Here is a 56,533-nt window from a genome sequence, read left to right on the forward strand (position 1 = left end):
CATTGAGCGAGACCCGGTCCGCTCCCCCGCCGTTGTAGAACATCGCAAGGTTGCGGCGCAGCGCCTTCTCGACAGAATATTCCATCGGATCAAGCATCTGGCTGAGAATGGAGGCATTGCCGGGGATCATCGTGCCCCCCGCCGAGGTTGCCGCAAGCACCAGCTTGCCGGTGCGCGCGCGGTGCTGGAAAGCGAACTGCTGCACCACCGCGCCGCCCCAGCTGATGCCGACCAGATCGACCGAATCGATCCGCAGCCGGTCGAGCAGTGCGGCGAGCGTCAGCGCCATGTGCGGGATCGTGTAGGGGAAAATCGGATCGGGCGACTGGCCGATGCCCGGCATGTCGAAGCTGATGATGCGGCGGTCGGGCAGGCGGCACGCGATCGGCTCAAGCATCTCCATGTTCATGCCGATGCCGGGCAGGATCACGAGCGGGCGAGGCGCGGGGCGCGCGGTCTTGCTCTGGGCCGTGGGCTGGACATGCCATTGCCCCACCCGCAGGCGCCGTCCGGCAACGCCGATCATCGTAAAGCTGGCAGTCGTGGCCACGCGAATTCCTTGGCAATCAGGTAAATCAAAGTGTTGCCAGTGCCCTAGCACCGCACCGTGACGAGCAAAAGCAAACCTAAGGAATTCTGCGGAAAAAAGGTCCGAACTGGGTCGGGGCTTAACGGTTTCTCAAAGCAGTTAAGCGCAATTGACGCATGATGAGCCAATCGCCCGAGGACCACGCCGCATCGCAGGCCGAACCGACGCGCGCCTCGCGCGACTTCGCGCGTACGCAGCGTCGCCGCGAGCGCGTGCCGACCGCGCCCGTCAGCCGGGCTGATGTGGCCGGGGCGGCATTCCTGTTCGGCACCGGGCCCGGCCGCGGCCTTATCGCGCGCGAATGGCCGCACATGGCGCTGCCGATGGTGCTCGGCGTACTGGGCCTTGCCCTCGCCAACTTCTCGATCCGCCCGATCATCGCGCCGCTTCTCGCGCTGCTGGCCTCCGCGCTGCTGTTCGTCGCGCGCTTCACCTCGACCTACGAGGAAAGCCGCGATCACTCGACCGCCGTGCGCATGGCGCTGATGGGGGCCTCGATCGGCATTCCGCTGTTCATTTATGGTTATGCCATCGGCATTTGGGCAAGCAGCGGCGTGGTTCCCTGGGTTCAGGCGCTGGCGCTGCTGGTCACCATCTCGCTCCTCGCTACCGTGACCGAATCGGGCCGCCTCGCCGGCATGCTCACCGCCCAGGTCGCGATGTGGTCCGGCGTTACCTGGGTTTCCCATTTCGGGGCCGGTATGCTGTCGCTGCTCATTGGCGGCGTGATCGCGGTGGCCGCCTACCTGCGCCAGCGCGAGATCGATCTCAAGGTGCGCCTCGCAGTGGAAGAAGGCGTCCGCATCCAGACCCGCGCCGAGGAGATCCTCGCCGATTATGAGGAGACCGGGCAGGGCTGGTTCTGGGAAACCGACCGCCGCGGCCTCATCACCTACATTTCGCGCCCGGTTGCGGAAGTGCTGGGCCGCAAGGTCGATAATTTCATCGGCCGCCCCTTTGCGGAGCTGTTCAACCTCTCCGAAAAATCGGGCGAGGGTGAACGCACGCTGGCCTTCCACCTTTCCGCGCGCTCCAGCTTCTCCGAACTGGCGGTGCGCGCTGCGGTCTACGACGAGGAACGCTGGTGGTCGGTCACCGGACGTCCGACGTACGACGCCTTCAACAACTTCCAGGGCTTCCGCGGCTCGGGCACCGATCTCACCGAAAAGCGCCGCTCGCAGGAACACGCCTCGCGCCTTGCGCATTTCGATTCGCTCACGGGCCTGTCGAACCGCTTCCAGATGTCGCAGACGCTGGAGAAGATCCTCACCGCGCCCAACGAGCAGAACCGCGCCTGCGCGGTGTTCCTTCTCGATCTCGACCGGTTCAAGCAGGTCAACGATACGCTCGGCCACCCCGCCGGCGATGCACTGCTCAAGCAGGTCGCGCAGCGGCTTGAGCGCGTCATTGGCACCGTTGGCCGCGTCGGGCGTCTGGGCGGCGACGAGTTTCAGGTCATCCTTGCCGGCAAGATCGCGCGCGAACAGCTCGCCCATCTGGCCGAACGCATCATCGAACAGATCAGCCAGGCCTATTCGATCGACGGCAGCCGCGTGATGATCGGCGGTTCCGTCGGCATCGCGCTCGCGCCCGATGATGGCGTCACCAGCGAGGCGCTGATCCGCAACGCCGACCTGGCGCTCTATGCCGCCAAGGACGGCGGGCGCGGCCGTTTCCACTTCTACGCCGCCGATCTCCACAGCGATGCGGAAGAACGCCGCCAGCTGGAAGAAGACCTGCGCGATGCGATCACGCAAGGCGATCTCGAGCTTTACTACCAGCCGGTCGTGCAAACCGCGACCGAGCGGATCACCGGCTTCGAAGCGCTGCTGCGCTGGAACCACCCGCAGCACGGCTTCATTTCGCCCGCCAAGTTCGTGCCGATTGCGGAAGATGCCGGCCTCATCGTCTCGATCGGCGAATGGGCGCTGCGCACTGCCTGCCAGGATCTCGCCAAGTGGCCTTCGGACGTGCGCGTCGCGGTCAACGTATCGCCGCTGCAGTTTGCCAATCCGGCGCTGCCCTCGATGGTCACGAGCGCGCTGGCTTCGGCCGGGGTCGAGCCAGACCGGCTCGAACTTGAGATCACCGAAAGCGTCTTCCTCGGCGATGATACCGGGACCGAGGCCATGTTCCGCTCGCTCAAGGGGATCGGCGTCCGCCTCGCGCTCGATGATTTCGGCACCGGCTATTCCTCGCTCGGCTATCTCAAGCGCGCGCCGTTCGACAAGATCAAGATCGACCAGTCCTTCGTGCGCGGCGCGACGCAGGCCGGCAGCCGCAATGGCGCGATCATCGCCTCGATCGTCAGCCTTGCCGAAGCGCTCGGCATGGAAACGACCGCCGAGGGCGTCGAGACCCTCGACGAGCTCGATCTCGTGCGCATGCTCGGTTGCAGCCATGTGCAGGGCTATATCTACGAACGCCCTCTCTCCGCGCCCGCCACGCTGACCCGCCTTGCCACTGGCCTCATGGCCATCGCGCGCGGCCCCCGCTCGGCCCGCGCTGCGCGCCAGGCCATGCTCCGCCGCGTGGTGCTCGACCATGCCGGGCACCGCTACAACGGCACCGTGCGCAACATGTCGCTCACCGGCGCGCTGATCGAAGGACTGTGGAACGTACCGGCCGGCACGATCTTCCGCATCCAGCTTTCGGATGGCCACATTGTCACCGCCACCTGCCGCTGGGCCAGCGACGACCGCATGGGTGTCGAATTCTCGCAGCCGCTGCGGCTTGACGAGGACGGCCGCATCGCTGCCGTGGCGATCAAGTCCACCTTGGCACCGCTGCCCGACCCCCTCGCGAACCAGCGCAAGGTGGGGTGAAGCCGGACTTCAACCGCGCCCGAATATCTTCGCGATCAGCTTGCTGCCGGTCCCCAGCGGATTGCGCCGGATCTCCCGCTCCTGCTCGCCAAGGTAGAGGAACACTCCGTCGCTCGCCTTCTGGGTGACATAGCCGGTCAGGTCCCGCGCGCCGAACTGGCCCGCGATCAGGCTGTTCTTCGCACTGAACCGGTCGAGCGCCTGAAACGCCTTCACGCCCGACAGGGACTTTGCGACCACCGGCGTCATCGTCTGCTGCAGGTCCGGCCCCATCGTGCGGCGGAAGTAATCGGTGGCAGAGGTATCGCCGCCGGTCACGATCCCCAGCGCGTCGGTCACCGTCATCCGCGTGATCGCACTCTTCAGCAGCGGCAGCGCCTTGCCCACCGCGCCTTCCGCTGCGGCGTTGAGCTTGCCCGAAAGTCCATCGGTCACGCCCGCACGGTCGAGCGCCCCGAGCAGCCCGTTGAGCCGGCCCAGCGGACCCGGCAGGCCGATGCGCACGCGCGGATCATCGGCAAACCCGCCCGGCCGGCCCAACTGCGCAACCACCCGCTCCGCCGCCTTGCCCAGCGCCAGCTTGAGCCCGCCCGAAGCCTCGCTGCTGGTCACCCCCGGCGGCGGCGCGGTGGTGACAACATTGCTTGCCGGCGCGCCGGGGCCAAGAATGCGCCCCAGCAAGGCCCCCGCATCCTGCGCCGATTGTGCCGCTGCGGTTCCTGCCACCAGCGCCGCGATGGCCGCCCCCAGCCAAACTGTCCTCTTGCGCATGATCATGGTTTCCTCTTTCAGCCGCGCCCCCTGTCTGCGCCGCCGGGGCAAGCTAGTCAAAATGGCAATGGCGATGCCAGCGCCCGCCACCTAGCCAGATGCTTCGTCCACCCGCCACGGAGTTTCCCATGCCGCACACCAACCGCCGCGTCTTCATTCGGCAGTACCGCGAGGGGATGCCGCTGCTTGAAGATTTCGGCATCGAGAATGTCGAGATCACCGATGTGCCCGCAGGCCACGCGGTGGTGAAGGTCGATACGCTTTCGATGGACGCATGGATCCGCACCACGCTCACTCCGGGCAGCTTCCATGAGACCGCACCGCTCGGCTCGACTGTCCGGGCGCTCGGCGTCGGGCAGGTCGTGGAAAGCGCCGATCCATCGCTCGCTGCGGGGGACTGGGTTTATGGCATGCTCGCCGCGCAGACCCGTGCGCTGGTGCCCGCTGCCGCGCTCACCAAGCTCGATCTTTCAAACAGCCTCGAGCCTGCGGACTATGTTGGCCCGCTCGGCCTCACCACCGGCCTCACCGCATGGGCCGGCCTCATTGCGGTGGCGGAGGTCAAGGCGGGCGACACGGTGCTTGTCTCCGGCGCTGCGGGCGCGGTCGGCTCGATGGTGGTGATGCTCGCCAAGGCGCGCGGGTGCCGGGTGATCGGCATTGCCGGCGGGCCCGACAAGTGCCGCGTCCTCACCGAAAGGCTCGGCGCCGATGTCGCCATCGACTACAAGAATGCCGACCTCGCCGCCGAAGTGGCAGCGGCAGCCCCCGGCGGGATCGACGTGTTCTTCGACAATGTCGGCGGCGAAATCCTCGATGTCGCGCTGGCAAACCTTGCGCCCGCCGATGCGCGCATCGCGATCTGCGGGGCGATCTCGCAGTATTCGGACCTTGGCAATGTGCGCGGCCCGAAGAACTACCTCAAGCTCGCCGAACGCAATGCCACGATGCGGGGCTTCGTCGTCACCCACCACGCCGCCCGCTTCCCCGAGGCAAAGGCCGAGATCGCCGCGCTGTTGCAGGAGGGCAAGCTCGATCTGCCCGAGCACGTCGTGGAAGGCATCGATCACTTCGCCGAGGCGCTGCTGCTGCTCTTCGCTGGCGGCCACACCGGCAATCTGCTGGTGCGGCCGTAAAGCTCATTCCTGCGCGGCGTAGACCTTGACGAGATCGTGCAGGAAATCGCGCGCGATATAGGCTGATGCCACCGAGTGCCGCTCGTTGAGGCCGTGGAGGCCGTTGCCATCGGGATCGCCGAGCGGTCCGGGCACACCATAAGTCGGAATGCCGAGCGGCCCGAGGTAGGTCGCATCCGTCGCGCCGGTCATCATCGCGGGCACCAGCGGCACGCCGGGATAGTAGCGCGCGACCAGCTTTTCGGCAGGCCCGACGATCTTCGCATCCAGCGCTGGCGGCACCGCCACGGGCCGGATGCGGCCGGACGCGTTGATCAGGATATTCGGGTTGCCGATGGCCTTGCTCAGCGCCTCGCGGGTCGTTTCCGCGTCCTCTCCGGGCACGATGCGGCAATTGATCGTGGCCCTGGCGCGCTGCGGCAGCGCGTTGGAGGCGTGGCCGCCTTCAATCAGGGTGGCCACGCAGGTCGTGCGCAGCATCGAATTGAGCGTGCGGTCGGTCGAAACCGCCGCTTCGGCCACATGGTCGGTCGGATCAGCGGCGAGGCGGGCCATCGCGGCCCCCAGCGCATCGCCGCGTGCAGCGCCGACTTTGGCGAAGTAAGTTCGCGTCGTATCGTTGAAATGCACCGGAAACTTGAGCGCGCGCACGCGCTGGAGCGCATCGGCCAGATCATAGATGGCGTTGTCATCCACCGGGGTCGAGCTGTGGCCGCCGGGATTGAGCGCTTCGAGATCGAAGTTGCGATAGGCCTTCTCGCCGATCTGCATCGCCTGATTGAGCACCTTGCCGTGCCCGTCCGTCGTGCCGCCCCCGCCTTCGTTGAGCGCAAACGCGGCGGAAAGCAGTTCGGGTCGGTACGTGGCCAGCCACTGCACACCGTTCACCCGCGCACCCGATTCCTCGCCGCAGGTGAGCGCCAGCTTGATCGTGCGCTTCGGCTTGAAGCCTTCGGCGCGAAAGCGCAGCAGCGTGTCGATCCAGATCGCATCAAGCACTTTCATGTCGGATGTACCGCGGCCGTAGAAGTAGCCGTCCTCCTCGATGAATTTGAACGGATCGCGCTGCCAGTCGATGCGCCGCGCGTTGACCACATCGATATGGCCGAGCAGCAGCATCGGCTTCGCCCTGGCAGACGTACCCGGCACGGTGACAACCAGCCCGCCATCGAGCGGAAAGTCCCCGTCGCGGAACAGCGTGATCTGATCCTCGGCAAAGCCGGCACCCTGAAACCGCACCGCGATCTTCTGCGCCAGCAGCGTGCAACTCCCCGTCGCGACCGATGTGTCGGTTTCCACCAATTCGCGGAAGAGTTCGCGGAAGGCCAGCTGTCCTGCGCTTGGTGACGGGGTTGCTGCTGCTGCGGCCGAAGGCGCGCCAGTGGGGGCCAAAGTGAACGCCAGCGCAGCGCTCAGGACGGTCATTGTCTTCACGACTGCAAACTCCGGCAGAATATAGTTGTTTATGCTTAATTTCACCATAGCGGGATCAAGTCCACGCACATTGACCTATGACAATCGGCAGGTGCCTGCGCGGCGCCCCACGCTCCCCCGCCACGCAAAAGCCCTGTAATCGCGCCGTCATCACAGCTAACTAATCCCTCAGGGACCCGGCAAGGGGATATGCGGCGATGATGGGCAAGTGGATCTGGGCTGGCGGCGCATCGCTGCTGGCCTTTGCTTCGGTGGGAACGGCGCACGCGCAGGTGGTGGGCGGACCGCCGCCCAAGGATGCGTCTGCGGCAGACGCGGCGGGCGAGATCGTCGTCACCGCGCAGAAGCGAAGCGAAAAACTGCAGGATGTACCGCTATCGATCGTCGCGCTCACCACCGAAGCGCTGGCCGAACGAAACGTGCGCAATTTCAACGATTACGCCAAGTTCCTGCCCAGCCTCTCCTATTCGAGCTACGGCCCCGGCCAGGCGGAAGTCTATTTTCGCGGGCTTTCCAACGGCAACCGGCTTTCCACCGGCTCGCTCCCCACCGTCGGCGTCTATCTTGATGAGCAGCCCGTCACCACGATCGGCTCGACCATCGACGTCCATATCTACGACATCGCGCGGGTCGAGGCGCTGTCCGGTCCGCAAGGCACGCTGTTCGGCGCGAGCAGCGAGGCGGGTACGCTGCGCATCATCACCAACAAGCCCGATACCAAGGCCTTCTCGGGCTCGGTCGATCTTACCGCCAACACCGTTGCGCATGGCAAGGCGGGCGGAATCGCCGAAAGCTATCTCAACATACCGCTCTCCAGCCGCGCCGCGCTGCGTGTCGTCGGCTTCTACCAATACGATGGCGGCTACATCGACAACGTCCGCGCCCCCGGCGGCGTCACTTATCCCACCTCGGGCGTGGTGCGCGACAACAAGGCGCTCGTCGGCCGTGACCAGAACTCGATCGAGGCCTATGGCGGCCGCGCCGCGCTCAAGGTCGATCTCGACGACAACTGGACTGCGACGGCAGGTGTGATGGGCCAGCACCAGACCTCGAACGGTACGTTCGCCTACAAGCCCTCGGTCGGCGATCTCAAGACCACCCGGTTTTTCCCGGAAGCACAGAAAGACGAATGGTATCAGGCCAGCCTCGCCATCGAAGGCAAGCTTGGCTCCTTCGACCTCACGTATGCGGGCGCATATTTCGAACGGAAGGCGGCCTATACCTCCGACTATTCGGATTACGCCTATCTCTACGATAGCTACTATGCCAGCACGCCCGATTATTTCGGCAACAATTTCAAGGACAACGCCGGGAACCTGATCAATCCGGCGCAGATCGTCAGCCAGGACGAGCGCTTCACCAAGCAGAGCCATGAACTGCGCATCGCCTCTCCGGCGACCGACCGGCTGCGGATCGTGGCGGGCCTGTTCTACCAGCGCCAGACCAACAACTGGCGCAACCTCTATACCGTGCCGAACCTCGCGGACGCGCAGTCCGTTACCGGCCTGCCGGGGGTCAACTACGCCAACATCCAGTTCCGCACCGACCGCGATTACGCTGCCTTCGCCGAAGCCGCGTTCGATATCGTGCCAACCCTGACGCTGACAGGCGGCCTGCGCGGCTACAAGTACGACAACAACGTGATCGGCTTCTTCGGCTTCAACGGCACCCGCAGTGCGGTAGGCGAAGCGCTCTGCCTCCCCGGCACGGTAGGCGCCTACGGCGTGCCCAATGGCTCTGGGCGCCCCTGCGACAACATCGACGCCAAGGCCACCGGCTCGGGCGTGCGCCACAAGCTCAACCTCAGCTGGAAGGCCGCGCCCGGCAAGCTGCTCTACGCCACCTGGTCCACCGGCTTCCGCCCCGGCGGCATCAATCGCCGCCCCATTGCACCGGCCTATGCGGTGGAAAAGCTCACCAACTACGAGATCGGCTGGAAGACCAGCTGGCTCGGCGGCAAGGTGCTGTTCAACGGCGCATTGTTTCTCGAAAAGCTCTCGCAGGCGCAGTTCGCCGTCACCAGCGATCAGAACGGCATCACCGATATCGTCAATGCAGGCCGCGCGCGGTCAAAAGGTATCGAGGCCGATCTGACCGTCCGCCCCGCACAAGGGCTCTCGTTCCAGGTCTCGGGCACGTATGCCGATGCGGTGATCACCACGGACCTCTGCAAGTACACCAATGCCGCGTTCGATTGCACGATCCCCAGCGACTCGGGCAATCCCAATGCCTTGCGCGCTCCTGCCGGCACACGCTTTGCCGGCAGCCCGCGCTTCAAGCTTTCCGGCCTGATGCGCTACGAGTTTACCCTCGGCAAAATCGACTATTTCCTGCAGGCCGCCGCGTTCCACCAGTCCAGCGTCTCCTCCTCGCTCGACGTCGAAGAGGCGCGCCTGATCGGCCTCCAGCCCGGCTACAGCACGGTCGACCTCTCGGCCGGCATCAGCCGCGACACCTGGTCCGCCTCGCTCACCGTGGAGAACCTGGGTGACAAGCGCGCGCAACAGAGCCGCACGGCCACTTGCGCGATTTCGATTTGCGGGCGGGGCTCGGTGGTAATCTACCCGCTGCGCCCCCGCTTCGTGAGCCTGCGGGTGGGCAGGCGGTTCTGATGGGAGAGAAGCTGATGATCCGTTCGCTGATGGTACTCGCGCTGCTGCTAACTCCCGCACTGGCGCGCGCCGAAGCCCCTGCATCCGGCCAGCGCCTCATCCTCGTCACCATGGACGGCACGCGCTGGCAGGACGTCTTTCGCGGGCCTGACAAGGCGCTTGTGGCAGAGCCGAAGTTCACCCATCCCGACTGGAAGGAAACGGTCGAAAAGGCGTGGGGGACCGGGCCTGCGGTCATGCCCTTCGTCCACAGCCTGCCCGCGCAGGGCGGCGTGCTCCATGGCGACCGCGACGCGGGCCAGTGCATGCGCGTCACCAATCCGATGTGGTTCTCCTACCCCGGCTACAACGAACTGCTCACCGGCCGCCCCGATCCCGCGATCACCACCAACGACAAGAACTGGAACCGCAACGTCACCTTCCTCGAATGGCTGAACCACCGCGATGGCTTTGCCGGCAAGGTGCGCATGTACGGCACGTGGGACGTGTTCCCCTACATCATCAACGATAAGCGCAGCGGTGTCCCGGTAAACGGGGAAAACCCCGGCGCGCATCCCACCGAAACCCGCACGATGCGCGATGCGCAGGCGGCGCTGCGCTCCGCGGCCGATATGCGCGTGCTCTATGTCGCGCTCGGGGATACCGACGAGTTCGCGCACGAGGGCGACTATGCGCAGTACCTCGCCTCGATGAACCGCGACGATGATTTCATCGCCGAGCTGTGGCGCATGGCGCAGGCCGATCCGGCGTGGCGCGGGCGCACGACGCTGATCGTCACCACCGACCACGGGCGCGGCGCCAAGCCCGGCGCGGCCTGGACCGAACACGGCAGCGCCGCCGCGTGGAAGCTTGCTCCGGCTGACTACACGATTGCCGATCCGGAAGGCTTCCCCGGCTCGGACGCGATCTGGCTCGCCGCCATCGGTCCTGGCGTCCACCCCGCCGCGCCCGGCAGCGCCTGCCTCACCCAAAGCCAGATCGCCGCCAGCGCGCTCACCGCGCTGGGCGAAGACTGGAAGGCCTTCGACGCCGGGGCAGGGGCGCCGTTGCCATTCTTCGCGGGGCGCTGAAGCCGGTTACTTCCGCCGCACCCACTTGAGGTCATAATCCGTCGTCCACGTCGCCCCGCCATCCTCGGTGCCGATGGCGAGTTCGCGGATCGTGCCATCGGGCATCGCATAAAGCGTCCAGTGCCGCAGCCGCACCTTTCCCCCCGGCAGGGGCTTCTCGGTCACGTAGCGCATCTCGCACGGCTTCACGAGATTGCCGCGAAACACCGTGGCCGCGCCGTCATCGGTCGCCCAGGTATAGCCCCACGAACCCAGCAGCCGCGAATAGTTGAACAGGCCGATGCCGTTGCCGGTGGGGTGGCCGTCGGTCTTCTTCCAGTGCTCCTCGATCGCGCAATCGTTCAGGATCAGCGTCATGGTCACTTCGTCGGTCTTCTTCTCGCCGGTATAAACGTCCCAGCTGCCCAGCGTGAAATCCTGCTCGCGGAACCTGGGGTCGCTGCGGCAGGTCTCGGCAGGCGATGCCGGCGCTTGCGCCGCAGCGGGCGCGGCGATCATCATGGCAAGGGCGGCGGCGATAAGCGGGCGGTGCATGGACGGTCCTCCTGAACGGCTCGGCACGATCAGGCCGCAATTTGTCCGATTGCGCAAGAGCGCATGATGATTACAAATCGTGGCATGAGAGGCCCGCGCACCGGGCTGTATGCATTTGGGGGACAGCGGATGGCGGAATGGACTGACAAGGAACTGGGGCTCCATCTGCCAATCGCGCGGCGGGATTTCATCGGCGGGGTTGCGGCCGGCGCCGCACTCGCCGCAGCACCCGGCGCGCTCGCGCAGGCGGCCACTGCGGCACCCATCGCCGCCAGCACAGACTATCCCCCCGCGCTCACCGGCCTGCGCGGCCAGTATCCCGGCTCGTTCGAAGCCGCCCACATGGCGCGCGACGGCGATTTCACCGGCAACCTCGCGGCGGACGATAGCGGCGAGCATTATGATCTCGTCATCGTCGGCGGCGGTATCTCGGGCCTCTCTGCCGCCTGGTTCTACCGGCAGGCGCTGGGCGAGACCCGCAAGATCCTCATCCTCGACAACCACGACGATTTCGGCGGCCACGCCAAGCGCAACGAGTTCACTTACGAAGGCCGCAAGATCCTTGCCTATGGCGGCACGATGAGCATTGAATCGCCGTTCCCCTACAGCTTCACCTCGAAGAAGCTCATGGCGGACCTCGGCGTCGATCTGACCAGCTACCACCGCTATGAAACCAAGGCCTACGAAGGCCTCGGCTCGGCCACCTTCTTCGACAAGGAGCACTTCCTTGCCGACAAGCTCGTCACCGGTACGGGCCGAAAGCCCTGGCCGCAGTTCTTTGCCGAAGCCCCGCTGACGGGCGCGGTGCGCGCAGACCTCAGCCGGATCTACACCGAAAAGGTCAACTACCTGCCGAACCTGACGCCCGATGCGCGCGCCGAATACCTGCGCCACATCAGCTATCAGGACTATCTCCTCAAGCACGCGAAGATGCTGCCCGAAAGCCTGCCGTTCTTCCTCGGCCACTACTTCCGCAACAACAAGCGCGTCGATACGCTCCCGGCGTGGGAAGCAGCCCTTGGCGGGCGCATGCCGGGCTTTGCGGGCATGGACCTGCCCGAGCAGATCACCGCCGAAGCGCAGCATTTCCACTGGCCGGACGGCAACGCCACCGTCGCGCGCCTGCTTGTCAGTCGGCTTATTCCCGGCGCATTCCCGTCAGACAAGCTCGATCAGGAAAGCGTCGTCCTCGCCCCTGCGCGCTATGCTGCGCTCGACAATCCGGCGAACCCCACGCGCATCCGCCTCTCCAGCATGGTCATCCGCGCCGAACATATCGGCAAGCCCGCGCGCCAGACCGAAAAGGCCGTGCGCGTCATCTATGTGAAGGATGGCAAGCGCGTCTCCGTCACCGGCGCGAACGTCATCATGGCCTGCTTCAACATGGTGATCCCGTTCATCGTGCCCGACCTGCCGGCGGCGCAGAAGGAAGCGCTGCACTATGCTTCCAAGGTGCCGATGCAGTACACCAACGTGCTGGTGAAGAACTGGCGCCCCTGGGCCAAGCTCGGCGTCAAGTCGATCGGCGCGCCCAACGGCTACCATATCGGCGCTTCGCTTGATTACCCGATGGATATCGGCGGCTACAAGAGCGCGCTCACGCCCGATGAGCCGGTGGTGATCCACATGGTCCGCAACCCCAACCAGCCGGGCCTGCCGCGCAAGGAGCAGAACCGCTTGGGCCGCGCCGCAATGCTGGCGGAGGAATACCCCACCATCGAGCGCGAGATCCGCGGCCAGCTCCAGCGCATGCTCGGCGGCGCGGGCTTCAACGCCGCGCGCGATATCGCCGCGATCACGGTCAACCGCTGGCCCCACGGCTATGCCTATACCTATGATACGCTGGGCGATCCCGATGTGCCCGATGAACTGCGCCCCCACGTGATCGGCCGCCAGACTTTCGGCCGCATCGCCATCGCCAATGCGGACGCCGCCGGCAGCGCCTTCACCAACACCGCGATCGACATGGGCGAACGCGCCGTGCAGGAATGCCTCATCAGCCGCGGCCTGATCTAGGGCCATGATCGAACTTTACCACTGCAAGGACGCGCGCTCCTTCCGCGCGCTCTGGGCGCTCGAAGAGCTGGGTCTGCCCTACAAGCTCCACACCATGCCGTTCCCGCCGCGCTTACGCGTGCCCGAATATATGGAGCAGAACCCGCTCGGCACGATCCCGCTCATGGTCGACGGCGGAACGCGGATGACCGAATCCAGTGCGATCCCGCAGTATCTCGCCACGCGCTACGGACCGACGCCGCTGGCAGTATCGCCCGAGGAAGCGGACTATGGCCTCTGGCTCGACTGGATGCACCGCAGCGAGGCGACGCTCACGTTCCCGCAGACCATCGTCCTGCGCTACACGCGCTTCGAGCCCGACGAGCGCAAGCTGCAGCAAGCCGCAGACGACTACACCCAGTGGTTCTTCTCGCGCCTCAAACACCTCACCCGCGCGCTGGAGGACGGCCGGGAGTGGCTCTGCGCCGGGCGCTTCACCATGGCTGACGTCTGCACGGCCTACGCCCTCCTCCTCGCGATCGACCTCGGGCTCGACTACAAGTTCAGCCCGCAAATCGCGGCCTACTGGCAGCGCGCCAGCACCCGGCCCGCCTTCCTAGCGGCCAAGGCAGCGCAGGCAGCCAGCTGACACGAAAACGGGGCAGCGGCCTTGCAGCCACGGCCCCGCCGGTACCTCATGCCTGAAGGCCCTCTCCCCTTCAGGGGAGAGGGTTGGGAGAGGGGAGTAGGCGCAGCGCCCTTGCCCCTGACAGCCTCAGGATCAGAACTTCACGCTGCCACGCACACCAAACGTGCGCGGGGCCTGGAACTGATAGGTATTGGCGCCCGCGTTGAAGTTCTGCGTCGCATAGGCCAGCACCTGCTTGTCAAACACGTTGCGCACGTAGGCCTGGACTTCCCAGAAGCTGTTTTCCGGCGCGAACTTGAGGCTGGCATTGGCCAGCACGTATTCCGGGCTTTGCGTGTCGGCAGTGTTGAACACCGAGTAGTAGAACGCCGAGGAATACTTGGCATCCACCCGGGCTGTGAACGTGCCGAACGAGACCGGGAGCTCCTGCTCGATCCCGCCCGATGCCGTGAAGCCGGGCGCGTTGGGCAGGCGGTTGCCGCTGATGTTGATCGCCGCAGGCGGGGTCGCGCCGTTGTTGATCGTGATGCCATCGCCGAACTTGGTGTGCAGGTACGTTGCGTTGAAGTTGATCCGCGTGGCCTTGCCGACCAGCGCGACCGCACTGCCTTCGATGCCGAAGATCGAGGCATTGCCGACATTGAACACGCCGGAACCGCTGCTCGTTGCCGCAGTGAACTGGCTGCCCTGATAGCCCTTGTACTTGAAGTAGAACGCCGAGGCGTTGAGCTGCAGGGTGTTGCCCATCAACGAGTTCTTGGTGCCGATCTCGAACGAATCCAGCCGCTCTGGGCCATAGTCGACCGAAGGCGCGCTGCCGTTCGAGTTGAACCCGCCCGATTTGTAGCCGCGATCATACTTGGCATAGATCAGCGAGCCTGCAGCAGGGCGGTAGTTGAACCCCACATGCCAGGTCGGCTCGCCCTTGCTGAGGTTGCCGTTGCCGGGCGTGGTGAGCGGGAAGGGCGGGCACGTGCCCGGTGCGGGGAAGTCGTTGCCACACAGCGGGAAGGCGAGCGCGGGCAGGGTCAGCACGGCATTGCCGGTGCGCACCTTCTTGTCCCAGGTATAGCGGCCACCCAGGCTGAGCTGCAGCTTGTCGGTCAGGTCGTACTCGACCTGCCCGAACAGCGCCTGCGAACGGGTGAGGATGTTGTAATCGAACTTGATGCCGTAGCGGTTCGACTGGTCGGCATTGGGCACGCCAGTCAGGAAGCCGCCGGGGCCGAACAGCGGTCCGGTCATGTCGAGGTTGAAGATCCCCGAATTGACGACGTTCTTTTCCTGGAAATAGAAATAGCCCGCCTGGAAAAACAGCTTTCCGCCCTTGTCGTTGCTCACGCGGAATTCGTGGTTCCAGGTCTTGGGCGTTTCCTGCTGGCGGAACTGGCGGTTCGCCGGATAGCCGCCAGTGGCATCGAGCTGGTTGCGCCAGTTGGCGCTGTCATAGCCGCCCGAGTAGATGAAGTTGAGGCCCATGTCGGCGCTGTAAGCCAGCTCCCAGCGCGCACGGTCGCTTGTCAGCTTGGTCATGGTCGGCGCGTCGCTGGTGAAGACCTTGGCCTTGCCGAAGTCCGGCGTCGGCCCGCCCAGCGGCCCGCGGAACTGCGCATCGCCGTTCACGTCACGGCTGTCGTGCTGGTACGAAACCCACGCTGAAAGACCATTGTCGCCCTTGTAGAGCGCCTGAATGCGGCCCGACTTGAAGTTCTCGTCGTCGCCGTCGAAGGCGGGGCCGGTCGAGGTGCGGTAGCCCTTGTGGCTCAGCACGGTGCCCGAGGCGCGGACCGCGAAGCCCGGCGCGAGCAGCACGTTGACGCCCGCTTCTCCGTTGAAGGTCTTGTAGTTGCCGGCCTCGGCGCTTGCATAGCCGCCTGTGCGCAGCTCTGGGCGGACGGTGACGATGCTGACAAGACCGCCGGTCGAGTTGCGGCCCTGCAGCGTGCCTTGCGGCCCCTTGAGCACTTCGATGCGCGCCACGTCATAGAACGACGAGCTGATGGCGAACGAGCGGTTGGTGAAGAACCCGTCGCGCGTGATTGGCACCGAAGGATCGCCGATTTCGGTCACGTCGGTCGAGGCGATGCCGCGCACCGCGACATAGGCCGACCCGGTTGAGTTGGTGACGTTGACGCTCGGATCGATCTGCGAAAGGTCGCGGACCGTGTTGACGCCTTGATCCGCGAGCGCAGTGCCCGTGTAGACGTTGAGCGCGATCGGCGTGTCCTGCGCGCTCGAGGCGACGCGGTTGGCGGTGACGACGATTTCGCCAAGGCCTTCAGCGGGCTTGCTCGCATCGGTGGCGGTGGCACCGGTGTCCTGCGCCAGGGCAGGCGCGGCGAGCGCGAACAGGCTCGCGCCCAGCAGGAATGCAGCAGCAGTGGTAGACTTCATGGCTCTCCCCTTGAATTGGAATCTTTTGACGGAATTAGATTAGTAATGATCATTCTAATATTAGGAACCAAAGCCGACGTCAATATCGCCCCGAAATGGTGGGTTATCGGGCGGCCAGCGGGCGCCGTCCTGCATCAACCTGTCCTACACGCAGCGAATCTGTCAGGGTTCGCGCATGGTCCCAAAGCTGCCCTGTCTCGAAGCAACGCGTCGGCGGCGGCTGATCGCCGCGATCGATCAAAGGCGCTCTATTGATCGATTGCAATCATTGCTCAGGACAGTGTCAACTGTGTCAACTTGCCGCCCGGCCCCCCGTCCGATTGGCCCTGATGACACCGCGCGCCTGCGCTGCTAACGGCGGGCGCATGACCGAACTCTCGTTGATCCGCAATTTCAGCATTATTGCTCACATCGACCATGGCAAGTCCACGCTGGCCGACCGCCTGATCCAGTTCACCGGCGGCCTCTCGGCGCGCGAGATGAGCGAGCAAGTCCTGGATAACATGGACATCGAGCGCGAGCGCGGGATCACGATCAAGGCGCAGACCGTCCGGCTCGACTACACCGGCAAGGACGGCAAGACCTATCAGCTCAACCTGATGGACACGCCGGGGCACGTCGATTTCGCCTATGAAGTCAGCCGCAGCCTCGCCGCCTGCGAGGGCGCGCTGCTGGTGGTCGACGCGGCGCAGGGCGTTGAGGCGCAGACGCTTGCCAACGTCTACCAGTCGATCGAGCATGATCACGAGATCGTGCCCGTCATCAACAAGATCGACCTGCCCGCCGCCGAGCCCGAAAAAGTGCGGCACGAGATCGAGGAAGTGATCGGCATCGACGCCAGCCAGGCGGTGCTCACCAGCGCCAAGTCCGGCATCGGCATCGAGGAAGTGCTCGATGCCATCGTCGCACGCATCCCCCCGCCGGGCGGCGACCGCAACAAGCCGCTCAAAGCCATGCTCGTGGATAGCTGGTACGATCCCTACCTCGGCGTCGTCATTCTGGTCCGTGTGATCGACGGGGTCATCAAGAAGGGCCTCTCGGTCAAGTTCATGGCCGGCGGCACCGAACACCTGATCGACCGTGTCGGCTGCATGCGCCCCAAGCTGCAAGTGCTCGACGAACTGGGTCCGGGCGAAATCGGCATCATCACCGCGCAGATCAAGGAAGTCGCGCAGGCCCGCGTGGGTGACACGATCACGACGGTGAAGCAGGGCGCGACCGAGGCCTTGGCGGGCTTCAAGGAAGTCCAGCCGGTGGTCTTCTGCGGCCTGTTCCCGGTCGATGCGGCAGACTTTGAAAAGCTGCGCGAAAGCATCGGCAAGCTGCGCCTCAACGACGCCAGCTTCTCGTTCGAGATGGAAAGCTCGGCCGCGCTCGGCTTCGGCTTCCGCTGCGGCTTCCTCGGCCTGCTTCATCTGGAAATCATCCAGGAACGCCTCAGCCGCGAATACGATCTCGATCTCATCACCACCGCGCCTTCGGTGGTCTATCGCCTGTCGATGACCGACGGCACGGTGAAGGAACTCCACAACCCCTCCGACATGCCCGATCCGGTCAAGATCGCGGAAATGGAGGAGCCGTGGATCAAGGCGACGATCTACACGCCCGACGAATACTTGGGCTCGATCCTCAAGCTCTGCCAGGACCGCCGCGGCATCCAGACCGGCCTGACCTACGTCGGCGGCCGCGCGCAGGTGACCTATGAACTGCCGCTCAACGAAGTGGTGTTCGATTTCTACGATCGCCTCAAATCGATCAGCCGCGGCTACGCCAGCTTCGATTACGAGCAGATCGGCCTGCGCGAAGGCGATCTCGTGATGATGAACATCCTCGTCAACAACGAGCCGGTCGACGCGCTATCCATGGTCGTCCACCGCAGCCAGGCTGATCCGCGCGGCCGCCATCTGGTCGAGCGCCTCAAGGACCTGATCCCGCGCCACATGTTCAAGATCCCGATCCAGGCCGCCATCGGCGCCAAGGTGATCGCGCGCGAGACGATTAGCGCCATGCGCAAGGACGTCACCGCCAAGTGCTACGGCGGTGACATCAGCCGCAAGAAGAAGCTGCTCGACAAGCAGAAAGAAGGCAAGAAGCGCATGCGGGAATACGGCAACGTGACCATCCCGCAGGAGGCGTTCATCGCCGCGCTGCGGATGGGCGAGGAATGACGAGCGCCCGTATCAACTTGCCGTAAAGCCGCCGTCCACCACCAGTTCCGAGCCGGTCATGAAGGCGGCGCGGTCGGAGGCGAGGAAAGTGACGGCGTCGGCGATGTTTTGCGGCACGCCGAAGTGGCCCAGCGGGTGGCGGTCGGAAAAGGCTGCGCGGGTGTCGTTTTCGCCGGTGCCGGTGGCGGCGGCGAACTGGGAGACGAGATCGCGGCCCATGTCGGTCTCGATGATGCCGGGGTGGATCGAATTGCAGCGGATGCGCGCGGCCGCGAGTTCGACCGCGACGCCTTTGGTGAAGAGGCGGACCGCGCCCTTGCTGGCGTTGTAGCAGCTGACCAGCGGGCTGCCGACGAGACCGGCGACCGACGACAGGTTGATGATCGAGGTCCCGCCGGTCCACAGGTTGGCACGTTCGGCGAGGAGCGGGACGGCGTGTTTGCAGCCAAGGAACACGCCTTCGACATTGACGGTGTGGAGGCGGCGCCAGTCCTCCAGCGTGGTTTCGGTGAGGGGCTTGGCGAGGAACAGCCCGGCGTTGTTGACCAGAATGTCGAGCCCGCCGGCCGTATCGCGGGCGTAGGCCATCGTGTCGATCCAGCTTTGCTCGTCTGTCACGTCGTGCGCGCGGGCGAGGCCGCCGATCTCATCCGCAAGGGTTTCGGGCGCGGCAAGGTCGGTGACGATGACACGGGCACCCAGCGCGGCGAGGGCGCGGGCCGAAGCCTCGCCAATGCCGCGCGAGGCGCCGGTGACGAGGGCAATGCGGCCGGCTAGTTCAGTCATGAGCGTCTCTCTCCATCGGTTCTGTTTGCGCAGCATCCTAGCGCCGATTTTGCCGATGGCTACTGGTTCGGGGAGGACTGGTCAGGCGCTCTTTCGTGGCCGCACTGCCAGGACTGCGATGCCGATGGCCAGGCAGGACAGGCCGAGCACCGCGAAGAATGGCACGATTCCGGCCGCCACGATCACCGCGCCCATGCCGGAACCGGCGACCGCGCCGATGCGGCCGAGCGATAGCGTGATGCCCACGCCCTGCGCGCGGATGGGGGCGGGAAAGGCGTTGACGGCAAGAGAGAACAGCATGATCTGGAGCCCTGACATGAAGACACCGGCAGCGGCGAAACCCAGCACGACCAGCGAGGCCGCGTGCAGGCCGCCGGACAGCATCGGGCCGATCGCGAAAGTGCAGGCGGTGCCGAGGATCGCCATCACCACCATGGGCATGCGCGGGCCGAAACGGTCCATCATCCGGGAGCCTACCAGCGCACCGACGATCCCGCCCAGATTGAATGCGCCGGCGCCAAGCGAGGCAACCGCCAGATCATAGCCAAGCGCCGCGAGCATGGACGGGCCCCAGTTGAACACGAGGTAATTGCCGAGCAGGCCGAACAGGAACGCCGCCGAGAGCGCGAGCGTATCGCCAAGCAGCGGGGGGCGGAACAGCGCCTTGATGCCGATGGCAGGTTCGGAAGCGGCAGATGTTTCGGGCGCAAAGCGGGCCGGAACATCGAAGCCCGAAGCGCGCAGCACGCGCCCTAGCTCTGCGCGGCGGCGCGGGCGGTGCATGAGGAACCGCGGCGATTCCGGCAGAAGTGCGAGGAGGGCGCAGGTCACCGCGATGGTCAGCCCACCAGCGGTGAGGAACAGCGCGCGCCAGCCATAAACGGGCAGCAGCCATGCGGACAGTGCTCCGCCGACGAGGCCGCCGAGCACGACCGCGAGCATGCTGATCGAGACCGAAAGGCTGCGGCGATGCGCCGGGGAGAATTCGGAGACCAGCGCGGTCGCGTTCGGCAGCGCGGCGCCCAGCGCAAGGGTGGAGATGAAGCGGCAGGTGGCCAGCATGGGCAGGCTATCGGCAAAAGCAGAGGCGGCTGTGGCCAGACCGAACAGGCCCACCGCGCTGACCAGTGTGGGGCGCCGCCCGGCGCGATCACCCAGCCAGCCGCCAAGACCACTGCCGATCGACATGATGAGCAGGCCCGCGACCACCACCGGCACGAAGCTTTCACGCGGGAGGTGCCACGCCTTCATCAGCGCGGGCATGGCAAAGCCGAGGATCTGGTTGTCCAGCCCATCGAGCAGGATCGCGGCGGTGCACAGCGCGAGCACGCGCTTCTGGTAACCGCTCCAGCGGCCCGCATCGATCAGGTGCTCGATGTCGATGCGCGGAAGATCGGCCTCCATGTCGTCTGGCATGGGTTCAACGTCCAATTCCAATCTCCTCCTCGCCTTCAGGGCCCGTTTGCATCGATCACGCCATCGACGAGATTGTTCGACCACAAGCGCTCGTCCAGCCGCCCGGGCGCGGTGAGACTGCGTAGCCAGGCTGCGTTGGCCGCTGCGGCGGTGCGGGTGCGGCGCAGGGCTTCGTGGCGATCGATGAGGTCGAAGCGGAACGTGTGGCCGGCCGGCATTTGTGCCAGCCGATCGACATCGGGTCCGATCAGGGTGGCGATCTTCGGGTAGCCGCTGGTGGTCTGATGATCGGCGAGAAGGACGGTGAGCCCGCCATCGCCATCGGCCTGCAAGCAGCCGCGCAGCGCCGGTTCGCTGGGCATCGAGATCGAGGTGGGCACGAGTGGCGGGCCGCCGAGTACGCGGCCCATCCGGTCGAAGCGGGACGTGACGGTGAAGCGCGCCTGCTCCAACTGGCGGACAGCGTCTGCCAGGAAGTGGCGATCCTGCGGCCCGAGCACCACGGCAAGGCTGTCCGGCGGTCCGGATGGGGGAGGTGGTGCCAGCGTGCTGGGATCAAGCGTGCGCGGGGAATCGAACGTGAAGGCCGATCCCGCCTCGATCAGGCCGCCGCCGAGCCCGGACGAGGCATGGGTCGCGCTGCTGCCGAGCCAACGCGGCGCGGCATGCTGGCCGGCGAAGGCGAGGTAGGCCCAGTTGCCCGATCCAGCGCGGATACGCAGGCGCTGGCCGGCGTGGAGCGTGCCCACGCGCCAGGCCCTTGGTTCGTCGCCGTCGATATCGGCGAGGAACCCGCCGCCGCATAGCGCGAAGCCGATTGCGCCGTCGTGGCAGGTGATGAGACAGCCGCCGTGCGAGAGTTCGAAGCCCCAGCCGTCGGTAGCCCCGGTCGCGGCGAGCGCGGCGGCGAAGGCGAGGCGGTCGACCGGGCCGGACGGCGGCACGCCGAAGCGCATCGAGCCGGTGCGGCCGCGATCCTGGATCGTGGTCAACGGCCCGGCGGCTTCGAAGAGGATGCGCGCCTGAATCAACTAGCGTTCCCGCTCGAAGCGGATCACGTCACCGGGATCGAACAGGAACGGCTGCGCGCGGGCGGGATCGAGGATTACTTGCGCGGTGTGGCCGATCACCCACCAGCCAGTCGGCATCGGCAGGGTTGTGATCAGGCACTGCGCGCCCGCGATGATCACGCTGCCGGCGGGGTGGCCGCGTTCGGCGCGGGGCTTGCGCGGCAGGTGCAGCGCGGGCGGCACGCCGCCGAGATAAGCGTAGCCGGGCGCGAAGCCGTACATGAAGACGCGGTATTCCCCGGCGAGGTGCTGGGCGACGACCTCGTCCGGCGTGAGGCCGGTTGCCTTGGCCACGGCTTCCAGATCGGGGGCCGAGGCGGCGTCATAGCGGACCGGGATCACGTGTTCGCGCGCTGGCCGCGTCTCGATCGCGGCGCTTTCTAGCAGCGCGAGGGCGTGGGCCGCGATCCGGTCTCCGCCGGTTAGCAGCGGATCGAACACGATCATAAGCGAGACATAGGCCGGCACGGTTTCGATCATGCCCTGCGGGGGCTGGCCGGCCAGCGCACGATCGAGCGCCACGACGCGCTCATTGGTTGCGGTGCTGATTTCTCCGCCGAAATCGATGAGGACGGCGCTCTCGCCGATCGGCCGGACGGATACCGCGCTCATGTTCACCGCAGGAAGGGCGCGACCGTGACTCCGCGTCCGCCGAGCGCGACGCGGATCGCGCGGGCCATGACCACGGCATGGGGATCATCGCCGTGTACGCAGATCGAATGGCCGGCCAGCCTGACCGGTTCGCCGCCCACGGTTGGCATCATGCCGGTTTCGAGCCAGCTGAGCAGGCGTGCGGCAGCGGCGCCATAGTCTTCGATCATCGCGCCGGGCTGGCCGCGCGGGACGAGATTTCCGGCAGGTGTATAGCCGCGGTCGGCGTAGATCTCGCTGAACACGCGGACGCCCGCATCGCGCGCGGCCTGTTCCAGCACGGTGCCCGAGATGGCGAGGATCGCGAGCTTGCCATCGATGGCGCGGACGGCGCGCACGATGGCTTCAGCGATGGCGCGGTCTTCGCTCGCGACATTGGCGAGCGCGCCGTGGGGCTTCACATAGGAAACGTGCGTGCCCGCCAGCGCTGCGATGGCGATCAGCGCGCCAGTCTGTGCGGCGACGAAGCGCTCCACTTCCGCCGGAGGGAAGGGCAGGCGGCGGCGGCCGAAGCCCTCCTTGTCGGGATAGCTGGGATGCGCGCCCACGGTGATCCCGCGCTCACGTGCAAAGGTCAGCGTGCGAAACATCGTTTCGGGATCGCTGGCGTGGCCGCCGCAGGCAATGTTGGCGCTGGTGACGATATCCAGCATGGCCTTGTCATCGCCCATCACCCACGGGCCATAACCCTCGCCAAGGTCGGAATTGAGATCGATCATACGGAGCTTGAGATCAGGCATCAGCGCTTTTCCGGACTTCGAGGACGACACCGCAGCAGGGGCCGCATCGAAATAGGTGAAGCCGCTGCCATTGTCTCGCCTTGCGCGCATCAAGGGGAGGAAATCCCGCTGAGCTTGCGCTAAAGCCTCTCTGATATGAACGCCGAACGCACCAGCACCCCCAAATGGCTCATCCCGCGCGCTTGCCCGATTGCGGGTGACCGAGAGGTCTGTTCCTGATGGCGGGTGCGCTGGACGGCCTGCTGGTGGTGGCGCTGGAGCAGGCAGTGGCGGCGCCGCTGTGCACGCGCCAGTTGGTTGACGGCGGCGCGCGGGTGATCAAGCTGGAGCGCGCCGGCGGCGAGACGGCGCGCCACTATGACACAACCGTTCACGGCGCATCGGCCTATTTTGCCTGGCTCAACCGGGGCAAGCAGAGCGTCGTGATCGATGTGAAGGACGCAGGTGACCGGGCCATGGTCGAGCGCATGGCGGGCAAGGCGGATGTCTTCATCCAGAACCTGGCGCCGGGTGCGGCGGCGCGGCTGGGGCTGGATGCGGCCGCACTGGTGGCGCGCCATCCCCGTCTGATTGCGGTCGACATCTGCGGCTACGGGCAGTCCACCGCGGCCCACGCGATGCGCGCCTATGACATGCTGGTGCAGGCCGAAGCGGGCATTTGCGCCGTTACCGGCACGCCTGAAGCCATGGCCAAGGTGGGCGTTTCGATTGCCGACATTGCGACAGGCATGAACGCGCATGCTGCCATTCTCGAAGCGCTGATCGGGCGGGGGAGGACCGGGCGGGGGGCGGCCATCGAGATTGCGATGTTCGATGCGATGGCGGACTGGATGGCGGTGCCGCTGCTGCATCTGGAGCATGCCGGGCGTGTTACCGGGCGGCACGGCCTCGAACATGCGGCGATCTATCCTTATGCCGCCTATGCCTGCCTTGACGGCTCGTTGATGATCTCGATCCAAGCGCCGGATGAATGGCGGCGGTTTTGCGCTGGCGTGCTGGGCAATGCCGCGCTGGCGGATGATCCGCGCTTTGCGACCAACCCTGACCGCGTGGTCAACCGCGAGACACTGGCGCGGATCGTGGGCGATGTGCTGGCCGCCATGACCATTGCTGACGCCAGCGCGCTGCTCGATCGGCACCGCATCGCGTGGGGCCGCGTATCGACCGTAGCGGACGTTTCCGCCCATGCCGCGCTGCGCCGCGTGCCCGCCGAAGTGGGCGGTGAGGCGTTTGACCTGCCGCGCCCGGCGGGGCGATCCGGCGCGCTGCCGACTGCTATCCCCGCGCTCGATGCCAACGGGGCCGACCTGCGCCGAGAGTTCGGCGCAGGCTGAAGCGCCTCAGGCGCTTGCGGCGGGGTCCTTGTGCAGCCATTCGGCATGGCGCGGCGCGCGCTTGGTGCGGCTCCATTCCTCGAGCATCACGGGGGCGAGTGTCTCCAGCTCCTCATACTGCGCGGCCGTGCCGATATTGCAGGCGAGTTCGAGCCGGTGGCCGTTGGGATCGAAGAAATAGATCGAGCGGAAGATGCCGTGATAGGTCGGCCCCAACACGTCGATGCCCTCGGCTTCGAGATGCGCCTTGGCCGCATGGAGCGCGGCTTCGTCCGCCACTTCGAAGGCGAGGTGCTGCACCCAGGCGGGGGTGTTGGGGTCGCGGCCCATCTCCGGCTGGTTCGGCAGCTCGAAGAAGGCGAGCACATTGCCGCCGCCGCAATCGAGGAACACATGCATGTAAGGATCATGCTCGCCGGTGGAGGGCACGGTGTCTTCGGCAAAGGCAGTGGTGTAGCGCATGCCCATCACCCGCTCGTACCACGCGACGGTCTCCTTCGCGTCGCGGCAGCGGTAGGCGACGTGGTGGATGCGTTTGATCTGGGGGATCATGCGGCGGCTCCTTCCACCTGCAGCACGCCGCGCCGCATCTGGTCGCGCTCCATCGACTGGAAGAGGGCGGTGAAGTTGCCTTCGCCGAAGCCCTCGTCCTTCTTGCGCTGGATGAATTCGAAGAACACAGGGCCGATCTGCGTTTCGGAGAAGATCTGGAGGAGCAGGCGCGGGTCGCCCGCTTCGGTCGAACCATCGAGCAGGATGCCGCGCTTCTGGAGTTCCTCGACCGGTTCGCCGTGGCCGGGCAGGCGCTCGGCCAGCATCTCGTAATAGGTCGCGGGCGGCGGGGTCATGAACGGGGTGCCGAGCGCCTTGAGGCGGTCCCATGCGCCGAGCAGATCGTCGCAGGCGAAGGCGATGTGCTGGATGCCCTCGCCATTATAGGCGCGCAGGAATTCCTCGATCTGGCCGCCGCCCGCTTTCGCTTCCTCGTTGAGCGGAATGCGGATCTTGCCATCGGGCGCGGTCATCGCGCGGCTGGTGAGGCCGGTGTATTCGCCCTTGATGTCGAAATAGCGGATCTCGCGGAAGTTGAAGATCCGCTCGTAGAACGCGGCCCAGTGCGCCATGCGGCCGCCGTAGACGTTGTGGGTGAGGTGGTCGATCGTGTGGAAGCCCGCACCTTTCGGCTGGCGGTCCACGCCCGGCAGGTAAACGAAATCGATATCGTAGATCGAAAGGTCGCCCAGCGGTGAGCCTTCATAGCGGTCGATCAGATAGATGATCGCGCCGCCGATGCCGCGGATCGCGGGGAGGCTGAGCTCCATCGGCCCGGTGCGCACCTCGACGGGCTCTGCGCCGCGTTCGAGCGCCTTGGCGTAGGCTTCGGCGGCATTGCGCACGCGCCAGCCCATGCCGCAGGCCGAAGGGCCATGCTCGGCCGCGAACCAGGCGGCTGGGCTCTTGGGCTCATAATTGGCGATGAGGTTGATGCCGCCCTGGCGCCAGAGCTGCACCGCCTTGGAGCGGTGGTTGGCGATATGGGTGAAGCCCATCGCGGCGAACACGGGTTCGAGCAGGCCCGGCTGGGGCGCGGAAAATTCGATGAATTCGAAGCCATCGAGGCCCAGCGGATTTTCGAACAGATCGGTTGTCTTCGCCACTGCGTTCACCGCGTGTCTCCCATGGTTCCGGTTGCGGGCATAATAGCGCAAGGGGCACGCGCTGTCCGCGCAAAGTGCGCGTGATACGCGTTCAAATTTGCGTCTAATGAGCGGCATTCCGCAGTTCTATGCATGATTGTGGCATATTGCGGGCCAGCAGAGGGCACATGCCCCATAATTCCGGTGCATTGTTCCCCGCGCTTGGCGATAAGGCGGGGTATGAGGATCTTCGATATTACCCAGCGGCTCGATGCGCGGACGCCGCTCTGGCCGGGCGAGCCGCCTTTCGTGCTGAGCCACCATGCGGTGATCTCTGCGCAGTGCCCGGTGAACGTGGGGGCGCTCTCGTTTCCGCTCCACGCCGGAACGCATGCCGATGCGCCGTTTCATTATGACGCAGCGGGGCAGACGAGCGCCGAGACGGCGCTGGAGCCCTATATCGGGCGCTGCGTGGTGGTGGATGTGCGCCATGCCTCCGGGCTGGCGGTGCAGGTGGATGATATCGACTGGGCGGCGCTGGAGGCGGCTGGCGCGCAGCGGGTGCTGCTGCGCACCTACGATCGCTTTCCGCATGAGGCGTGGGATAGCGGATTTCGCGCCGTTTCCGCAGCGGTGATCGCGCGGCTGGCGGCGCTGGGTGTGGTGCTGATCGGCACCGATGCCGCCTCGCTCGATCCCGAAACCTCGAAGACGATGGATGCGCACCACGCCGTGCGCGCTGCTGACATGCGCATTCTGGAGGGGCTGGTGCTCGATGCGGTGCCGCCGGGAGTCTATGAGTTGATCGCGCTGCCGCTGCCGCTGGGCGGGGCTGACGCGAGCCCGGTGCGCGCAGTGCTGCGGGAGATCGCGGCATGAGCGCGTGGAGCCGCGCGGCGCTGGAAGCGCTCGATGACAGCGATCCGCTCGCATCCTTCCGCGCGGCCTTCCAGCTGCGCGAGGGGCTGATCTACCTCGATGGCAATTCGCTCGGCGCGCTGCCGCGCCGCACCACGGCGCGGCTGGAGCGGGCGGTGGCGCAGGAGTGGGGCGAAGGGCTGATCACCTCGTGGCTCGGCGCGGACTGGATGAATGCCCCGCGCCGGGTGGGTGACAAGATCGGCCGCCTGCTGGGTGCAGCACCGGGCGAGGTGATCGTGGCGGATTCGACCTCGATCAACTTGTTCAAGGCGATGACGGCGGCGCTTTCCTTGCGGCCCGAGCGATCGGTGATTCTTTCCGAGACCGGCAATTTCCCCACCGATCTCTACATGATGCAGGGGATCGCCGCGTTTTCGGGCGGGCGGGTGCGGGCCGAGGCGGTGCCGGGCGACATGGTGCTCGACCGGCTTGGCGAGGATGTCGCGGTGCTGCTGCTGACGCAGGTCCACTACAAGACCGGAAGGTCGCGCGACATGGCCGAAGTAACGCGGCGCGCACATGAAGCGGGCGCGCTGGTGGTCTGGGATCTCAGCCATAGCGCGGGGGCGATACCGGTTGACCTCAACGCGGCGCATGCGGATTTCGCGGTGGGCTGCGGGTACAAGTTCCTGAATGGCGGGCCGGGTGCGCCGGCGTATATCTTTGCGGCGCAGCGGCATCAGGCGGCGGCTGTGCCGGTGCTTTCAGGCTGGTTCGGCCATGCCGAGCCGTTCGCCTTTGAGGATCATTACCGCGCGGCCGAGGGGATCGAGCGCTTCCTCTGCGGTACACCATCGGTGCTGGGGCTGACCGCGCTGGAATGCGGGGTGGACCTGATGGCCGAGGCCGACATGGCGGCCGTGCGTGTGAAATCGCTCCAGCTCGGCCGCGTGTTCATGGACCTGATGGACGAACTGTGCGGCGACCACGGCTTCACGCTCGTAAGCCCGCGCGAGGATGCGCAGCGCGGGAGCCATGTCTCCTATGCGCACCCCGAAGGTTACGGGATCATGCAGGCGCTCAAGGAGCGCGGCGTGATCGGCGATTTCCGCGATCCCGATGTGCTGCGCTTCGGCCTGACGCCGCTCTATCTGCGCCATGTCGACATGCTGGAGGCTGTCCGCGCGATCCGCGAGGTGTGCGAGACGCGTGCCTGGGACGATCCGCGCTGGGCGGTGCGCGCTGCCGTGACCTGAAGCTGGCCTATCACTTTTACCTGATGAGGCGCAGGCGGCGAGAGGCCATGCTTCGTGCCGTGTGAGGCGAGGGGAAAACGGGCATGGGTGAGCTTTCGGGCAAAGTGGCGATCGTGACAGGCGCGGCGCGCGGGCAGGGGCGGGCGATGGCGCTGGCCTTGGCTGGCGCGGGAGCCGATGTTGCGATCTGCGACGTGGGCGAGCCGGCGATGCCGAGCGTGGGCTATGCCCTCGGCGGCGCGCTCGATGCCGTGGCGCGCGAGATCGAGGCGTTTGGAGTTCGCGCGCTTCATGCCGCTTGCGATATCCGCCGGCAGGCCGAGATCGACGCCTTCGTCGGGCGGGTGCTGGGTGAACTGGGCCGGATTGACATTCTGGTGAACAACGCGGGCATCCTCACCGGCAACACGCCGATGCACTTGCTCGATGACGAGACTTTCGAGACGACCATCGCGGTCAACCTCACCGGCAGCTGGCGGATGAGCCGCGCGGTGGTTCCGGCGATGATCGCGGGTGGCAACGGCGGGCGCATCATCAATATCGCTTCGGTTGCGGGGCTGATCGGCACGCCGGGCTTCGGCCACTACAGCGCGACCAAGCACGGCCTGATCGGGATGACGAAGACGATGGCGGCGGAATTGGGCGCTTATGGCATCACCGTGAATGCGGTCTGTCCGGGGTTCCTGCCGACCAGGATGGTCGAGCATACCGCCAGCGAGATCGGTGCGCGGGCCGGGCTGACGCAGGACGAAGTCTATGCGCAGTACCTCAGCGTGGCGCATGTGAAGGAGCCGATCCAGCCCGAGCAGACCGCCGCGTCCGTGCTCTATCTGGCGAGCGAAGCGGCACGGGTGGTGACGGGATCGAACCTCGTGATCGATGCCGGATGGTCGGCCACCTGAAAGCCTTGCGCGGCGCGGGTTTGCGACCCTAGGCTGCACATTCATTAAACGGAGGGAATGCCCGAATGACTGCTTATGTTGTTTTCATCAAGGATGGCGTGAACGATCAGGCTGAGCTGGATCAGTACAACGCCAAAGCGGGCGCTTCGATTGCGGGCCATCCGCTGAAGCCGCTGGCGTTCTATGGCCCCAACGAGACGTGGGAAGGGCCGACCGCAGAAGGCCTCGTGATCATCGAGTTCCCTGACATCGACGCGGCGAAGGCCTGGTACAACAGCCCAGCCTATCAGGACGCCAAGGTGCACCGCCTCAAGGGCGCGTCGTACCGCGTGATGGTGACCGAAGGGGTCGGCTGAAAGCTGTTGCAAGCAGGGGCTGTTGCGGCATGATGGCGTGATGGTCCCTGCGCATCAGACTATTTCGCATCGCTCGATGCTGATCGCGGGCTTCTCGACGGTGGTCGAGTGGTACGACTTCACCCTCTATATCTACGTCGCGACGATCCTTTCACGCGTGATGTTCGGCGGCGGCGAGGGCTCGCTGGCAGCGGTGCTGGCGGGCTTTGCCGTGTCCTACCTGATGCGACCGCTGGGCGCGATTGCCATGGGCCACTATGGCGACCGGCACGGGCGGCGGCGCGCGATGCTGCTTTCGATGGCGGTGATGACCGCGGCGATGCTGGGCTGCGCCTTGCTGCCCACGCACGCGCAGATCGGCCCGGCAGCGGGCTTCCTGCTGCTTGCCCTGCGCTGCGTGATGGCCTTCGCGGTGGGCGGCGAGTATACCGGCGTGGTCGCCTATCTGATCGAAGGCGCGGGGCCGCACCGGCGCGGCCTGATCACCAGCTGCGCTTCGGCGGCGAGCGAGATCGGCGCGTTGCTCGCCGTGGGCGTGGCGGCGGTGACGACCTGGGCCATGCCAGCGGAGACGCTCGATGCCTGGGGCTGGCGCATTCCTTTCTTTGTCGGCGCGGCGCTCGCGGGCGGGGTGCTGCTGGCCCGCGCGAACATGGACGAATCGCCCGAGTTCGAGCGCCAGCGCGCGGCGGGGACGGTGCCGGAGAACCCGCTGCGCCATGCGATCACGCACCAGCGGGCAGGGATCATCCGGGGCTTTGCGATCTCGGCACTGGGCTCCATCAGCTACTACGTCGGGATTACCTATGTGCCCGCCTTCCTCGCCTCGGTCGGCGCGGTGGGCGAGGGCGCGGCGCTGACGCTTTCGACCGTGGCTGCCTTCGTGGTGATCGCGGTGACGCCGCTGGTGGGCGCGCTTTCGGATCATGTCGGGCGGCGGCCGGTGCTGATCGGCATTGCGATTGCCTGCGCGGCGGGGCCGATCACGCTGTTTTCGCTGATGGCGCATGGCGGGGTCTGGCCGGCGCTGGTTGGGGCGGTGCTGCTCGCGGCGCTGGGCGGTGCATGGAGCGCAGTCGGCGCAGTGGCGACGGCCGAACAGTTTTCCGGCGAGGCACGGCTTTCCGGCCTTGCGCTAGGCGTGACAAGCGCGACCGCGCTGTTCGGCGGGGTCACGCCGCTGGTGGCGCAGATGCTGCTGGAAGGGACCGGCTGGCCTGCGGTGCCCGGCGCAATGATCGCGGTGGTCGCGCTGGTGATCCTGCCGGTGCTCTGGCGCATTCCCGAAACCGCGCCGCGCGCAGGGTGGACAGCCGAGCCGCAGCCGATATAGTTTGTTCACCTAACTATCTGGCCTAACTACAATCGGAGAGGGCGATGGCAACCGCGGCGCTGGACGACATCGAGGAAACCGCGCGGGAAGCTCCGGCGCTGATCCGTTATCTCGATGAAGGCGACTTCGTCACCCGGCGCTATGTGAGCCAGGGCGCGGAAATGAACACGGGCGATTACCGCGACTATCCCGTGGTGGTGCGCGACGGGATGCCGCTGCGCGATCATTTCAGCCTCGACGCGCACGGTTTCGTGATCGCCAAGCATGAGACGGCGATTGCCGATTTCCACGACAAAGCGGCGGTTGATGCCAGCTACCAGCGCGAGGTCGAGGCGCTGGTCGCGCGGCTGACGGGTGCGGACAAGGTTTCGACACAGGGGTGGATGATCCGCACTTCGGGCGACCTTTCCAGCCGCGCGCAGGAGAAGGTGGCCGGCTATGTCCATTCGGGCGGTATCCAGCCACCGGCGGGCGAGGCGCATGTCGATTACAACGAACTGACCGGCAAGCGCGCGGCGGCGCGGGTCTATGGGCAGGCGTTTCCAGACGGACCGGGGTACAAGCGCTACATCTGCTTTTCGTTGTGGCGCACATTCTCACCCGGCCCGCAAGACTGGCCGCTGGCGGTGTGTGACGGGCGCACGGTGAGCGATGAAGAGACCGCATCCAACACCCTGTTCGTGGTCGATGAATTTCCGGTTGGCGACGCGCTGACCGCACCGGTCGAGCGCGAGGACCAGATGATCGCGGCGACAATCTTCCGCCACCGGGAGCGCCACCGCTGGTGGTATTTCTCCGACATGGCGGCGGACGATGTGCTGCTGTTCAAGTTTCAGGACAGCGACCATTCGGTGACCTGGCGCTGCCCGCATACCGCGTTCCACGATACCAGCCTGCCGGATGCGAAAATCCGGGAGAGCATCGAAGTGCGCGGGGTGGCGTTCTTCGAGTAGATCAGGCGAGGGGGGCAAGGCCGGTAAGCACGAGCGCGACCAGCTGGGCCTGACCGGCGGTGCCGGTCTTGGCATAGAGGCGCTTCGAATAGTTGCGCGCGGTTTCCGGGGTGAGGCCGAGGCGCTGGCCGGCTTCGAGGATCGTTTCCCCTTGCGTGAGGCCGATGGCGAGCGCCGCCTCGCGGGGGGACAGACCGTGGGCGGCAGCCAGCACCGTGGCCGCATCGGAGGGCATCGCGGGTGGTGCGCTGCGGATCATGCCGATCAGGGCTGCGCCGGACCCGGGGGGCGCTGGGCGCAGCAGCAGGTGGCGCGTACCGAGCGAGACGAGGCGGCGTGCCTCGGGCGGTGCTCCCGCTAGCTGGGCGCAGGCGGCTTCGAGCGCGCGGGCGGTTTCGGGCAGAAGCTGCAGGCGGCGCAGCGGGCCGGGATCGGCGGTGAAGGCAAGCAGGCGTTCGGCTTCGGAATCGGCGGCGAGGACAGCTGCGGTGGCGCTAAGCGCGATCTCGCCGGTGCCGAGGAGGGCCAGCGTGCTTTCCGCCATCGCGGCGTGCATCCCGGCCTTGCCGAGTGCGGCGCGTACGGCAAGCGCGGCGGCGAGATGCGGGGCCAATGCAGCAAGGAGCGCGCTGTCCGCCGCGCCGAGGTCCTCGCGCTCGCGGGTGAGGAGCAGCCAAGCCTCGCCGGTGCCGGCACCGCCGACGCGGACAGCACGCGCGTGATTGATCCGCATCGCGCCGAGCGCGGACCGCTGCGCGCCGAGGCGGGCGGGTACATCGAAATCCAGCATTTCGCCCAGCGTGTAGACGCGGCCCGTGCGCATGGCGGTGCCGGGGAACAGGCCAAGTGCGGCGAGGCGCGCCAGATCGAGCGGGGGATCGAGCGCGGCGCGGGCCGCATCGGCGCGGACGGTGAGCGTAGGCTCCGGCGATCCCGGCTGCGCCAGTGCCAGTGCCGCCCGCCGCGCGCCGGTGCGCTGGAGCAGATTGCCGAGGAAGCGCTGCCACGGCGGGTCCTCCAGCAGCCCCTCCATGAGCGGCAGGTAAAGCTCGCGTTGATCGGTCGAAAGGAATGCCATGGTGCTTGTGCTCCCATATGGGAGCTTTGCACCAGCGCGCAAGAGGCCATCTGGAGTCCGCAATCCATGAGGCGCGAGAACGCGATGTCTGAACTGTCCACCTTGACCCATATCCAGCGGCTTGAGGCCGAGGCGATCCACATCATGCGCGAAGTGGTGGCCGAGGCGACCAACCCGGTGATGCTCTATTCGGTGGGCAAGGACAGCGCGGTGATGCTGCATCTGGCGCGCAAGGCGTTCTATCCGAGCCCGCCGCCGTTCCCGCTGCTCCACGTCGATACGACGTGGAAGTTCAAGGACATGTACGCGCTGCGCGAGCGCATGGCGAAGGAGAGCGGCATGGAGCTGCTCGTCTATCAGAACCCCGAAGCGGCGGCGCGCGGGATCAACCCGTTCGACCACGGCGCGCTCCACACCGACATGTGGAAGACGGAAGGACTCAAGCAGGCGCTCGACAAGTATGGCTTCGACGCGGCCTTCGGCGGCGCGCGGCGCGATGAGGAGAAGAGCCGCGCGAAGGAGCGCATCTTCAGCTTCCGCACCGCCAGCCATGGCTGGGACCCCAAGAACCAGCGCCCCGAGCTGTGGAACATCTACAACGCGCGCAAGAACAAGGGCGAGAGCATCCGCGTATTCCCGATCTCGAACTGGACCGAGCTCGATATCTGGCAGTACATCCGCCTCAACGATGTGCCGATCGTGCCGCTCTATTTCGCAGCGCCGCGCCCCACGTTCGAGTGGGAAGGCGGCCTGTTCATGGCCGACGACTTGCCCCGGCTTGAGAAGGTGCTGGGCTATCGCCCTGAAATTACGGAACGTTCGATCCGCTTCCGCACGCTGGGCTGCTTCCCGCTGACGGGTGCAGTCGAGAGCAATGCGACCACGCTAAACGAAGTGATCCAGGAAACGCTACTGACGACCACCAGCGAGCGGCAGGGCCGTGTGATCGACAAGGATGCCGGCGGCGCGGGCATGGAAGTCAAGAAGCAGCAGGGGTATTTCTGATGCCAGAAACCGATCTGATCGCTAGCGATGTGATCTACCAGACCGAGGCCCTGATTGCCGAGGACATCGAGGCCTATCTCGATCTGCACCAGCACAAGTCGATGCTGCGCTTTATCACCTGCGGCAGCGTGGATGATGGAAAATCTACGCTGATCGGGCGTTTGCTCTACGATTCTAAGATGATCTTCGAAGATCAGCTCGCAGCGCTCGAGAATGACAGCAAGAAGGTCGGCACGCAGGGCGGCGAGATCGATTTCGCGCTGCTCGTCGATGGCCTTGCGGCGGAGCGCGAGCAGGGTATCACCATCGACGTTGCCTACCGCTTCTTCAGCACCGAAAAGCGCAAGTTCATCGTCGCGGATTGCCCGGGGCACGAGCAGTATACCCGCAACATGGTCACCGGCGCGAGCACGGCCGATCTTGCCGTGATCCTGATCGATGCGCGCAAGGGCGTGCTGACGCAGACGCGGCGGCATTCCTATCTCTGCCATCTCATCGGCATCCGCCACATCGTGCTGGCGGTGAACAAGATGGACCTGATCGGCTACGATCAGGCGCGGTATGACGCGATTGTCGCGGACTACTCCGCCTTTGCCGCCAGCATCGGGATCGAGGCATTTACGGCCATGCCGATCTCGGGCTTCAAGGGCGACAATATCACCGGTCTCAGCCCCAACACGCCCTGGTATTCCGGCCCCACGCTGATGGGCCACCTCGAAGCGGTGGACGTGAACACCGCGGCCGAGGCGGCGGGCGCATTCCGCATGCCGGTGCAGTGGGTGAACCGCCCAAACCTCGATTTCCGGGGCTTTTCGGGCCTCATTTCCAACGGCACTGTAAAGCCAGGCGATGCGGTGCGGGTACTGCCTTCGGGCAAGACCAGCACCGTCACGCGCATTGTCACGCTTGATGGCGATCTCGAGGAAGCGGTTGCGGGCCAATCGGTCACGCTGTGCCTTGCCGACGAGATTGATTGCTCGCGCGGCGATGTGCTCGCGGCGTCCGATGCCCCGCCGCAGGTGGCGGACCAGTTCGAGGCGAACCTCGTGTGGATGGCAGACGAGCCGCTGGTGCCGGGGCGCGCCTATTGGCTCAAGCTGGCCAGCCAGACCGTGTCGGTCACCGTGTCGCAGCCAAAATGCACCATCAATGTCAATACGATGGAGCGGCTTGCGGCCAAGACGCTTGAACTCAATGCGATCGGTCTGGCCGAGATCACCACCGACCGCCCGATCGTGTTCGAGCCCTACACCGAGAGCCGGACATTGGGCGGCTTCATCCTGATCGACAAGATCAGCAACGCGACCGTCGCGGCGGGCATGCTCAACTTCAGCCTGCGGCGCGCGCAGAACGTGCATTGGCAGGCGCTGGATGTGACGCGTGAGGCCCATGCGCGGATGAAGGGGCAGAGCCCCGCCGTGCTGTGGTTCACCGGGCTCTCGGGTTCGGGCAAATCGACCATCGCCAATCTGGTCGAGAAAAAGCTTCACGCGCTGGGCAAGCACACGTTCCTGCTGGACGGCGACAACGTGCGCCATGGGCTCAACAAGGATCTGGGCTTCACCGAGGCCGATCGCATCGAGAATATCCGCCGCGTCGGCGAAGTAGCGCGGCTGATGACCGATGCCGGGCTTATCGTGCTCACCGCGTTCATCAGCCCGTTCCGCGCTGAGCGGGATATGGTGCGTGCGCTGCTGCCGGAAGGCGAGTTCTTCGAGATCTTCGTCGATACACCGCTGGAGGAAGCCGAGCGGCGCGATGTGAAGGGGCTCTACAAGAAGGCCCGGAGCGGCGCGCTAAAGAACTTCACCGGGATCGACAGCCCCTATGAAGTGCCGGAAGAACCCGAAATCCGCGTGGACACGATGGGCGAAAGCCCCGAAGAAGCGGCGGAGCGGATCGTGGCGCTGATCATCGGCGACTGGATGCCGGTGATCTGAAGACGTGATTTGACGAGCTTAGGGGCGTTGATGGACGATATCGAACTGGCGCGGCATCTGGCGGCGGGCGCGGCGCGGATCCTGATGGACTTGCGCGGCGAAGGTTCGCGCGAGGGCAAGGCGCTTGGCGCGGAGGGCGACCTTCGTGCCAATGCCTGGCTGATGGCCGAAGTTACCGTGCACCGGCCGGAAGACGGCGTCCTTTCCGAAGAGACGCAGGATACGCCCGAGCGCCTCGGCAAGTCGCGCGTCTGGATCATCGATCCGCTCGACGGTACGCGCGAATATGGCGAGGGGCGCAGCGATTGGGCGGTGCATGTCGGCCTCGCGGTCGATGGGACGGCTACGCTGGGCGCAGTGGCGCTGCCGGGGCTGGACCTGGTGCTCGATAGCGGCGCGCCGCAGCCGCTGCCGCCGATGGCCGAAACCCCGCGCCTGCTGGTCAGCCGCACGCGGCCCGCGCATGAAGCGGTCGAAGTTGCGAAGATGCTCGGCGGTGAACTGGTCCCGATGGGCTCTGCCGGCGCGAAGGCCATGGCGGTCGTACGCGGGGAGGCGGAAATCTACCTCCATTCGGGCGGGCAATACGAGTGGGACAACTGCGCACCGGTGGCCGTGGCAGCTGCTGCTGGCCTGCATGTGTCGCGCATCGACGGGTCGCCGCTCGCCTATAACAACCGCGACACTTACCTGCCGGATCTTCTCATCTGCCGCCAGGAATGGGCGGAGCAAGTCCTTGGTGCCGTTGCGGCAATCGAGGCTTGACCCTGTTTCGGTTTGCAGACACGGGTAGGAGGCAATGATCGATCCCCGCTTGTTCCGTGATGTGCTCGGCGCCTACCCGACCGGCGTTTGTGTGGTGACTGCGCTTGCCGCCGGTGGCGAGCGGCACGGCCTCGTCGTTGGCTCGTTTACCTCGATTTCGCTCGATCCACCGCTCGTCGGTTTCTTTCCGGACAAGCGTTCCGGCACCTGGCCGCGGATCGAGGCGACGGGGCGATTCTGCGTCAATGTGCTTGGCGCGGACCAGCTCTCGCTATGCCGCCGTTTCGCCGCGCGCGCCGATGACAAGTTTTCGCAGTTGGCCCACGGGCAAAGCCCGGCTGGCCTTCCGGTGCTCGACAACGCGATTGCGTGGATCGATTGCACGATCGAGCGCGTGACCGAAGTGGGCGATCACTGGCTGGTGGTTGGCGCGGTGGAGGCGCTGGGCAAGCAGAACGAGGGCAATCCGCTGCTGTTCTTCCGCGGCCAGTATCACGACCTCACGCTGCTGGCCGACTGAGTCGCTTCCAGGCGCAGTTTTTCCTACCGATCGGTAGAATTTTTTCGTCTCGGTTCGCTGGTTTGATCTCGGTCAAGGATCGCTGCGCCCGCCGCTGCCAGAAGGATGGGGCGCGGAAGGACCCGCCCGGGTTCCTGGGCTGTCATTCCCCCTTCCGCCGATTTCTCCCCGACTTCGGGCGGCCAGCAACCCTGGCCGCCCACTTTTCGTGATGTTTTTTAGCGGGCTAGCGCGGATGCATGATTGCCGCAGACCTTTCCGGCTGGTAGAACCGGAGTGGATGAGTGCCTGTGATACTTGCATAGTCCGCAATCGGGCGATTTGCGCCGGTCTCGAACACCCCGAGATCTCGGCCCTCAGTGCCATGGGCCGTCGCCGCACTGTTTCTGCCGGTGAACCGCTGATCTGGGAAGACGACGATTCGCTGCTCGTCGCCAACGTGATCGAAGGCGTTCTGAAGCTGACGACCAGCACCGCCGATGGGCGCGAGCAGATCGTGGGCGTCGCTTACCCTTCCGATTTCATCGGCCGCCCGTTTGGCCAGACTAGCGCCGCCAGCGTGATCGCGCTGACCGACGCGCGCGTCTGCGTCTTCGCGCGCAATGATTTCGACCGCTTTGCGCGCGAACACCCTGAGCTCGAACACAAGCTGCTGGAACGCACGCTGGCCGAGCTTGACCGCACCCGCGCGTGGATGATGCTACTGGGCCGCAAGAGCGCGCCCGAAAAAATCGCGACGTTCCTGCTCGACATGTCCGAGAGGCTGGCAGACAACGGCTGTATGGCGCACACTGGCCCGGCGCGGCAGTTCACGCTGCCGTTCTCTCGCCAGCAGGTCGCGGACCTCCTCGGTCTCACCATCGAGACTGTCAGCCGCCAGTTCACCAAGCTGAAGGGCGATGGCGTGGTTGCGCTGCCGGGGCGGCGCGATGTCGAGATTCTTGACCGCAGCGCGCTGGAATCGCTCGCCGGTTAGGCGCTCAGCCGCGCTCGTTGCGGCGGCACCATTCACTGATGATGCGCAGGTAGCTTTCAGGCTTGTCGCGGAGAATCGCGTGCGCTGCGCCTGAAATCGTGCGGTACTGTGCATGTGGCACGCGGCGGGCGAAACCGGCGACAGTCTGGGGCCGCGCTTCATCAAATTCTCCGGCAACGAACAGCGTGCGGCGACCATCGAGGCGCGCCAGCAGCGGCTCCCCGTTATAATCGCGCAAGGTGCCGGTCGCGCGGAATTCGACTGGGCCCCACATGCCGTTGTAGACCTTGTCGCCCGCGTAGGCGGGCAGCGCGGCGCGATAGGCGGCCACGCGCGGATCGCCCGGCGTGCGCCAGACATGGCGGCCGAGATAGGCTTCATCCGCCGCCGCGCACTGCGCAGCACTGGGCGGTGCATCGCCCTCGCAGGCATCGAGCGTGCCGCGCCACTGCGCGGGAAGCTCTTGCCGCAGCGCGGCGGCATCGGCGATCCAGCTGCGTGTGGAGACTAACGGGGACTGGATAATCAGCCCTGCGAGCGCGGCAGGGCGGCGTGCGCCGTATTCAAGCGCCAGTGTGCCGCCCCAGCTGCCGCCGCCCAGATGCCAGCGCGCGATGCCCAGTGCGCGGCGGACGGCTTCAATCTCTTCCACAAAGCGCTCTACTCTCCAATTGCGGGGATCGCCGGGCGCATCCGAGCGGCCGCTGTCGAGCTGATCGTAGAGAATGATCGCGCGCTCATCTGCCAGCGCAGTAAGCGCGAGGAGCCCTGCATGGCCGCTGCCTGGCCCGCCGTGCAGATAGACGAGCGGAAGGCGCGGACCGGCAAGATCGCCGTTGACGCGAACATAGACACTGCCGCCTTCGACCGGGACCATGAGATCGCGGTCCGGCTTGATGCGCAAGGGGAGGGCACGGCCCGGTTCTGCGGCGCGGGCAAGCGGCGCGGATGCAAGCGTGGCGAGGCCGGCACCGATCAGGTCGCGGCGGGTCCAGTGCGGTGGGGCGAGGTGCATGGCGTCCATTGTCACCAGGCCGTGCCGCGATGCAAGTGCGTGGGGCGCAGATGCACCGACGGGCGGTAAGCGGAGCCGAAAGCCCTGCCTGCCGCCCGCCGGCTCCCCCGGGGGTTAGCGCAGCCGCTGCGCAGAGGGTCGGAGGCCTCCCGCAATACGGCCGCGCAACGGATCAGAAGCGGTAGGACACGCCGCCGCTGACAATCCACGCATTCACATCGTGCCGCGTGGTCAGCGCCTCGACACCGCCTGCGGTGTAGAAGTGCGCCGTGGTCTTCATCCAGTACTTCTTGGCATCGAGCGTGAGGCCGTAGCCCTTCTTGCCGAGCGGGACATCGACGCCGGCCTGAACGACCGCGCCGACATCATTCGACAGGCGCACGCGTGCAGCGCCCAGCGCAGCCGCAGCCGCGCCGGGGCGCTCACCCAGCCACAGGTGGAGCGAAGGACCGACGCCGATATACGGCTTGATCCCGCCGGGAAGCGGCAGGTGGTATTTCAGCGTCAATGTGGCGGGGATGAGGATCGCGTGATCGATGATTGCCGCGCCGGCAAGCGCGCCGGCCCCGGTCACGTGGTGGGCGCTGGTGCAGCAGATCGTTTCGGCAGAGATGTTCTTGGTGAAAAAGTATTCGATCGCCACAGTCGGGGCGACATTGTCGCTTGCCTTGGTCTGGGATCCCGCCGGCAGGCCGATGAGATCCTTCTCGATCCGGGTGATCTTGCCATCGGGCAGCACGCCCGAGCCGAGCACCTTGATCTGCCATTTGCCCTCGGTGGAGCCTGCATGGGCGGGAGCCGCGATGAGCGCGGTGGAGGCGAGCGCCGCGCCGATGGCGGCCAGTTGGACAATCTTCATGAGCAGAGCTCCCAAGCTGCGTGGGTCCTGCCCCTTGCAGGACTGCCAAGCCTCGCAGCACGAGTGTCCAATGATCCGGCGGGACGTCATCAACATTGACGGAGCGCAAATTGCGAAGAGAAAAAATAACCGGAAAGGCAAATGATTTCAGCGGAGGTAGGATTGCCTGCTGCAAATTGACACCGGTCAATGTTGCGGGGGCGAAGGCCGGGCAGGGACGGTCCAGGACTTGATCCCAACATCCGCTTGGAAGGGTGCTTCCCATGGACTCCGTACTCCCGCGCACTGGCCTCTGGCTCGGCGCGTTGTTCTTCACGGTGATCGCCACCGCGCTGGCGGTCGATACCGGCTTTGCCGTCCACATGATGATCTGCGGCCTCGCCGCGCTCATCGGTCTTGTCGTCACGGTGCGGGGCTGGGACCCCGCTGCCACGATTCGCCCGGTTGATACAGGACGTTACGATGACGATCTGATCCGCCTGGGTGTCATCGCCACGGTCTTCTGGGGCATGGCGGGGTTCCTCGCGGGCCTCTATATCGCGCTTGAGCTGGCCTTCCCGCAGCTCAATCTCGGGCTGCAGTGGATCAATTTCGGGCGGCTACGGCCCTTGCACACGTCTGCCGTGATCTTCGCATTCGGCGGCAACGCGCTGATTGCCACCTCGTTCTACGTCGTTCAGCGCACCTGCCGCACGCGGCTTGCCTTGCCGGGCCTCGCGAAGTTCGTGTTCTGGGGATACCAGCTGTTCATCGTGCTGGCGGCCACCGGCTACCTTATGGGGATAACCCAGGGCAAGGAGTACGCTGAACCGGAATGGTACGTTGACCTGTGGCTCACGGTGGTCTGGGTCGCCTATCTCGCGGTCTTCGTCGGCACGCTGCTCAAGCGGTCGGAACCGCACATCTATGTGGCCAACTGGTTCTACCTCGCCTTCATCCTGACCGTGGCGATGCTCCACCTCGTCAACAACGCGAACATTCCGGTGAGCTTCTTCGGATCGCGCAGCTATCCGGTGTTCGGCGGGGTGCAGGGTGCGCTGGTGCAGTGGTGGTATGGCCACAATGCGGTGGGCTTCTTCCTCACCGCCGGCTTCCTCGCGATGATGTACTACTTCGTGCCCAAGCAGGCGGAGCGGCCGGTCTATTCCTACCGGCTTTCGATCATCCACTTCTGGGCGCTGATCTTCCTCTACATCTGGGCGGGTCCGCACCACCTTCACTACACCGCGCTGCCGGATTGGGCGCAGACGCTGGGCATGGTCTTCTCGGTCATGCTGTGGATGCCGAGCTGGGGTGGGATGATCAACGGCCTGATGACGCTCAACGGCGCCTGGGACAAGATTCGCACCGATCCGATCCTGCGCATGATGGTCCTTGCGCTCGCCTTCTACGGGATGAGCACGTTCGAAGGCCCGATGATGAGCATCAAGTCGGTCAACTCGCTGAGCCACTATACCGACTGGACCATCGGCCACGTCCATTCGGGCGCGCTGGGCTGGAACGGGATGATCACGTTCAGCTGCCTCTACTACATGGCGCCGCGCCTGTGGGGCCGGACACGGCTCTACAGCCTGCGCATGGTGAACTGGCACTTCTGGCTCGCGACGCTGGGGATCGTTTTCTACACCGCCGCGATGTGGGTGGCGGGGATCACCCAGGGCCTGATGTGGCGCGAATACGGGCCGGACGGCTATCTGGTGAACTCCTTCGCCGATACCGTCGCCGCGCTTCACCCGATGTATGCGCTGCGTGTCTTTGGCGGGCTGCTCTACCTCTCGGGCGCCACGGTGATGACGATCAACATCACCCGCACGATCCTTGGCCACTATCGGCAGGAAACACCGCTGCACTCGGCCGCGTTCGATCCGGCGCGCGACGTGCCGCTCAGCCCCGCCACTGCCATCTGACCCGGCCTGACAGGAGATACCGAAATGGCCACTTTCATGGAACGCCACCGCAAGCTGGAACGCAATGTCACGCTGCTGGCCGTGCTGGCGTTTGCGGCGGTCACAGTGGGCGGGATCGTCGAGATCGCGCCGCTGTTCTGGATCGATAATACCATCGAGAAGGTGCAGGGGATGCGCCCCTACACCCCGCTCGAGCAGGCCGGGCGCGACATCTATGTGCGCGAGGGCTGCTATGTCTGCCACAGCCAGATGATCCGCCCCTTCCGCGACGAAGTGGAGCGCTACGGCCACTACAGCCTCGCGGCGGAATCGATGTACGACCATCCGTTCCAGTGGGGATCGAAGCGCACCGGGCCGGATCTGGCGCGCGTGGGCGGCAAGTATTCGGATGAATGGCACGTCCAGCACCTGGCCGACCCGCGCTCCGTGGTGCCGGAATCGATCATGCCGACTTACGGCTTCCTCAAGGAGCAGCCGCTGGATCAGGGCGACATGGTGCCTGCGCTGCAGACGCTGGAGCGGGTGGGCGTGCCCTACACCAAGGACGAGATCGCCGGTGCCAACGACGACCTCAAGGCGCAGGCCGATCCGGATGCCGATCACGCCGCCTTCCTCAAGCACTATCCGGGGGCGACTGTGCGTGACTTCGACGGCGATCCCAAGCGGCTGACCGAGATGGATGCGCTTGTCGCCTATCTCCAGGTGCTGGGCACTATGGTCGATGTGAACGCGCCGGCGGCGCAGGAGCATCTCGCCAAGGAGAAGGGCCGATGAACCTGCTCCAGCTTTCGACCCACTCAACCTACGACCTGCTGCGGCATCTTGCCGACAGCTGGGGCCTGATGATCATGGCGCTGGTGTTCCTCGCGCTGTGCCTCTGGCCGTTCCGCCCCGGCGGAAACGCGGCGAGCCGCGATGCGGCCCTCTCGATCTTCGAGGATGACAGCCATGACGCATGACAACACACACCATGGGAAAGTGATCGACCACGCCACCGGCACCGCCAAGGTCGGGCACGAGTGGGACGGGATCGAGGAACTCGATACGCCGCTGCCGCGCTGGTGGCTGTGGACCTTCTACGCGACGATTGTCTTCGCGCTGGTCTATGTCGTGCTTTATCCGGCGATTCCCATGCTCCATTCGGCGAGCACCGGCACGCTGGGCTGGACGAGCCGGGGCGTGCTGGCGGGCGATCTGGCCCACGAAAAGGCCGAGCATCAGGCCGTGCGCAATGCCATCGCGGCAACCCCGATCGAGGCGCTGGCCGCCAACCCCGCGCTGCAGCGCGCGGCGATCGAGGGCGGACACGCCGCGTTCAAGGTCAATTGCGTGCAGTGCCACGGTGCGGGCGCGGCGGGCGGGAAGGGCTATCCCAACCTTAACGACGACGACTGGTTGTGGGGCGGCGATCTTGCGACGATCCAGCAGACGCTGGTGAACGGCATCCGCTATCCGGGCAACGACGCGACGCGCAGCAGCCTGATGCCGAGCTTCGGGCGCGACGGGATTTTGACGGCAGCGCAGGTGCAGGATGTGGTCAGCCACGTCCGCGTGCTGAGCAAGCAGGACCCGGCGAGTGCAGCCTCGCGGCGCGGCGCGCAGCTCTTTGCCGATAACTGCGCGGTCTGCCACGGCGCGGGCGGCGAGGGGAACCGCAGCCTGGGCGCGCCCAAGCTCAGCGACAAGATCTGGCTCTATGGCGGGGATCGCGCCTCGCTGACCAATACCGTCACCAATGCCCATGCCGGGGTCATGCCGGCCTGGACCGGGCGGCTTGATCCGGTGACGATCAAGATGCTCGCCGTCTACGTTCACTCGCTGGGCGGCGGTGAGGCGGCACCAGCGCCTGCAGCACCAGCAGCGGGGGCGGCGCAGTAAGGATCATGAACGCTCAGGATCCCATCGTTTCCGCACCGCTCTATGCCAAGCGCACGGGCGTGTTCCCGAAGAAGATTGACGGGCCGTTCCGCCGCTTCAAATGGCTCGTCATGGCGGTGTGCCTTGCCGTCTACTGGGGCACGCCGTGGATCCGCTGGGACCGGGGGCCGCACGCCCCTGGGCAGGCCGTGCTGGTCGATCTGGCGCACCGCCGGTTCTATATGTTCGCCATCGAGATCTGGCCGCAGGAGTTCTACTTCGTGGCGGGCATGCTGATCATGGCGGGGATCGGGCTGTTCCTCGTCACCAGCGCGGTGGGGCGCGCGTGGTGCGGCTATGCCTGCCCGCAGACGGTGTGGACCGACCTCTACCAGCATGTCGACCGGCTGATCGATGGTGATCGCAACGCGCAGCTGCGCCTCAATGCCGCGCCCTGGACGCCCGCAAAGTTTGCCCGGCGGATGTTCAAGTGGGGCGTCTACCTCGGCATTGCCTTCGTGACCGGGGGCGCGTGGATCTTCTATTTTGCCGACGCGCCCACCCTGCAGCGCGAATTCTGGACCGGCACCGCAGCCCCGGTGGCCTATGCCTGCACCGGCATCCTTACCTTCACCACCTTCTGGCTGGGCGGCTTCATGCGCGAGCAGGTGTGCATCTACATGTGCCCCTGGCCGCGCATCCAGACCGCGATGCTCGACGAAAGCTCGCTCACCGTCACCTACAAGCACTGGCGGGGCGAGCCGCGCGGGTCGCTCAAGGAGGCCAAAGGCGCGGCCAGCCCGCTGGGTGACTGCATCGATTGCAAGCAATGCGTGGCGGTATGCCCGACGGGGATCGACATCCGCGAAGGGCCGCAGATCGGCTGCATCACTTGCGCGCTCTGCGTCGATGCCTGCGACAAGGCGATGGCCTCGGTGGGCCGCGCGCGAGGTCTGATTGACTATTGCACGCTTGTCGACGCCGAGCGCGAGATCAAGGGCGAGCCGGCGCGGCCCGTGGTGAAGGTGCTCCTGCGACCGCGGCTGATCGGCTATTTCGCGGTGTGGGGCGGGATCGGCCTTGCGCTGCTGTTCATGCTCGGCGCGCGCGAGCGGCTCACGCTTTCGGTCGCGCGCGAGCGCAATCCGGAATTCGTCCAGCTTTCGGGCGGCGCGGTGCGCAATGCCTTCACTCTGGCGCTGCGCAACATGGAAGACCGCCCGCGCACTTTGCGCATCGCCGCCGAAGGGCTGCCGGGCGCCGCGTTCTATACCGACGCGATGGCACCCGGTGCGGCCCGCGCGAGCGTCGATGTCGCAATCCCGGCAGACAGCACGGCCAAGGTGCGGCTCTACGCCGTGGTGCCCGCAGCATCGGCCCGCCCGCAGGATTTCGCGCTGACCGCGACCCCGCTTGATGGCGAAGGCCGCACGCCCCGCCGCGAGACGCATTTCGCTGCGCCCGGCAGCGAACGTGAAGAAGAGGAGCACGACTGATGGCACGGCTTGCAGCAAAGCGCGTCCGGCCCTTCACCGGTCGGCATATGACGCTGATCATGGTGGGCTTCTTTGGCGTGGTGATCGCGGTCAATGTGCTGCTCGCCAACCTTGCGGTCTCGACCTTCAGTGGGACGGTGGTGGAGAACTCCTACGTCGCGAGCCAGGAATTCAATGGCTGGCTGGGTGCGGCAAAGGCCGACAAGGCGCTGGGCTGGCACATGACGCTGGCACGCAAGGGCGCGGGCAATGTGCGCTTCACGCTTATGGATGCGAGCGGGCGGCCACTGGCGGGCGCAGCGGTGCGCGCGCAGGCGGACCATCCGCTGGGGGCCAAGGCCCCGGTCACGATGACCCCGCGCGAGGTTGCGCCGGGCGTCTATGAAGCGGCGCTGCCGGCGGGCCGCTGGCATGTGGGCATGGAAGTCCGCAGCAACGGCCACGTCTGGCATGCCGAGGATGACGCGCTGTGAACGCGGTATCGGCCCGCCTTGCTCCCGCAATCAGCCGGACCGTGCTGGCGGTGCCTGGCATGCACTGCGCGGGCTGCATGGGCAAAATCGAGCGCGCACTGGGCGCGGTGCCGGGTGTCGCCTCGGCGCGGGCCAACCTGACGGCGCGGACCATTGCGGTCGATCACACGGGCGCGGTGGAAATCCCCGAATTGGTGGCCGCGCTGGCCGGCGCGGGCTTTGCCGCGCAGCCGCGCGAGGACGCGCTCGAGCCGCCCTCCGCCTCGCGCGAATTGCTCGCGCCGCTGGCGGTAGCGGCGTTTGCCTGCATGAACGTGATGCTGCTTTCGGTTAGCGTCTGGTCGGGCGCGGATGGCAGTACGCGCGATCTGTTCCACTGGCTTTCCGCAGCAATCGGCGTGCCCGCGATCCTCTATGCCGGGCAGCCGTTCTTCCGCTCGGCGCTGGGCGCGTTGAGGCGTGGGCGCACCAATATGGATGTGCCGATCTCCATCGGCGTCACGCTGGCGACCGGCCTTTCCTGCTACGAGACGCTGACCGGCGGCGAGGAAGCCTGGTTCGACGGCACCTTGATGCTGCTGCTGTTCCTCCTCGCGGGCCGCGCGCTCGATGCGATGATGCGTGATCGCGCGCGCGCCGGGGTGGCGGCGCTGCTGCGGCAGGCGGCGAGCGGGGCCATGGTGGTCGGCGCGGACGGCGCGCTGCACTGGACCGCAGCGGCCGCGCTTGTGCCCGGCATGCTGATGCGCGTTGCGGCGGGCGAGCGGCTGGCAGCTGACGGCGCAATCGCCAGCGGCACGAGCAGGTTCGACCAGTCGCTGCTGACCGGAGAGACCGCGCCGGTGCCCGCTGGCCCGGGCCAGCCTGTGCTGGCCGGCATGCTCAACCTTGATGCGCCGGTCGATGTGATCGTCACGGCGGCAGGGCAGGGCACCGCGCTCGCAGAGATCGCGCAGGCGATGGAATCGGCTGGGCAGGCCAAGAGCACTTTTGTGCGCATCGCCGACCGCGCCTCGCGGCTCTATGCGCCTGCCGTGCATACGCTGGCGGCGCTGAGCTTTGCCGGTTGGCTGATCGCAGGGGCGAGCTTCCATCAGGCGCTGGTGGTGGGCATTGCGGTGCTGATCATCACCTGCCCCTGCGCGCTGGGCCTTGCCGTGCCGGTGGCGCAAGTCGTCGCGGCGGGCGCGTTGCTGAAGCAGGGCGTGATGGTGAAGGACGGCAGCGCCATCGAGCGACTGGCCCGGGTCGACCGCGTGCTGCTCGACAAGACGGGCACGCTGACCATGGGCCGCCCTGTGCCCGATACGGCGGTGCTCGCTGCGCTTTGCGAGGAGGAAGCTGCGGTCGCGCTCGCGCTCGCCAGCCACAGCCGCCATCCGCTGTCGCAGGCACTGGCGCTGGCCCTTGCGGCGCGCGGGGTGCGCGCGGCGGCTGTCGAGAACGTGCGCGAAACGGCGGGACGCGGGGTTTCGGGCATCTGGCGGGGTCTGGCGGTTTCGCTCGGGCGGCCTTCGCAGCCGGGCGGGACCTCTGCGGCGCTCGCCATCGGCGCGGGGCCAGTGCGCGTGATCGGCTTTGCCGACCGGCTGCGACCCGATGCCCGCGAAGCGCTCGCGGATCTTGCGGCACTCGGCATCCAGGCCTCGATCCTCTCTGGCGACAATGCTGCGGCAGTTGCGGTCACGGCGCGCGAAACCGGCCTCACGGGGCAGGCTGCTGCGCTTCCGGCCGACAAGCTCGACGCGATCCAGCGCCTGCAGCGCAGCGGCAAGTGCGTGCTGATGGTGGGCGACGGGATCAACGATGGTCCCGCGCTCGCTGCTGCCGATGCCTCGATCGCGCCGGGCAGCGCGAGCGATGTCGGTCGCCAAGCTGCCGATTTCGTGTTCACCGGCGATTCGCTGCTCGCCCTGCCGCGCGCCGTGCGGGCCAGCAGGCGGACGATGCGTGTGGTGCGCGAAAACTTCGCCGCCGCGATCCTCTACAACGCCTTTGCCGTGCCGCTGGCGATGGCCGGCCTCGTCACCCCGCTGATGGCGGCAATTGCCATGGCAACCTCGTCGCTGATCGTGGTGGGCAATTCGCTCCGCCTTGCCGGAGCTGCCAAATGACGTCGATCCTGATCCTCATCCCCATCGCGCTCGGCATGGGACTGCTTGGTTTGGCAGCCTTTTTCTGGGCGCTGCGGGGCGGGCAGTTCAGCGATCTCGATGGCGCGGCCGCGCGCATCCTGATCGATGAGGATCGGCCGCTATGAAGCGCCTGTTCGCCCTGTGCAGCGCGCTGGCCGCGCTCCAACTGGCGCTGCCGGCTCAGGCGGCACACCCCACGATGATCGCGCTGTGCGGCGGTGGGGCGCCGATCCCGCTGCCCATGAAAAATCACGAACCGGACAAGCAGTGTTGCAAGATTTGCCATAGCGCAATGCGCAAGCGTTCGGTCGGTGGCACCTGCTGCGGGGACAACGACGACGAAGAGGATTCCGGGCAATGAGCGGGCCAACCAAAGCTGAGCAGTTTGCCGACTGGACCTATTATCCTGAGCTGCTGGCGCGGCCGGTGCCGCGCTACACCAGCTATCCCACTGCGGCGGAGTTCGTCGAGGAAAGCTTCGATCTGCGCCAGCGCATCTCGCTGGCCAGCCTGACCGGGCCGGTCTCGATCTACCTCCACATTCCCTACTGCGAGGAGATCTGCTGGTACTGCGGCTGCAACACCGGCGCCGCCAACAAGCGCCACCGACTGACCGCGTACCTCGAAGCGCTGCACCGCGAGATCGCGCTGGTGGCCGATATGCTCGATCCATCGGTGCATATCGAGCACATCGCGTTCGGCGGCGGCAGTCCCAACGCCGTGCCGCCGACCGAGTTCGTGCGGCTGATCGATGCGCTGGTGCTGGCCTTCCGCTTCGTGCGGCCCGCGCTTTCGGTCGAGCTCGATCCGCGCACCCTCACGCGCGATTGGCTGACCGCGATCCGGGGCATCGGCGTCACCCGTGTCAGCCTTGGCGTGCAGACCCTCAACCCCACCGTGCAGGAGGCCATCGGGCGCGTCCAGCCGATCGAGATGATCGAGCGCGCGGTTTCCGGCCTGCGCGCGGCGGGGGTCGGCTCGATCAACTTCGACCTCATGTACGGCCTGCCGCACCAGAACGACGAGGTGCTCGCCGAAACGCTGGCGCAGAGCGTTGCAATGGGGCCCAATCGCATTGCGCTGTTCGGCTATGCCCATGTGCCGCACATGATCCCGCGCCAGCGCCGGATCGATGGATCGGATCTGCCGGACCAGCGCGGGCGCTTCCGCATGGCGGCGATGGGCGCACGCCAGTTGATCGATGCGGGCTACCATGCGGTGGGCTTCGATCACTTCGCGCTGCCGGGCGATCCGCTCGCCCGCGCGGCCTTGAACGGCACGCTGCGGCGCAATTTCCAGGGCTTTACCGAAGATCCGGCCTCGGTGCTTATCGGCCTCGGCGCATCAGCGATCAGCGAACTGCCCGGGCTGATGGTGCAGAACGAGAAGAACCCCGGGCGCTATCGCATGCTGATCGGCGCGGACCAGCTCGCGGGCCGCAAAGGGATCGAGACCGGCCCGGAAGACGCACGCCGCGCGGCAATCATCGAGGCATTGTTGTGCAGCGGCACGGCCAGGATCGACGGCGATTTGCTGGCTGCGGCGCGGCCGCGGCTGGAGCCATTTGCGAAGGAGGGGCTGGTCACGCTGGAGCGCGGCTGGTTGCGGCTTGAAGCAGACGCAGCGCCCTATGCACGCGTCATCGCCTCGGTGTTCGATGCCTATCGCACCGAGGAACGTAGCTTCAGCTCGGCAATCTGAGCGGGGGTTTCCACTCCTACCCCCGCTCACCCTGAGCCTGCCGAAGGGTGCTGGCGCGACCGCAGCGCATGATGCTTCGACAAGCTCGGCACGAGCGGGTTGGGGGCGGGGGCAGAGTGAGCAGACCTGCTCAAACCGAAGAATAGCTATGCGCATGCCCGATTGCAGGCTGCATGGCGCGCCCCCGCGCGTTAGGTCAGGGCACGCCCCAAACCAGCCCAGCGAGTTACCATGAAGCCCATCGAAACCATCATGCGCACCGCCCCGGTCATTCCGGTGCTGGTGATCGAGGACGTGGCCCACGCTGTGCCCGTGGCGCGCGCGCTGGTGGCGGGGGGCTTGCGCGTGCTGGAAGTGACGCTGCGCACCCCGGTGGCGCTCGATGTGATCCGCGCGATGCGCAGCGTGGAAGGCGCCATCGTCGGCGCGGGCACGGTGACCGATCCGGCCACGCTCAAGGCCTCGATCGATGCAGGCGCTGAGTTCATTGTTTCGCCCGGCCTCACCGAGCGGCTGGGGGCGGCAGCGGTTTCCTCAGGGATCCCCTATCTGCCGGGCGTCGCCAACGCGGGCGACATCATGCGCGGGCTCGATCTCGGCCTCAGGCATTTCAAGTTCTTTCCGGCGGCGACTTCGGGCGGACTTCCGGCGCTGAAGGCGCTTGCCGGGCCGTTCCATCAGTGCCAATTTTGCCCGACGGGAGGGATCACCCTGGAATCTGCACCGGAATGGCTGGGCTTTGGCCCGGTGCTCTGCGTCGGCGGATCCTGGGTGGTGGGCAAAGTCCAGGATGGGGGCGCGCCCGATGTTCTGGCTATCGAGGCGGCAGCGCGCGCGGCAGCGGCGCTGGCCTGATCCTGCGGGGCTGCGGCCCCGATGCAGCCTGCCGGCGAGTTCGCCCGCAGGTCCAATCACTTGGCTGGAGGTGCGGCGCGCATGGATACGGTCGATACGCTGAGGAACCGCCTGCAGGAACTCCACGCAAGGACGGCGGAAACCCCGCTGTTCAACCCGGTGTTCCAGCTGAGCCATGATCTTTCGCGCCAGCTCGAAAGCGGCGCGCTCGATCTTTCGGCAATGGAAAGCCTGGTCGCCGCGCTGGAATGCGAAGGCCTGCAGGCCCGCGCTGCGCGGCTGCGCACGCTTGTCGCGCCAACCGATCCGGCGGACAACCTCGCGCGGCTGGCGGCGCTGCTCAACGAGGAGGACGGGTTTTCCGAGTTCCGCCGCCGTTGGGAGCGGCCGCTGCTCCACGCCGTGTTCACCGCGCATCCCACGTTCCTGTTGAGCCCCGCCGAATCCGATGCCGTGGCCGAAGCCGCGCTGGCCGATGATCCGATGGCGGCGACGGTCTGCCAGGTGCCCGGCATCGCTCCCAAGGTCACGCTTGATTACGAGCACGCCGAAGCGCTCGCCGCGATCGAGCGCGCTGGCGCTGCACGCGACCGGATCAATGCCGCGCTGCTCTCCCATGCCCGCACCCGCTGGCCGGGGCGCTGGCTCGATTTCAAGCCGCTGCCGTTCCGTTTCGCCAGCTGGGTCGGCTACGACATGGATGGGCGGACCGACATTTCGTGGTCCACCTCGGTCGCCTACCGGCTGCAGGAGAAGGCGCGGCGGCTCAAAGGCTATGCCGCGCAGCTGGAGGCCATTGCGCCGGATCATGCGCTGATCGCCCAGCTGCGCGGCGCAGCGGCCCATGCGGCCGAGATGGCCGCGCAGTTCACCGGGCTCGGCGCAGAGCCGGAGGCGCTGGCGGCAGCGGCCAATGCGCTGACAGCGGAACACCCGGACAAGTTGCTGTCGCTTGGGCCCGTGATCGCGGCGCTGGAGGCCGAGGCCAGAACGGCCGAGGGCGATGCCGCGATTGCGCTTGCCGTGCTGGCGGGCGCGATGCGGGCGGACGGGCTCGGCATGGGCTGGATCCACTTCCGGGTGAACGCTTCGCAGCTCTTGAACGCGCTCAGGCGGCGGATCGATCCCGAAGGCACGCTCGATCTTGCCAGCAAGAGCGCGCTTTCCAAGCTGCGCGAACTCCTGGCCGAAGTGAAACCGCTGCGCGCCAATTTCGCCGCGCTCGCCATCGAAACTTCGACCGCGATGCGCCAGTTCCTGGTGATGGCGCAGGTCCTACACCACATCGATGCCGATGCGCCGATCCGCATGCTGATCGCCGAATGCGAGCAGCCGCAGACGGTGCTGGCCGCGCTCTATTTCGCGCGGCTCCTGGGGATCGAAGGCAAGGTCGATGTCTCCCCACTGTTCGAGACCGAGGCTGCGCTCGAGCATGGCGGGCGGTTTCTCGAAGCCTTGCTGGCGGAGGAATCCTACCGTGATTACGTCCGCCTGCGCGGTCGGCTTTCGATCCAGACGGGCTTTTCGGATGCCGGGCGCTTCATGGGGCAGATCCCGGCGGCGCTGGCGATCGAGCGGCTGCAGGGCCGGCTCGCAGCGGCGATGAAGGCGGCGGGGCTGACGGATGTGGCGGCGCTCGTGTTCAACACCCACGGTGAAAGCATGGGCCGCGGCGCGCACCCTTCAGGCTTTGCCGACCGGCTGACCTGGCCGCTGAGCCGCTGGGCGCGCGGGCGCTTCGCCAAGGCCGAGATCGCGCTGGAGCCCGAAGCGAGCTTCCAAGGCGGCGACGGCTACCTGTTCTTCCGCAGCGACGAACTCGCGCTCGCCACGCTGACGCGGATCATCGAGGCTGAAGAGGTGCTGCGCGGGGATGGGGAAGCCGATCCGTTCTATGATCGCACCGACCTCAGCCTCGATTTCTACCGCGCGATCCGCCGTGTGCAGCGCGAGCAACTGGAAAGCGTGACCTATGCGCGGGCCGTCACCGCGTTCGGGCTCGGCATGCTCAAGAGCACCGGCAGCCGGGTTTCGCGGCGGCAATCGGATATTGCCCGCGACCGCACGATGAGCCTGCGCCAGATCCGCGCGATCCCGCACAACGCGATCCTGCAGCAGATCGGCTATCCGGTGAACGTGATCGCGGGCGCGGGCATCGCGGCGGGGGAGGAGACCGAGGCGGTCGCCGAACTGCTCGGCCGGTCGGGCCGGGGGCGGCAGCTGGTGCGCCTGCTGCGCGCGGCCAATGGCCTCGCCTCGATCAAGACGGTGGCGTGTTTTGGCGAGCTGTTCAATTCCGCCTACTGGGCAAGCCGGCCCTATCGCGGCACCGAAACCGCGCTGGAGGATGCCTGCCTCGCGCTGGCGGAATACCTGACGAAGGACGACCGCGCCGGGGTGTTCCGCCGCCTCGCCTCGCGGCTGCGAGTGGACTGGATGAAGCTCCACCGGCTGCTTGCGATGATCCCCCGTGAGGAGACCCGCAATGCCGCGACCGAGAAGGAGCGCCGCACCATCGCGCTGCTGCAGGCGCTGCGGCTCTCGCTGCTGATGCACATGTTCCTGCGCGCGGTGCAGGTGCCGCCGTTCTCACGCTCCAACGATGTGAGCCGCGAGGACGTGCTGGAGATGGTCCTCTCGCTGCGGGTGGACGAAGCGCTGGCGCAGCTGCGTCGTGCCTACCCGGTGGTGGAGCCCGAGATCGAGGACTTCCCGGTGAGCGAACCGACCGATTACCCGGACAACCGCGGCGAAGGCTACGGCGCGATCCGCACGCGGTTTATCGATCCCATCGAGCGGGCGCACGCGCTGAACCTCAGGATTTCAGCGGCGATTGCGAACCACTTCGGCGCGCATGGGTGAGAGACGTCAGACTCGCAACGGTTTGGCCCTGAACAGCGATTCCAGGTCACGCGACGCATGCAGCACGCGCGCGATTCCGATGGGTTGTGTGGTTGGATCATAGACGATCATGTAGCCGAGGACTGGCCAGAACCGGACATGTGCGTCCGTAAGGTCGTCGCGCCAGTGCCCAGCGTTTGGCGTCGACGCCAGCAGATTGAATGCCTTCTTGAATTGCCCAAGCACATGGCGCGCTACCTGTGCGCCTGCTTGCTCGACATAGTATTGACGGATCAGCTGGACATCCCGCTCCGCTTCGTAAGTGAGAGCGTAACGGGCCGCCATTAGTTGGAAATTGCCTCAATCGCGGCCAGTTCGGCATCGAGCCTGTCCATGAAGGCTTCTCCTTCGATAATGCGTCCGGCGCGGAGCGAAGCCACGCCTACCGCTATCTTTTCGCGCATCGCCGCCTTGTGCAGTTCTTGCAATTGATCGCGCTCTTCCATCAAGCGCAGTGCTTCTCGCACGACTTCGCTAGCCGAATTATAGCGTCCGGCTTTGACCTTGTTTTGGACTAGGGTTTCAAGCTCCGGCGTCAGGCTTACATTCATGGGGCGCTCCTCAGCGATCAAGACTGACTAATAACAGTTTTTGTCAAACCTTGCTATTCATTCGCTAGGCCTCCTCACCCCACATACGTCCGCCCCTGCTTCACCGGCTTGGCGGGCAGGCCGAAGATCGCGCCGGCTGAGAGCCTTGTGCCGCGCACCACCAGCACGAGCGTGTCGCCCGGCTCGATGTTCACGTCCTCGCCGGGGTGCTGGATCGATTGGCCGCCTGCGCGGTCGATCTGGACGATGAAGAACGCACCCGCGCCGCGGCGTTCGGCTTCGCCGACGGTCGCGCCGGTCAGCGCGCCTTTGGGGACGGCGGTGACGACTTCTACGTCGAGGCCGAGATCGTGGAGGAAGCGGCGCGCCTCGCCCATGTGTTCGGCGGCCTGGATGCGGCTGTCGGTGGCGGGGTAGAGGATCAGCTCGGTGATCCGCTCGGCGCCGATGTGCGTGGGCAGCACGACCTTGTCTGCGCCCGCGTGGAACAGCTTGCGTTCGGTGGTCGGTGCCTCGCCGCGCGCGATAATCTGGACATCGGGGTTGAGGCTGCGCGCCGATAGCGTGATGAACACGTTGGCGGCATCGTCAGGCAGCACCGAGGCGAGGACCCGGGCGTGCAGGATTCCGGCGGCGCGCAGGGTTTCCTCCTGCGTCGCTTCTCCGACCATTACCAGCCAACCGGCAGCGCGGGCTTCCTCCGCCAGATCGGGGTTGCGTTCGATGATGACGAAGGGATGGCGCGCCTCGGTCAGCGCCTTGGCGAGCTGTAGCCCGATGCGGCCCATGCCGCAGATCACGGCGTGGTTCTTCAGGCGGTCGATTTCGGTTTGCATCTTGCCTACCCCCAGGAGCTGGCGGAACTGGAACAGGGTGAACACCTGCACGAGCGCGGAGGTGAGCACGATCATGCCAGTGCAGCCGAGCACGATCGTGGCCGTGGTCCACAGCCGCAGGAAATGGGTGTCGATCGGGCGGACTTCACCGTAGCCGACCGAGAAGATGGTGAGCAGCACCATGTAGGCCGCATCGTCTGCCGGCCAACCCGCAGCGATATAGCCGATGGTGGAGACCGCGAAGACGATGGCGACATAGAGCAGCGTGCCCGTCAGCAATCGCAGCGGCGAGCCGAGCACGCGGCCTGCGCCTTTGGAGAGTGTGGCGAACTCCTCCATCCGCGCCTCAGCCACCGCCGAGGCGCATCAGCGCGGCCATGCCCCAGACCGTGCCGACGATGAGGAGCACGCCGGCGAGATCGAGCAGGAACCCGGCGCGCAGCACGCGTGGCATGGCGATGTGGCCGGTGCCCCAGGCGAGCGCGTTCGGCCCGGTGCCGGCGGGAAGCATGAAGCCCCAGCTGGCGGCGAGCGCGGCGGGGAGGGCAAGCAGGATCGGATCGGCCCCGAGCGCACCGCAGAGCGCGGCGACGACGGGCATGATCCCGCTGGCGGCGGCGATGTTGCTGGCAAATTCGGTCACTATCACCACGAAGCCGACCAGCACCAGCGCGACAATCGGCAGCGGCACGGTGCGCAAGGGGAGCATTGCGGTGCCGAGCCAGTCGCTGAGGCCCGAGGCATCCATGCCCATGGCGAGGCTCAGCCCGCCGCCGAACATGAGGATCACGTCCCAGGGCATGCGGTTGGCTTCCTTCCACGTCAGCATCGCGCGGCCGGTGCCGTCGGGCAGGACGAAGAGCGTGAGCCCGGCGATGGCGGCGATGGTGCCGTCGGTCAGCCCGCCCTTGGGGAACAGGCTTTCGGTGAGGGGGAGCGTGACCCAGGCGAGCACGGTGAGGAGGAAGAGGGGGACGAGGCGGCGCTCCGGTGCGGTCCAGTGGACCGAATGCTCGATGGCATTGCGGGCGGCGGCAGGATCGAAGCTGCCCGGGCCGATCTTGTGGACCCGCGCGATGATGAAGGCGGCGAGCGGCACGCCGATGAGCACGATAGGCAGGCCGAAGGCGGACCATTCGATGAAGGTGATCTTCACGCCCAGCGTGCGATCCAGCAGGCCCGCGGCGATGGCGTTGGTGGGCGTGCCGACGATGGTGCCGTAGCCGCCCAAGGTGGCGGCGAAGGCGACGCCCATCGGCAGCGCGCCAGCCATGCCGTCCGTCTCGCCCTCCTTGATGCCGCCCGAGGCTAGGATGGCGAGCGCCATCGGCATCATGATGAGCGCGGTCGAGGTGTTCGAGATGAACATCGAGATCGAGGCGGTTGCCATCATCACCGCGAGCAGCAGGCGCACCGGGCTCGTCCCGGCGCGGGTGAGCATGGTGAGCGCAAGGCGGCGGTGGAGGCCGGTGCGCTCGATGGCGAGCGCGAGGAAGGCGCCGCCGACGAAGAGGAACATGATCGGCGAATAATAGGCCGCCGCGGTCTTGTTCGCATCCGTCACTCCGGTGAGGGGGAGGACGATGAAAGGCAGCATGGCGGTGGCCGACAGCGGCATCGCCTCAGTCATCCACCAGACCGCCATCCACCAGACGAGCCCGGCGGTGTGCCATGCGGTGGGTGGCATCCCGGCAGGCGCGGCGATGAGCAGCGTGGCAAGAAGGCCTAGCGGACCTGCAACGAGGGCGAGGCGCTGCGCGTTCATGTGGCGGAACGGGCGCAAGTTGACACAGTTGACACTGTCCTGAGGAATAATTGCATTCGATCAGTACAGGGTTTTTGATCGACCCCCTCGATCAAAAGCCAGACTCTGCCCACGACCCGCATTCCATCGCCCTTTGCCCCGCCAGCGCAGCACGCCAGCCCCTCAAAGCCATAGGCGATGAAGGGTGCGGTAGGAAAACGGTTTTGGTGTCGGGATGGCGGCGGACCGACCGAAGTCCCGCGTTTCCGAGGGCGCGGGCACGAGCGTTCCATGGTCAGCTCGCCCGTCACCCCGCGCCTGACACGGAGTTGGGCTGCTTTGGCGCGGCGCTGAAGAAGAAAAGCCACGACCCGGATCAAGTCCGGGCCAACGGATTCCTTTGATGTTCTTATGCTGGAGCGGGCGATGTCTTGCGCCGGACACCCC

The 56,533-nt window shown here is 66.3% G+C and carries 50 protein-coding genes (1 of these 50 running past the window's edge); 31 read left to right on the forward strand and 19 right to left on the reverse strand.

What is annotated here, in order from left to right; all coding sequences use genetic code 11:
* On the reverse strand, positions 1-550 hold the 5' portion of the coding sequence (locus ACO06X_RS19655; RefSeq protein WP_421837812.1) for an alpha/beta fold hydrolase. It extends 269 nt beyond the left edge of the window; 550 of the gene's 819 nt are visible here — the first part of the coding sequence; the start codon lies at positions 548-550; its stop codon lies beyond the left edge, outside the window.
* Positions 551-708: 158 nt separating this feature from the next.
* On the opposite strand from ACO06X_RS19655, the gene ACO06X_RS19660 reads away from it, so the two are divergent.
* Complete coding sequence (locus ACO06X_RS19660) at positions 709-3,414, forward strand: EAL domain-containing protein (RefSeq protein ID WP_421837813.1); 2,706 nt, start codon at positions 709-711, stop codon at positions 3,412-3,414.
* A 9-nt stretch (positions 3,415-3,423) separates the two neighbouring features.
* Here the strand turns inward: ACO06X_RS19660 and ACO06X_RS19665 are convergent, their stop codons facing one another.
* Entirely contained in the window at positions 3,424-4,185 is a 762-nt protein-coding gene (locus ACO06X_RS19665) for a DUF4197 domain-containing protein (protein ID WP_421837814.1), read from the reverse strand.
* Positions 4,186-4,313: 128 nt separating this feature from the next.
* Here ACO06X_RS19665 and ACO06X_RS19670 point away from each other — a divergent pair, with 128 nt between their 5' ends.
* A complete protein-coding gene (locus tag ACO06X_RS19670; protein WP_421837815.1) occupies positions 4,314-5,321 on the forward strand; it encodes an NADP-dependent oxidoreductase in 1,008 nt (335 codons plus the stop codon).
* A gap of 3 nt (positions 5,322-5,324) precedes the next feature.
* Here the strand turns inward: ACO06X_RS19670 and ACO06X_RS19675 are convergent, their stop codons facing one another.
* A complete protein-coding gene (locus ACO06X_RS19675) occupies positions 5,325-6,746 on the reverse strand; it encodes a M20/M25/M40 family metallo-hydrolase (protein WP_421837816.1) in 1,422 nt (473 codons plus the stop codon).
* A 206-nt stretch (positions 6,747-6,952) separates the two neighbouring features.
* On the opposite strand from ACO06X_RS19675, the gene ACO06X_RS19680 reads away from it, so the two are divergent.
* Entirely contained in the window at positions 6,953-9,367 is a 2,415-nt protein-coding gene (locus tag ACO06X_RS19680; RefSeq protein WP_421837817.1) for a TonB-dependent receptor, read from the forward strand.
* Positions 9,368-9,381: 14 nt separating this feature from the next.
* Positions 9,382-10,437, forward strand: coding sequence for a hypothetical protein (locus ACO06X_RS19685; RefSeq protein ID WP_421837818.1), 1,056 nt, complete (start codon positions 9,382-9,384; stop codon positions 10,435-10,437).
* Between the two features lie 6 nt (positions 10,438-10,443).
* Here ACO06X_RS19685 and ACO06X_RS19690 read toward each other — a convergent pair whose 3' ends face one another.
* Positions 10,444-10,971 carry a hypothetical protein gene (locus ACO06X_RS19690; RefSeq protein WP_421837819.1) on the reverse strand — a complete coding sequence of 176 codons (528 nt, stop codon included), beginning with the start codon at positions 10,969-10,971 and terminating at the stop codon, positions 10,444-10,446.
* A 129-nt stretch (positions 10,972-11,100) separates the two neighbouring features.
* Between ACO06X_RS19690 and ACO06X_RS19695 the strand changes: the two genes are divergently transcribed.
* The gene (locus ACO06X_RS19695) at positions 11,101-12,987 is read left to right on the forward strand and encodes an NAD(P)-binding protein (RefSeq protein WP_421837820.1); all 1,887 of its coding nucleotides are present in this window, start codon (positions 11,101-11,103) and stop codon (positions 12,985-12,987) included.
* A gap of 4 nt (positions 12,988-12,991) precedes the next feature.
* Positions 12,992-13,615 (forward strand): glutathione S-transferase family protein, encoded by a 624-nt coding sequence (locus tag ACO06X_RS19700; RefSeq protein ID WP_421837821.1) that lies wholly within the window; start codon positions 12,992-12,994, stop codon positions 13,613-13,615.
* A gap of 132 nt (positions 13,616-13,747) precedes the next feature.
* Here ACO06X_RS19700 and ACO06X_RS19705 read toward each other — a convergent pair whose 3' ends face one another.
* Complete coding sequence (locus ACO06X_RS19705; protein ID WP_421837822.1) at positions 13,748-16,009, reverse strand: TonB-dependent receptor; 2,262 nt, start codon at positions 16,007-16,009, stop codon at positions 13,748-13,750.
* A 365-nt stretch (positions 16,010-16,374) separates the two neighbouring features.
* On the opposite strand from ACO06X_RS19705, the gene lepA reads away from it, so the two are divergent.
* Positions 16,375-18,177, forward strand: a complete 1,803-nt coding sequence (gene lepA, locus ACO06X_RS19710) for a translation elongation factor 4 (protein ID WP_298171657.1) — start codon at positions 16,375-16,377, stop codon at positions 18,175-18,177.
* 12 nt (positions 18,178-18,189) lie between these two features.
* Here lepA and ACO06X_RS19715 read toward each other — a convergent pair whose 3' ends face one another.
* From ACO06X_RS19715 to ACO06X_RS19735, 5 genes are all read right to left on the reverse strand, one after another.
* A complete protein-coding gene (locus ACO06X_RS19715; protein WP_421837823.1) occupies positions 18,190-18,963 on the reverse strand; it encodes an SDR family NAD(P)-dependent oxidoreductase in 774 nt (257 codons plus the stop codon).
* Positions 18,964-19,044: 81 nt separating this feature from the next.
* Positions 19,045-20,394, reverse strand: a complete 1,350-nt coding sequence (locus ACO06X_RS19720; RefSeq protein ID WP_421837824.1) for an MFS transporter — start codon at positions 20,392-20,394, stop codon at positions 19,045-19,047.
* Between the two features lie 20 nt (positions 20,395-20,414).
* A complete protein-coding gene (locus ACO06X_RS19725) occupies positions 20,415-21,410 on the reverse strand; it encodes a biotin-dependent carboxyltransferase family protein (protein WP_421837825.1) in 996 nt (331 codons plus the stop codon).
* Entirely contained in the window at positions 21,411-22,061 is a 651-nt protein-coding gene (gene pxpB, locus ACO06X_RS19730; RefSeq protein WP_421837826.1) for a 5-oxoprolinase subunit PxpB, read from the reverse strand.
* 2 nt (positions 22,062-22,063) lie between these two features.
* A complete protein-coding gene (locus ACO06X_RS19735; protein WP_421837827.1) occupies positions 22,064-22,930 on the reverse strand; it encodes a LamB/YcsF family protein in 867 nt (288 codons plus the stop codon).
* Between the two features lie 128 nt (positions 22,931-23,058).
* Here ACO06X_RS19735 and ACO06X_RS19740 point away from each other — a divergent pair, with 128 nt between their 5' ends.
* Entirely contained in the window at positions 23,059-24,174 is a 1,116-nt protein-coding gene (locus ACO06X_RS19740; RefSeq protein ID WP_421837828.1) for a CaiB/BaiF CoA transferase family protein, read from the forward strand.
* Positions 24,175-24,180: 6 nt separating this feature from the next.
* On the opposite strand, the gene ACO06X_RS19745 is transcribed toward ACO06X_RS19740, so the two are convergent.
* Positions 24,181-24,726 (reverse strand): VOC family protein, encoded by a 546-nt coding sequence (locus ACO06X_RS19745; RefSeq protein WP_421837829.1) that lies wholly within the window; start codon positions 24,724-24,726, stop codon positions 24,181-24,183.
* Positions 24,723-25,841, reverse strand: a complete 1,119-nt coding sequence (gene hppD / locus ACO06X_RS19750) for a 4-hydroxyphenylpyruvate dioxygenase (protein WP_421837830.1) — start codon at positions 25,839-25,841, stop codon at positions 24,723-24,725. Before hppD ends, ACO06X_RS19745 begins: the two co-directional genes overlap by 4 nt.
* A 210-nt stretch (positions 25,842-26,051) precedes the next feature.
* Between hppD and kynB the strand changes: the two genes are divergently transcribed.
* The 6 genes from kynB to ACO06X_RS19780 all read left to right on the forward strand — a co-directional run bounded on the left by kynB (position 26,052) and on the right by ACO06X_RS19780 (position 31,472).
* Positions 26,052-26,690 carry an arylformamidase gene (gene kynB, locus ACO06X_RS19755; RefSeq protein ID WP_421837831.1) on the forward strand — a complete coding sequence of 213 codons (639 nt, stop codon included), beginning with the start codon at positions 26,052-26,054 and terminating at the stop codon, positions 26,688-26,690.
* Positions 26,687-27,928, forward strand: a complete 1,242-nt coding sequence (gene kynU, locus ACO06X_RS19760) for a kynureninase (RefSeq protein ID WP_421837832.1) — start codon at positions 26,687-26,689, stop codon at positions 27,926-27,928. Before kynB ends, kynU begins: the two co-directional genes overlap by 4 nt.
* A gap of 83 nt (positions 27,929-28,011) precedes the next feature.
* Positions 28,012-28,830: an SDR family NAD(P)-dependent oxidoreductase gene (locus ACO06X_RS19765; protein ID WP_421837833.1), complete on the forward strand. Its 819-nt coding sequence runs from the start codon at positions 28,012-28,014 to the stop codon at positions 28,828-28,830.
* A gap of 65 nt (positions 28,831-28,895) precedes the next feature.
* Positions 28,896-29,186: a DUF1330 domain-containing protein gene (locus ACO06X_RS19770; protein WP_298171622.1), complete on the forward strand. Its 291-nt coding sequence runs from the start codon at positions 28,896-28,898 to the stop codon at positions 29,184-29,186.
* A gap of 40 nt (positions 29,187-29,226) precedes the next feature.
* A complete protein-coding gene (locus tag ACO06X_RS19775; protein ID WP_421837834.1) occupies positions 29,227-30,519 on the forward strand; it encodes an MFS transporter in 1,293 nt (430 codons plus the stop codon).
* A 44-nt stretch (positions 30,520-30,563) separates the two neighbouring features.
* Complete coding sequence (locus ACO06X_RS19780) at positions 30,564-31,472, forward strand: CmcJ/NvfI family oxidoreductase (RefSeq protein WP_421837835.1); 909 nt, start codon at positions 30,564-30,566, stop codon at positions 31,470-31,472.
* Between the two features lies 1 nt (position 31,473).
* Here ACO06X_RS19780 and ACO06X_RS19785 read toward each other — a convergent pair whose 3' ends face one another.
* Positions 31,474-32,550 (reverse strand): helix-turn-helix transcriptional regulator, encoded by a 1,077-nt coding sequence (locus ACO06X_RS19785; RefSeq protein ID WP_421837836.1) that lies wholly within the window; start codon positions 32,548-32,550, stop codon positions 31,474-31,476.
* Positions 32,551-32,616: 66 nt separating this feature from the next.
* Here ACO06X_RS19785 and cysD point away from each other — a divergent pair, with 66 nt between their 5' ends.
* From cysD to ACO06X_RS19810, 5 genes are all read left to right on the forward strand, one after another.
* Positions 32,617-33,555, forward strand: coding sequence for a sulfate adenylyltransferase subunit CysD (cysD, locus tag ACO06X_RS19790; protein ID WP_421837837.1), 939 nt, complete (start codon positions 32,617-32,619; stop codon positions 33,553-33,555).
* Positions 33,555-35,495, forward strand: a complete 1,941-nt coding sequence (cysN, locus tag ACO06X_RS19795; RefSeq protein WP_421837838.1) for a sulfate adenylyltransferase subunit CysN — start codon at positions 33,555-33,557, stop codon at positions 35,493-35,495. The genes cysD and cysN overlap by 1 nt, the downstream gene beginning before the upstream one ends.
* 30 nt (positions 35,496-35,525) lie before the next feature.
* A complete protein-coding gene (locus ACO06X_RS19800) occupies positions 35,526-36,260 on the forward strand; it encodes a 3'(2'),5'-bisphosphate nucleotidase CysQ (protein ID WP_421837839.1) in 735 nt (244 codons plus the stop codon).
* A 34-nt stretch (positions 36,261-36,294) separates the two neighbouring features.
* Complete coding sequence (locus ACO06X_RS19805) at positions 36,295-36,780, forward strand: flavin reductase family protein (protein ID WP_298171592.1); 486 nt, start codon at positions 36,295-36,297, stop codon at positions 36,778-36,780.
* 280 nt (positions 36,781-37,060) lie between these two features.
* Positions 37,061-37,756 (forward strand): Crp/Fnr family transcriptional regulator, encoded by a 696-nt coding sequence (locus tag ACO06X_RS19810; RefSeq protein ID WP_421837840.1) that lies wholly within the window; start codon positions 37,061-37,063, stop codon positions 37,754-37,756.
* 4 nt (positions 37,757-37,760) lie between these two features.
* Here the strand turns inward: ACO06X_RS19810 and ACO06X_RS19815 are convergent, their stop codons facing one another.
* Positions 37,761-38,771, reverse strand: coding sequence for a proline iminopeptidase-family hydrolase (locus ACO06X_RS19815; protein ID WP_421837841.1), 1,011 nt, complete (start codon positions 38,769-38,771; stop codon positions 37,761-37,763).
* A gap of 172 nt (positions 38,772-38,943) precedes the next feature.
* On the reverse strand, positions 38,944-39,630 hold the full coding sequence (locus ACO06X_RS19820) for an OmpW/AlkL family protein (RefSeq protein ID WP_421837842.1): 687 nt from the start codon (positions 39,628-39,630) through the stop codon (positions 38,944-38,946).
* Positions 39,631-39,893: 263 nt separating this feature from the next.
* Between ACO06X_RS19820 and ccoN the strand changes: the two genes are divergently transcribed.
* From ccoN to ACO06X_RS19880, 12 genes are all read left to right on the forward strand, one after another.
* Positions 39,894-41,537 (forward strand): cytochrome-c oxidase, cbb3-type subunit I, encoded by a 1,644-nt coding sequence (ccoN, locus tag ACO06X_RS19825; protein WP_421837843.1) that lies wholly within the window; start codon positions 39,894-39,896, stop codon positions 41,535-41,537.
* A 24-nt stretch (positions 41,538-41,561) separates the two neighbouring features.
* On the forward strand, positions 41,562-42,311 hold the full coding sequence (gene ccoO, locus ACO06X_RS19830; protein WP_421837844.1) for a cytochrome-c oxidase, cbb3-type subunit II: 750 nt from the start codon (positions 41,562-41,564) through the stop codon (positions 42,309-42,311).
* Complete coding sequence (locus tag ACO06X_RS19835; protein ID WP_298172832.1) at positions 42,308-42,496, forward strand: cbb3-type cytochrome c oxidase subunit 3; 189 nt, start codon at positions 42,308-42,310, stop codon at positions 42,494-42,496. The genes ccoO and ACO06X_RS19835 overlap by 4 nt, the downstream gene beginning before the upstream one ends.
* Positions 42,486-43,415 carry a cytochrome-c oxidase, cbb3-type subunit III gene (ccoP, locus tag ACO06X_RS19840; RefSeq protein WP_421837845.1) on the forward strand — a complete coding sequence of 310 codons (930 nt, stop codon included), beginning with the start codon at positions 42,486-42,488 and terminating at the stop codon, positions 43,413-43,415. Before ACO06X_RS19835 ends, ccoP begins: the two co-directional genes overlap by 11 nt.
* Before the next feature lie 5 nt (positions 43,416-43,420).
* On the forward strand, positions 43,421-44,890 hold the full coding sequence (ccoG, locus tag ACO06X_RS19845) for a cytochrome c oxidase accessory protein CcoG (protein ID WP_421837846.1): 1,470 nt from the start codon (positions 43,421-43,423) through the stop codon (positions 44,888-44,890).
* Positions 44,890-45,363, forward strand: coding sequence for a FixH family protein (locus tag ACO06X_RS19850; RefSeq protein WP_421837847.1), 474 nt, complete (start codon positions 44,890-44,892; stop codon positions 45,361-45,363). Before ccoG ends, ACO06X_RS19850 begins: the two co-directional genes overlap by 1 nt.
* Positions 45,360-47,477 (forward strand): heavy metal translocating P-type ATPase, encoded by a 2,118-nt coding sequence (locus ACO06X_RS19855; RefSeq protein WP_421837848.1) that lies wholly within the window; start codon positions 45,360-45,362, stop codon positions 47,475-47,477. The genes ACO06X_RS19850 and ACO06X_RS19855 overlap by 4 nt, the downstream gene beginning before the upstream one ends.
* The gene (gene ccoS, locus ACO06X_RS19860) at positions 47,474-47,623 is read left to right on the forward strand and encodes a cbb3-type cytochrome oxidase assembly protein CcoS (protein ID WP_421837849.1); all 150 of its coding nucleotides are present in this window, start codon (positions 47,474-47,476) and stop codon (positions 47,621-47,623) included. The genes ACO06X_RS19855 and ccoS overlap by 4 nt, the downstream gene beginning before the upstream one ends.
* A complete protein-coding gene (locus tag ACO06X_RS19865; protein WP_298172814.1) occupies positions 47,620-47,859 on the forward strand; it encodes a hypothetical protein in 240 nt (79 codons plus the stop codon). Before ccoS ends, ACO06X_RS19865 begins: the two co-directional genes overlap by 4 nt.
* Positions 47,856-49,199 carry an oxygen-independent coproporphyrinogen III oxidase gene (hemN, locus tag ACO06X_RS19870; protein ID WP_421837850.1) on the forward strand — a complete coding sequence of 448 codons (1,344 nt, stop codon included), beginning with the start codon at positions 47,856-47,858 and terminating at the stop codon, positions 49,197-49,199. Before ACO06X_RS19865 ends, hemN begins: the two co-directional genes overlap by 4 nt.
* A gap of 231 nt (positions 49,200-49,430) precedes the next feature.
* Positions 49,431-50,054: a bifunctional 4-hydroxy-2-oxoglutarate aldolase/2-dehydro-3-deoxy-phosphogluconate aldolase gene (gene eda / locus ACO06X_RS19875; protein ID WP_421837851.1), complete on the forward strand. Its 624-nt coding sequence runs from the start codon at positions 49,431-49,433 to the stop codon at positions 50,052-50,054.
* An 81-nt stretch (positions 50,055-50,135) separates the two neighbouring features.
* On the forward strand, positions 50,136-52,916 hold the full coding sequence (locus ACO06X_RS19880; protein WP_421837852.1) for a phosphoenolpyruvate carboxylase: 2,781 nt from the start codon (positions 50,136-50,138) through the stop codon (positions 52,914-52,916).
* A 6-nt stretch (positions 52,917-52,922) separates the two neighbouring features.
* Here the strand turns inward: ACO06X_RS19880 and ACO06X_RS19885 are convergent, their stop codons facing one another.
* The 4 genes from ACO06X_RS19885 to ACO06X_RS19900 all read right to left on the reverse strand — a co-directional run bounded on the left by ACO06X_RS19885 (position 52,923) and on the right by ACO06X_RS19900 (position 56,107).
* A complete protein-coding gene (locus tag ACO06X_RS19885) occupies positions 52,923-53,240 on the reverse strand; it encodes a type II toxin-antitoxin system RelE/ParE family toxin (protein WP_421837853.1) in 318 nt (105 codons plus the stop codon).
* The gene (locus ACO06X_RS19890) at positions 53,240-53,506 is read right to left on the reverse strand and encodes a type II toxin-antitoxin system ParD family antitoxin (protein WP_421837854.1); all 267 of its coding nucleotides are present in this window, start codon (positions 53,504-53,506) and stop codon (positions 53,240-53,242) included. Before ACO06X_RS19890 ends, ACO06X_RS19885 begins: the two co-directional genes overlap by 1 nt.
* A 74-nt stretch (positions 53,507-53,580) precedes the next feature.
* Positions 53,581-54,681 (reverse strand): potassium channel family protein, encoded by a 1,101-nt coding sequence (locus ACO06X_RS19895; RefSeq protein ID WP_421839956.1) that lies wholly within the window; start codon positions 54,679-54,681, stop codon positions 53,581-53,583.
* A 7-nt stretch (positions 54,682-54,688) separates the two neighbouring features.
* On the reverse strand, positions 54,689-56,107 hold the full coding sequence (locus ACO06X_RS19900; RefSeq protein WP_421837855.1) for an SLC13 family permease: 1,419 nt from the start codon (positions 56,105-56,107) through the stop codon (positions 54,689-54,691).
* Positions 56,108-56,533 lie beyond the last annotated feature (426 nt).

It is taken from the genome of Novosphingobium sp. (genome assembly GCF_965229225.1).
Lineage (GTDB): Bacteria > Pseudomonadota > Alphaproteobacteria > Sphingomonadales > Sphingomonadaceae > Novosphingobium.

Bases quoted from the DNA above. Each gene is read 5' to 3' on its own strand.
- ACO06X_RS19815 (WP_421837841.1), bottom strand. From the start codon at position 38,771: ATGCACCTCGCCCCACCGCACTGGACCCGCCGCGACCTGATCGGTGCC.
- lepA (WP_298171657.1), top strand. From the start codon at position 16,375: ATGACCGAACTCTCGTTGATCCGCAATTTCAGCATTATTGCTCACATC.
- kynB (WP_421837831.1), top strand. From the start codon at position 26,052: ATGAGGATCTTCGATATTACCCAGCGGCTCGATGCGCGGACGCCGCTC.
- ACO06X_RS19785 (WP_421837836.1), bottom strand. From the start codon at position 32,550: ATGGCATTCCTTTCGACCGATCAACGCGAGCTTTACCTGCCGCTCATG.
- ACO06X_RS19690 (WP_421837819.1), bottom strand. From the start codon at position 10,971: ATGCACCGCCCGCTTATCGCCGCCGCCCTTGCCATGATGATCGCCGCG.
- ACO06X_RS19820 (WP_421837842.1), bottom strand. From the start codon at position 39,630: ATGAAGATTGTCCAACTGGCCGCCATCGGCGCGGCGCTCGCCTCCACC.
- ACO06X_RS19685 (WP_421837818.1), top strand. From the start codon at position 9,382: ATGATCCGTTCGCTGATGGTACTCGCGCTGCTGCTAACTCCCGCACTG.
- ACO06X_RS19900 (WP_421837855.1), bottom strand. From the start codon at position 56,107: ATGAACGCGCAGCGCCTCGCCCTCGTTGCAGGTCCGCTAGGCCTTCTT.
- ccoP (WP_421837845.1), top strand. From the start codon at position 42,486: ATGACGCATGACAACACACACCATGGGAAAGTGATCGACCACGCCACC.
- ACO06X_RS19880 (WP_421837852.1), top strand. From the start codon at position 50,136: ATGGATACGGTCGATACGCTGAGGAACCGCCTGCAGGAACTCCACGCA.
- ACO06X_RS19670 (WP_421837815.1), top strand. From the start codon at position 4,314: ATGCCGCACACCAACCGCCGCGTCTTCATTCGGCAGTACCGCGAGGGG.
- ACO06X_RS19770 (WP_298171622.1), top strand. From the start codon at position 28,896: ATGACTGCTTATGTTGTTTTCATCAAGGATGGCGTGAACGATCAGGCT.
- ACO06X_RS19665 (WP_421837814.1), bottom strand. From the start codon at position 4,185: ATGCGCAAGAGGACAGTTTGGCTGGGGGCGGCCATCGCGGCGCTGGTG.
- ACO06X_RS19895 (WP_421839956.1), bottom strand. From the start codon at position 54,681: ATGGAGGAGTTCGCCACACTCTCCAAAGGCGCAGGCCGCGTGCTCGGC.
- ccoS (WP_421837849.1), top strand. From the start codon at position 47,474: ATGACGTCGATCCTGATCCTCATCCCCATCGCGCTCGGCATGGGACTG.
- ACO06X_RS19865 (WP_298172814.1), top strand. From the start codon at position 47,620: ATGAAGCGCCTGTTCGCCCTGTGCAGCGCGCTGGCCGCGCTCCAACTG.
- ACO06X_RS19765 (WP_421837833.1), top strand. From the start codon at position 28,012: ATGGGTGAGCTTTCGGGCAAAGTGGCGATCGTGACAGGCGCGGCGCGC.
- ACO06X_RS19745 (WP_421837829.1), bottom strand. From the start codon at position 24,726: ATGATCCCCCAGATCAAACGCATCCACCACGTCGCCTACCGCTGCCGC.
- ACO06X_RS19735 (WP_421837827.1), bottom strand. From the start codon at position 22,930: ATGCGCGCAAGGCGAGACAATGGCAGCGGCTTCACCTATTTCGATGCG.
- ACO06X_RS19850 (WP_421837847.1), top strand. From the start codon at position 44,890: ATGGCACGGCTTGCAGCAAAGCGCGTCCGGCCCTTCACCGGTCGGCAT.
- ACO06X_RS19705 (WP_421837822.1), bottom strand. From the start codon at position 16,009: ATGAAGTCTACCACTGCTGCTGCATTCCTGCTGGGCGCGAGCCTGTTC.
- kynU (WP_421837832.1), top strand. From the start codon at position 26,687: ATGAGCGCGTGGAGCCGCGCGGCGCTGGAAGCGCTCGATGACAGCGAT.
- ACO06X_RS19775 (WP_421837834.1), top strand. From the start codon at position 29,227: ATGGTCCCTGCGCATCAGACTATTTCGCATCGCTCGATGCTGATCGCG.
- ACO06X_RS19715 (WP_421837823.1), bottom strand. From the start codon at position 18,963: ATGACTGAACTAGCCGGCCGCATTGCCCTCGTCACCGGCGCCTCGCGC.
- ACO06X_RS19695 (WP_421837820.1), top strand. From the start codon at position 11,101: ATGGCGGAATGGACTGACAAGGAACTGGGGCTCCATCTGCCAATCGCG.
- cysN (WP_421837838.1), top strand. From the start codon at position 33,555: ATGCCAGAAACCGATCTGATCGCTAGCGATGTGATCTACCAGACCGAG.
- ACO06X_RS19800 (WP_421837839.1), top strand. From the start codon at position 35,526: ATGGACGATATCGAACTGGCGCGGCATCTGGCGGCGGGCGCGGCGCGG.
- ACO06X_RS19885 (WP_421837853.1), bottom strand. From the start codon at position 53,240: ATGGCGGCCCGTTACGCTCTCACTTACGAAGCGGAGCGGGATGTCCAG.
- ACO06X_RS19675 (WP_421837816.1), bottom strand. From the start codon at position 6,746: ATGACCGTCCTGAGCGCTGCGCTGGCGTTCACTTTGGCCCCCACTGGC.
- ccoG (WP_421837846.1), top strand. From the start codon at position 43,421: ATGAACGCTCAGGATCCCATCGTTTCCGCACCGCTCTATGCCAAGCGC.
- ACO06X_RS19835 (WP_298172832.1), top strand. From the start codon at position 42,308: ATGAACCTGCTCCAGCTTTCGACCCACTCAACCTACGACCTGCTGCGG.
- pxpB (WP_421837826.1), bottom strand. From the start codon at position 22,061: ATGAGCGCGGTATCCGTCCGGCCGATCGGCGAGAGCGCCGTCCTCATC.
- ACO06X_RS19810 (WP_421837840.1), top strand. From the start codon at position 37,061: ATGAGTGCCTGTGATACTTGCATAGTCCGCAATCGGGCGATTTGCGCC.
- ACO06X_RS19680 (WP_421837817.1), top strand. From the start codon at position 6,953: ATGATGGGCAAGTGGATCTGGGCTGGCGGCGCATCGCTGCTGGCCTTT.
- ACO06X_RS19740 (WP_421837828.1), top strand. From the start codon at position 23,059: ATGGCGGGTGCGCTGGACGGCCTGCTGGTGGTGGCGCTGGAGCAGGCA.
- eda (WP_421837851.1), top strand. From the start codon at position 49,431: ATGAAGCCCATCGAAACCATCATGCGCACCGCCCCGGTCATTCCGGTG.
- ACO06X_RS19890 (WP_421837854.1), bottom strand. From the start codon at position 53,506: ATGAATGTAAGCCTGACGCCGGAGCTTGAAACCCTAGTCCAAAACAAG.
- hemN (WP_421837850.1), top strand. From the start codon at position 47,856: ATGAGCGGGCCAACCAAAGCTGAGCAGTTTGCCGACTGGACCTATTAT.
- ACO06X_RS19805 (WP_298171592.1), top strand. From the start codon at position 36,295: ATGATCGATCCCCGCTTGTTCCGTGATGTGCTCGGCGCCTACCCGACC.
- ccoO (WP_421837844.1), top strand. From the start codon at position 41,562: ATGGCCACTTTCATGGAACGCCACCGCAAGCTGGAACGCAATGTCACG.
- ACO06X_RS19660 (WP_421837813.1), top strand. From the start codon at position 709: ATGAGCCAATCGCCCGAGGACCACGCCGCATCGCAGGCCGAACCGACG.
- ccoN (WP_421837843.1), top strand. From the start codon at position 39,894: ATGGACTCCGTACTCCCGCGCACTGGCCTCTGGCTCGGCGCGTTGTTC.
- cysD (WP_421837837.1), top strand. From the start codon at position 32,617: ATGAGGCGCGAGAACGCGATGTCTGAACTGTCCACCTTGACCCATATC.
- ACO06X_RS19780 (WP_421837835.1), top strand. From the start codon at position 30,564: ATGGCAACCGCGGCGCTGGACGACATCGAGGAAACCGCGCGGGAAGCT.
- ACO06X_RS19700 (WP_421837821.1), top strand. From the start codon at position 12,992: ATGATCGAACTTTACCACTGCAAGGACGCGCGCTCCTTCCGCGCGCTC.